The sequence below is a fragment of the Bradyrhizobium sp. LB13.1 genome, from assembly GCF_054056815.1.
In genome coordinates, this window is sequence record NZ_JBSRYQ010000001.1 from 3,770,635 (window position 1) to 3,826,337 (window position 55,703).

The following is a 55,703-nucleotide window of genomic DNA, read 5'->3' on the forward strand; positions in this document are numbered from 1 at the left end:
CATGTTCGTCGACGTCACGATCGCCGTGCCGAATCCGGAAAGCGTGGACAAGGAAGCCGTCGCCAAGGAGCTGCCTTACGGCACGGTGACCGTCAACGCGGTCAAGGGTGGGCTGGAGATTCCCTCGGCCCCGGAACAGGGCAACGACCCCATCCTCATCGCCAATGCCGCCGTCATCGTCAGCTTCGAGAAGGATTGAGACTGTGTCCGACGGTGACGTGACGCTGCTGGATCGCCCGATCTGGAGCGCGCTCACGACCAGCCACAAACATCTGGCCGAAGGGGGCCCGCGCGCGCTGCGCTACCCCGTGGACATGACGCCGTTTGCCGACATGGTCGACATGTCCGAAGCGAGCTTTGCCGCGCTCGGCGATCTTCTCTCCGGCTCGCGGGTCGCCGCGCTGTTTACGCCTGATACGGTCGACGTTCCCGCCGGCTTCAAGGTCGTGCTCGCCGGACCCTGCGAGCAGATGATCGGCTCGCCCGCCGACAGCCCGCTTCGCGACGCCGAGATCGTCAGGTTGGGTGCGGCTGACGTTCCCGCCATGATGGCGCTGACCGAGTTGACCAAGCCCGGTCCCTTCGCGCGACGCACGCACGAGCTCGGCACGTTCCTCGGCATCCGCACCGGCGGCGAATTGGTCGCGATGGCCGGCGAGCGCATGAAGCCGGGCAATTTCGTCGAGATGACGGCCGTCTGCGTCCACCCTGATCATCGGGGGCGAGGCTACGCGCAGGCACTGCTCGCGGCGGTCGCGCGCCAGATCGAGGCACGCGGCGAAATTCCGTTCCTGCACGTGTTTTCGAGCAACTCGTCAGCCATCGCGCTGTACCAGCGGCAGGGGATGCGGATTCGGCGCCGCCTGCACGTCACTGCGTTCATGAAGCAGGACTGAGCTGCGCCGTTCGGACGGGCTTCATATCCGGCGAATTCACGCTATATCGATCCCAACCATCATTGGGGGAAGCACATGGACGCCAGAACACCTGATTTTTCCGCCACACGGACGGCAATGCAGCGTTACGTCGATCAGGAGATCATTCCTGGCGCATCCTGGACGGTGCTGCGCGGGCGCGAGGTCGTCGATCAGCAATGCGTCGGTTTCGCCGATCGCGAGGCGAGTACCGCGCTGCGGCCCGATCACATTTTTCGGGCGTTTTCCAATACCAAGATCTTCGTCACCTGCGCGGTCATGCTGCTGGTCGAGGAAGGCCGCATCGGGCTTGATGATGTCGTCGAGAAATTCTTGCCGCAACTCGGCAATCGCAAGGTGCTGAAGCCGGGCGCTTCGAGCCTTGCCGACGTCGAGCCAGCCAAGAGCCCGATCACGGTCCGCCAGCTTCTCACCCATGCGGCCGGCCTCAGCTACGGCATCTTCGATCCCGGCTCGGTGCTGTTCAAAGGCTATAACGAGGCGATCATCCTCAATCCGCTCACGCCGCTGACCGGCATGATCGACCAGCTCGCCGATCTGCCGCTGTCCTATCATCCCGGCTCGTCCTGGGAATATTCGGTTGCGACCGACGTGCTCGGGCGTGTCGTGGAGGTCGTCTCCGGCAAGCCGCTCGACGCCGTCTTCAAGGCGCGCATCTTCGAGCCGCTCGGCATGACCGACACCGGCTTCCACGTGCCGGACGGGCAGCAGGGCAGGTTGGTCGCGCTGTACAATGGTGCCGACGTGCTGGACCCGATGAAGCCCGGCCTCACCCGGGCCGACAATTTGCCTTATCCGCAGGCCTATCGACGGCAATTCCCGCGGCTGTCGGGCGGCGGCGGGCTGGTCTCGACCTTGCCCGACATGCTCGCTTTGGTACGGGCGCTGCTACCCGGCCCGGGTGCGCTGCTGAAGCCGGAGACGCTGCGGCAGATGATGACGAACCAGTTGCCCGCAGGCCAGACCATCCGCTTCGCCAATCTCGGCCCGATCCCCGGCAAGGGCTTTGGCCTCGGCGGCGCCGTCACCTTCGCGCCGATGCCGTTCGATCCCCCGAATTCCACCGGCGAATTCCAGTGGGGCGGCCTTGCCGGCACCCATTGGTGGATCTGCCCGCAGGCCAATACCGCCGGCGTACTGATGACGCAGCGCTACATGGGTTTCTGGAATCCATTCTTCTTCGAATTCAAGCGTCTGGCCTATCAGTCCGTCGGACGCTGAGCGCGAAAAACATTGCACGGTGCCGCGAATCCTTTTGGGTCGTCGCGCCCTCTCTTGATGGTCGGGGCATTTTGCTTCGGCTCATCTCGGAGGATGTGATGGCATTTTACAGGAAGAACATCGGCGGCCTTCATCAGGCGGTGCGGATTGCCTTAGGCGTCGCGGTGGCGGTCGCCGCATTCGCGTATTTCAGCGGCGCTGCGGCGTGGCTGGTTGCGCTCGGCGGCGCCGGCTTCGCGCTGACCGGCCTAGTCGGCTATTGTCCGATCTGCGCGATGGCCGGCATCGGAAGGGGAGGGGTGTCGTGAGAGCCGCCGTGATCTCGCCAAACCTGTTCGAGGCCGCGCGCCTCGGCGATCCCCAGGCGATCGCGTCTCTGCTTGAGACGGCGCAGCCGAACATCCGTCGCTATGCCCGCGCCACCTGCCGCAACTCGGCGGATGCCGAGGATGCGACGCAGGAGGCGCTCTGGATCCTGTTTCGCCATGTCGGCACGATCCGTTCGTGGCTCGCGTTTTCGGCCTGGCTGTTCAGCGTGGTCCGCCGCGAATGCCTGCGGCTCGCCCGCAAGGCGGGGCTCGCGCCGGCGATTGACGACGGAGAGGCGGAGGCGCTGCTGCTGTCGCGCCCAGAAGCCGATTTGCGGCTCGACGTCGCGGCAGCCTTCGAGGCGCTGCCGCCGCACTACCGCGATGTCGCGCTGATGCGCGACGTCAAGGAAATGACCATCGACGAAATCGCCGTCGCACTCGATACGACAAGGCAAACCGTGAAGGCACGCCTGCATCGCGCCCGCGCCCTGATGCGCGAATATCTGACGAGGTGAGCCATGACCTGTTATCAAAGCCCTGACGATCTGAAATCGATCCCGGACTTCGTGGCGCTCGCGCCGGTCGAGGCCAGCGCGTTCCTTGCGTTCAACCACGCGGTCGAGCGCAAGGACGGATTGATCCCGCCAAAATATCGCGAGCTGATCTCCCTCGCGGTCGCACTCACCACGCAATGCGCCTATTGCCTCGACGTGCACACGGCGCAGGCGGCGAAGGCCGGTGCAACGCGCGAGGAAGTCGCGGAGGCCGCATTGATTGCGGCGGCTGTTCGCGCCGGCGGCACGCTCGGCCATGCACTGTTGGCGCAGCGCCTGTTCGAGCGACATCGGAGCGAGGGCACGGGATGAACGAGCGCGGGTCGGCGGCTGGATCGTACGCGTGAACAACTATCTCGGCCTCGACGGATTTCGCTTCGGCTGGGTCGCTGCCTGGATCGACGCGAGCGGCGATCATGGCTTCGATTATTCACCCGGCCTGACGCGCTTGCTCGCGATGCCGCACGCGCGTGCGATGATCGATATGCCGATCGGATTGAAGCCGAGCGGCTATCGCATCTGCGATTTGCGCGCACGCGAGCTGGTCGGTCCCGCCGTGTTTCTCGGCGCGCGCCGAGACCTCTGGACATTCGCCGACATGGCGGCAGCCAATCGCCACTATTGGGAGCGCGAAGGCAAGGGCAGGGGCGTATCGGCACAGCTCTGGAATATCAGAGACAAGATCAGGGACGTCGACGAGATCATGACGCCGGCGCGGCAGGCGACAATCGGCGAAGCGCATCCGGAATTGATCTTCTGGAATCTCGCAGGGTGTGTCCGGCTTGCGAAGAAGACATCCGCGGAAGGCCGTGAGCAGCGCATCGCGCTCCTCGCGCAACGCGGCTTCACGCGCCTGCCGAAATGGTTGACCCAACGTCACGGCACCGGCATCGGCCGCGACGATCTTATCGACGCCTGTGCTTGCACCGTCGCGGCACGCGACAGCACGCAACGTGTCGGCGGGGAGGAGGACCCGCACGGGCTGCGGATGGAGATCAACTATTGAGGTGGGCAGCCGGCTCATGAACCGGGAAAAAGCGGCAATTTATTTGAAGCCTGCAGGAACTGTCGATGGTCCGCCCGCGTTCCCTGTGCGAACCGGTGTGAGAGAAGCTCGTGCGATGAATGATACCAGTCAGTTCGCGACCGCGATGCTCGCGCTTGTTTTCACCGGAGCGCTGCACGTTACCGGGCAGCGCTTCATCGAGCAGCGCGTACAGCGCGATATGACTTACGCCACCAGCCATTTGCTACGGCCATTGTGACCTGATCCCGGTGCGGGAAATCGATCTGAGCACTCGACCTTGCGTCGTTCGTCCGCTCGCCTAGATTAGGCGGCGTCTCATGAACGAAGCCGGGGTCCCGATGTCCGATCTGTCCGCCTTTCCCATCACCAAGCGCTGGCCAGCCAAGCACCCGGAGTTGCTCCAGCTTTATTCGCTGCCGACGCCGAACGGCGTCAAGGTCTCGATCATGCTGGAAGAGATCGGGCTTCCTTACGAAGTCCACCTCGTCGATTTCGGCAAAGACGATCAGAAGACGGCGGAATTCCTCTCGCTTAATCCGAACGGCAAGATCCCGGCGATCCTCGATCCGAACGGTCCCGGCGGTAGGCCGCTGCCGCTGTTCGAGTCCGGGGCGATCCTGCAGTACCTCGCGGAGAAGACCGGCAAGCTGCTGCCGCAGGATGCGGCGCGCCGTTACCAGACGCTCGCGTGGCTGCATTTCCAGATGGGCGGCATCGGGCCGATGTTCGGCCAGGTCGGCTTTTTCCACAAATTCGCCGGCAAGGATTTCGAGGACAAGCGGCCGCTCGAGCGCTACGTGGGCGAGGCCAAGCGCCTGCTCGGCGTGATGGAGACGCATCTTACCGGCCGGCAATGGTTCATGGATGACGACTACACCATCGCCGACATCTCCATGCTCGGCTGGGTGCGCAACCTCATCGGATTCTACGGCGCCGGCGATCTCGTAGAATTCGGCCAATTCAAGTCGGTGGGCGCCTGGCTCGAACGCGGCCTTGCGCGTCCTTCCGTCCAGAGCGGGCTGAACATTCCGAAGCGGCCTTAAGGCTAGAACAGCCGTCCGCCGTTCGGCACGGGCTTGCTCGGCTGCACCAGCACGACCTTGCCCTCGGCATCGGGGAAACCGAGCGTCAGTACCTCCGAGACGACCGGACCGATCTGGCGCGGCGGGAAATTGACGACGGCCGCGACCTGTTGGCCGACCAGCGTCTCAAGCGGATGGTTTTCGGTGATCTGCGCCGAGCTCTTGCGCACGCCAATCGCGGGACCGAAGTCGATCCACAGACGCCAGGCCGGCTTGCGCGCCTCCGGGAACGGTTTTGCATCGACGATGGTGCCGACGCGAATATCGACCGCGAGGAAGCTGTTGAAGTCGATGGTCGGCGACGCGTTAGCGGCTGGATCGTGGGTGACGTGCATGGAGTGTCCGTTCGGAGAGCTGGCGTCGTTCGCAATATTGTCGCGCGAACCGGAGTTGCGTACAACGCTTGGGGATCACGATACGACGCATGCGCGAGGAACGTCTTGCCCAACATCATCTACGGCATCAAGAACTGCGACACCATGAAGAAGGCGCGCGCCTGGCTCGACACCCATGGCGTGACTTACACGTTTCACGACTACAAGACGGAGGGGGTGGAGAAGGACAAGCTCAAGCAGTGGAGCGACAAGGTCGGCTGGGAGACGCTGCTCAATCGCGCCGGGACGACCTTCAGGAAGCTTCCCGATGCCGACAAGGAAGGCTTGAGCGAGAAGAAGGCGCTGGCGTTGATGCTAGCGCAACCATCGATGATCAAGCGGCCGGTGCTGGAAATTGGCGGCAAGGTGCTGGTCGGCTTCAAGCCGGAGATCTACGCCAAGGATTTCGGCGCCAAATCGCGCTGACGGCTAGTTCAGCGCGATGATCGCGGTGGTGACACCGGAGCCCGACTGGTCCGCGAACTCGACCAGTTCGGCGGGCGCGATGCGGCCGGGAGCGCGATGGAACAGGTCGCGGTCGATCACCGCGCGCGATCTCGGGCGCGGCAGCGCGTCATTTCCGCGCATCAGGTTCTTGATCTCGAAGCCGCCGTCCTCGCAGAAGGTCTTGAGCGATGCGATGATGTGACAGATATTGCCGTCGACCTGGAACGGCAGCAGCAAGCGCTCATAGGCGACGATCCGCCCGTAAATGTCGTCGACGTCGGCAACGCTGTAGACGGGAAGGCCGCGCGCCACGCATTCATAATAGACCGGCATCACAAAGGGCACGAGTCGCGGCCCGATATAGTCGTCGAGCAGAACGCCCTTACCCGTGTGTCCATAGGCGCGCGAGATGCGCGTACCTTCGCTCTGGATGGTCAGACGCGGTTTCGGCGCCGAAATATCGACCGTATAATAGATGAGATCGGAGAGCTCTTCCTCGAGCCGCTCGGGCTGGTACTCCCAGATCGCCGGGGCCATCTGCTCGCGCGCATAAAGCCGCAGCCACGTGTTCAGGAGATCACGCTGCCTGATCGACTTCACCACAGAAGGAGCGGCGCTTGCAAAATCCACGATAATATTCCCGACGTATAAAACCCGCGCATGATCCTGGTTGCGGGAAAATTTTCTATGAAGGCTGGCGCATGGACCGAAAGACCGTTAACGACGGCTTGATAACCGGCGCCTTGCGACCGGGAGGCTGGGCAGGCGACATCAAAACACGTCCGACTAAGGGAGCATAAGTCTCCCGGCCGGAGGCCTGACCTGCTCAGCTTTCCGCCTTGCCTTAACCCCCGTCACCTCCGGCATATTCCGCGCCCGGAGGCGGCGTTCCGGAGAGGCTCCAAGGCCTCCGGAAAAAGGCCTCCGGAAACCGAAGCAACAAGGACAGCCACGCGTGTTGCGCGGGCAGGGGGAAAACTGTTTGGCCGATGAGTTCATTCTCGAAACGGAAGGCTTGACCAAGGAGTTCGCGGGCTTCTTCGCCGTCCGCGACGTTGCGCTCAAAGTTCGCCGTGGGAGCATTCACGCGTTGATCGGCCCCAACGGCGCCGGCAAGACGACGTGCTTCAATCTTTTGACCAAGTTCCTCAAGCCGTCTGCCGGAAAAATCCTATACAAGGGGCAGGACATCACCACGATGGCGCCCGCCGACGTGGCTCGCCTGGGGCTGGTTCGTTCGTTCCAGATCTCGGCGGTATTTCCGCATCTCACCGCGCTGGAAAATGTCCGCGTCGCGCTTCAGCGCCAGCACGGCAGCTCCTTCGATTTCTGGCGCTCCAAGTCCGTGCTCAACCAATTCAACGATCGCGCGCGCGAATTGTTGAACGATGTCGGCCTCAGCGAGTTCGCCAATACGCCCGCGGTCGAGATGCCCTACGGGCGCAAGCGCGCACTGGAGATCGCAACCACGCTTGCACTCGACCCCGAGATGATGCTGCTGGACGAGCCGATGGCCGGCATGGGCCACGAGGACATCGACAAGATCGCCGCGCTGATCAAGCGCATCTCCGCGAAATATACCATCCTGATGGTCGAGCATAATCTGAGCGTCGTAGCCAACCTCTCCGACATCATCACCGTGCTGACGCGCGGGCAGGTGCTCGCGCAAGGCCATTACAGCGAACTCACCAAGGACGAACGCGTCAAGGAAGCCTATCTGGGAGCCGGTCATGGTTGAGACTGCAACCGCGCAAGCTCCCGCAAAGACCGCGAGCGGCGGCAACATCCTTCAGGTCCGCAACCTGGAAGCCTGGTACGGCGAGTCCCACATCCTGCACGGGATCAATTTCGACGTGAATGCAGGCGAGGTCGTCACGCTGCTCGGGCGTAACGGCGCCGGCAAGACCACCACGCTGAAGTCGATCATGGGCATCATCGGCAAGCGTACCGGCTCGGTGAAGTTCAACAACCAGGACATCATCCGCACGACCTCGGACAAGATCGCGCGCATGGGCATCGCGTTCTGTCCGGAAGAGCGGGGGATATTCTCCAGCCTCGACGTGCGGGAGAACCTGATGCTGCCGCCGGTGGTGCGCCCAGGGGGATTGCCGCTCGAGCAGATCTTCGATCTGTTTCCGAACCTGAAGGAACGGCTCAACAGCCAGGGAACCAAACTCTCCGGCGGCGAGCAGCAGATGCTCGCGATCGCGCGCATCCTGCGCACCGGCGCGAACTTCCTAATGCTGGACGAGCCGACCGAGGGTCTCGCGCCCGTCATCATCCAGCAGATCGGCCACACCATTGCGCGGCTCAAGAAGGAGGGTTTTACGATCCTCCTGGTCGAGCAGAACTTCCGCTTCGCATCCACCGTCGCCGACCGCTATTACGTGGTCGAGCACGGCAAGATCATTGACGGATTTTCCAATGCGGAGCTTGCCGCCAACATGGACAAGCTCCACACCTATCTCGGCGTTTAAAGCATGATCCGGAAAAGTGTGTAGCGGTTTTCCGAAAGATCATGCTCAACAAAAGAACTGCGAACGAGAAAATTCAAAAGGAAAGTTGCATGAAGACCATGTCGATTGCGTCATTGCTGCTGACCACGGCGCTCACCTTCGCCGTAACAGGCGTCGCGTCCGCGCAGGACAAGACCGTCAAGATCGGCGCGCTGTCCGATCAGTCCGGACTCTACGCCGACCTCGGCGGACCGGGCTCGACGCTCGCCGCGCAGATGGCCATTGAAGATTCCGGCCTGGCTGCGAAGGGCTGGAAGATCGACCTCATCTCGGGCGATCACCAGAACAAGCCCGACATCGGCACCGCGATCGCGCGGCAATGGTTCGACGTCGACAAAGTCGACATCATCGTCGACGTGCCGAATTCCGGCGTGGCGCTGGCCGTCAACAACGTCGTCAAGGAGAAGAACGGCGTCTACATCAACTCGGGTGCGGCGACCTCCGACCTCACCAACGCGCAGTGCTCGCCCAATACCGTGCACTGGACCTACGACACTTACATGCTGGCGCATACCACCGGCCAGGCGCTGGTGAAGGCCGGTGGCGACACCTGGTTCTTCCTGACCGCGGACTACGCTTTCGGCGCGGCGCTGGAGCGCGACACCACTGCGGTCATCACCGCCAATGGCGGCAAGGTGGTCGGCAGCGTCAAGCATCCGCTGAACACGCCGGACTTCTCGTCCTTCCTGCTCCAGGCGCAGGCCTCCAAGGCCAAGATCATCGGCCTTGCCAATGCCGGCGGCGACACCACCAACACGATCAAGCAGGCGGCCGAGTTCGGCATCGTCAAGGGCGGCCAGAAGCTCGCGGCGCTGTTGCTGTTCCTCACCGACGTCAAGGCGATCGGGCTCGAGACCGCGCAGGGCCTCAACTTCACCGAGACCTTCTACTGGGACATGAACGACAAGACCCGGGCGTTCTCCAAGCGCTTCGCCGAGAAGATGAAGAGCAACGCGCCGCCCACCATGGTGCAGGCTGGCGTCTATGCAGGCGTGCGTCACTATTTCAAGGCGCTGGAAGCGCTCGGCGGCAACCCGCATGACGGCGCCAAGGTCGTCGAGAAGATGAAGTCGATGCCGACGGAAGACGATCTGTTCGGCAAGGGCGAGATCCAGCCCAACGGCCGCACCATCCACAATGCCTATCTGTTCGAGGTGAAGAAGCCCTCCGAGTCCAAGGGACCGTGGGACTTCTACAAGCTGGTCGGCACGGTGCCGGGCGACCAGGCCTTCACGCCGCTGTCCGAGAGCAAGTGCGCGCTCTTGAAGAAGTAAGATAACCGCCCGCAGGCCATCAGGCCTGCGGGCGACTTTCAGGGAACGCCGAAGGGACCGGGTGCGGGATCGATGCAGGCTCTTTACGCTCAGCTACTGGTGGGACTGATCAACGGCTCGTTCTACGCGCTGCTCAGTCTCGGGCTTGCCGTGATCTTCGGCATGCTCAACATCATCAATTTCGCCCATGGTGCGGTCTACATGATGGGCGCGTTCGCTGCCTATTTCCTGCTGAACCTCGGCGGCATCAACTACTGGTGGGCGTTGCTGCTTGCGCCGATCATCGTCGGCATCTTCGGCATGATCCTGGAGCGGACCATGCTGCAATGGCTGACCGGGCTGGATCATCTCTACGGTCTGCTTCTGACCTTCGGCATTGCGCTGATTGTGCAGGGCGTGTTCCAGAACTACTTCGGCTCCTCCGGCCTGCCTTACGCCATTCCGGACCAGCTCAAGGGCGGCATGAATCTCGGATTCATGTTCCTGCCCGTCTATCGCGGCTGGGTCGTCATCTTCTCGCTGGTGGTCTGCATCGCGACCTGGTTCCTGATCGAGGAAGACACGGCTCGGCGCTTATTTGCGTGCAGCCACCGAAAACCCGACGCTGGTGCGCGCCTTCGGCGTCAACGTGCCGCGCATGATCACGCTGACCTACGGCCTCGGTGTCGGCCTTGCCGCGCTCGCCGGCGTGCTGTCGGCGCCGATCAACCAGGTGCGGCCGCTGATGGGAGCCGACCTCATCATCGTCGTGTTCGCGGTGGTCGTGATCGGCGGCATGGGATCGATCATGGGCTCCATCATCACCGGCTTCGCGCTCGGTGTGATCGAGGGCATGACCAAGTATTTCTACCCCGAGGCCTCCAACACCGTCGTGTTCGTGCTGATGGTGCTGGTGCTCTTGGTGAAGCCAACGGGATTGACGGGAAGGGCGGCCTGATATGACAGCCTTGACGGACGACACACTGCCGGCCCCCCCGCGCGCGATCCGCGACGAGATGATCGTGTTCGTGGTGATGGCGCTGCTGCTGGCTGCGGTGCCATTCAGCGGCATCTATCCGTTCTTCGTGATGCAGGCGCTGTGCTTCGCGCTGCTGGCCTGTGCATTCAATCTCCTGATCGGCTATGGCGGCTTGCTCTCGTTCGGCCACGCGATGTTCATGGGCACCGCCGGCTATTGCAGCGCGCACGCGCTGAAAGTGTGGGCGTTGCCGCCGGAACTCGGCATCCTCGTCGGCATTGCCGCGGCGTTCGGGCTCTCGCTCATCACCGGCTTCATCTCGATCCGCCGCCAGGGCATCTATTTCTCGATGATCACGCTGGCGCTGTCGCAGCTGCTGTACTTCATCTACCTCCAGGCGCCGTTCACCCATGGTGAGGACGGCATCCAGGGCATCCCGCAGGGCCGCATGTTCGGCGTGTTCGATTTGACCAAGCCGACCGTGCTCTACTACGTGGTGCTGGTCGGCTTCCTCGCCGGCTTCCTGCTGATCTACCGCATCATCAATTCGCCGTTCGGCGAAGTCCTGAAGGCGATCCGTGAGAACGAGCCGCGCGCGATCTCGCTCGGTTACCGGACCGATCAGTACAAGTTCCTGGCTTTCGTCCTGTCGGGCACGCTCGCCGGCTTTGCGGGATCGCTGAAGGTGTTCGTGGCGCAGAACGCTTCGCTCACCGACGTGCACTGGTCGATGTCCGGCGAGGTGGTGCTGATGACGCTGGTCGGCGGGCTCGGGACCATCTTCGGGCCCGTGGTCGGTGCCTTCGCGATCATCGCCATGCAGCAATATCTGGCGAGCTTCGGCCAGTGGGTGACGGTGATCCAGGGCTCGATCTTCGTGATCTGTGTGCTCACCTTCCGCCGTGGCGTCATCGGCGAAATCGCGCATTACCTCCGGCGTTCGCTGTAAGTTATTGATGTATCAGAAAAATCGGTGGCGCGCGAAAGCGGTGGATGATCCGACTCCACAGGTGTGAGGTGGCACGCGCGTGGATCGAAAATGGTCTATGACAGTTTCATGACGGCCCGCTTGGGCTAGGCCATTATCCAAATCCAACCGGTTGTCTCTCCCCCATGATGCGATTGTTTCGCGCTTTCCTGCCCAAGGAAGAACGGTTCTTCGACCTGTTCGACCGCCACGCCCAGACCGTGATTCAGGGCTCGATCGCGCTCCAGGGCATGCTCAACGGGGGCGAGGAGACGCCGGTCTATTGCCAGCGCGTCAACCAGTTCGAGAACGACGCCGACAACATCACCCGCGAGGTGCTGACGGCGGTGCGCCGCACCTTCATCACCCCGTTCGACCGCGGCGACATCAAGAACCTGATCACCTCGATGGACGACGCCATCGACCAGATGCAGCAGACCGCCAAGGCCGTGATGCTGTTCGAGGTTCGCATCTTCGAGCCGCCGATGCGGGAGATCGGCGTGCTCTTGGTGGAATGCGCCAATCTGGTCGGTCGCGCGTTGCCGCTGATGCAGGCGATCGGTCAGAACGTGGCCATGCTGACTGCGATCACGGAAGAATTGACCAAGCTCGAGGGGCGCGTCGACGACCTCCAGGATATCGGGCTGAAGGAACTCTTCCTCAAGCATCGCGACGGCAACGCGATGGATTTCATCGTCGGCGCGGAGATCTACGACCATCTCGAGAAAGTCGCCGACCGCTTCGACGACGTCGCCAACGAGATCAACAGCATCGTCATCGAGCAAGTTTAGGGCAGGGGCCGCGCCGTGGATGTTGCGTTGGGTCTTCCCGTCCTGGTCGGACTGATCGCCGTCGCGCTGCTGTTCGACTTCCTGAACGGCCTGCACGACGCCGCCAATTCGATCGCGACCATCGTCTCGACCCGCGTGCTGCGGCCGCAATTCGCGGTGTTCTGGGCCGCGTTCTTCAATTTCGTCGCCTTCATGGTGTTCGGGCTGCACGTCGCCCAGACCATCGGCACCGGCATCATCGATCCCGCGATCGTGGATGCCCAGGTGATCTTCGCGGCGCTGGTCGGCGCCATCGTCTGGAACCTCGTAACATGGGCGCTCGGCATCCCATCGTCTTCGTCCCACGCATTGATCGGCGGTCTATTTGGTGCCGGCGTGGCCAAAGCCGGCCTTTCGGCGGCGGTCTGGAGCGGATTGTCCAAGACGGTGATCGCGATCGTGCTGTCTCCGCTCGTCGGCTTCCTGCTCGCGATGGTACTGGTTGCGATCGTCTCCTGGGCCTCGGTGCGCTCCACGCCCTTTGCCGTCGATCGCGCCTTCCGCATCCTGCAGTTCGCCTCTGCTTCGCTCTATTCGCTCGGCCATGGTGGCAATGACGCGCAGAAGACCATGGGCATCATCGCCGTGCTGCTCTATTCGCAGGGCCAACTTGGCGGCGAATTCTTCGTGCCCTTCTGGGTGGTGCTCTCCTGCCAGGCGGCCATGGCAATGGGCACGCTGATGGGTGGTTGGCGCATTGTCCGCACGATGGGATTGCGGATTACAAAACTGACCCCGATGCAGGGCTTTTGCGCCGAGACCGGCGGTGCCGCGACCCTGTTCATGGCGACCTTTCTCGGTGTGTTCCCGTCTCGACCACCCACACCATCACCGGCGCGATCGTCGGCGTCGGCGCCGCCCGCCGCCTCTCGGCGGTGCGCTGGAATGTCGCCAGCTCGATCGTCTATGCCTGGGTCATCACGATGCCGGCCTCGGCCATCGTCGCCGCGCTGACCTGGTGGGCAGTACAGATATTCATCAGGTAACGAACTTCAGCCCGACAATCCCGGCGACGATCAGCCCGATGCTGGCGAGGCGGAACGCGGTGGCCGGCTCGCCGAACAGGATGATGCCGAGCGTCGCGGTGCCGACCGCGCCGATGCCGGTCCAGACTGCATAAGCGGTTCCAATCGGCAGCGATTTGAGGGCAAGCCCGAGCAGGATGATGCTGCCGCCCATGGCCCCGAGCGTGAGGACAGACGGGACGAGCTTCGTAAATCCCTCGGTGTATTTGAGGCCGATCGCCCAGGCGATCTCCAGGAGACCGGCGACGAACAGGATGCTCCAGGCCATGGCGACCCTCCCTTCGAGGCAGGGTCGTCCCCGCGACTGGCGTGCTGATGGGCGGGAAGGCCGTCCTTCCCAAGCCTTGATCCAAGCCCGATATGGGGCTGGCCGGAAGGCTCTGCAATCACCAAATGAGGCTTGATAAGGCTCATTTTCCCTGCCAAACGCTGCCGCAATGTCCGACATCGCCACCACAGCCGAATCGCCGGCCCGTTCCTCGCTTGCCGCTGAAGTGTCGCGGCGGCGGACCTTTGCGATCATTTCGCATCCGGACGCCGGCAAGACCACGCTGACCGAAAAGCTGCTGCTGTTCGGCGGCGCCATCAATCTGGCCGGCCAGGTCAAGGCCAAGGGCGAGCGGCGCAACACGCGTTCGGACTGGATGAAGATCGAGCGCGAGCGCGGCATCTCGGTCGTGACCTCGGTCATGACCTTCGAGTTCGAGGGCCTCGTGTTCAATCTGCTGGACACGCCGGGCCACGAGGACTTTTCGGAAGACACCTATCGCACGCTCACGGCTGTCGATTCCGCCGTCATGGTGATCGACGCGGCCAAGGGCATCGAGGCGCGGACCCGAAAGCTGTTCGAGGTGTGTCGTCTTCGGGACATCCCGATCATCACCTTCATCAACAAGATGGACCGCGAGAGCCGCGATGTCTTCGATCTGCTCGACGAGATCGAGAAGACGCTGGCGCTCGACACCACGCCGATGACCTGGCCGGTCGGCCGCGGCCGCGAGTTCCTCGGTACCTACGACGTCGTCAATGGCGGCGTGCGCTTGCTCGAAGGCGGCGGCGCCAAGACCGGTGCGGCGCAGCAGATCGAGATCGCCGAGCTCGCCAAGCTCAATGCCAATCTCGATGTGTCAGCGGTCAAGGACGAGCTCGAGCTCGTCACCGCGGCGTCAAAACCGTTCGAGCTCGAAGCGTTTCGCGAGGGCCATCTGACGCCGGTCTATTTCGGCAGTGCGCTGCGCAATTTCGGTGTCGGCGACCTGCTGCAAGGCCTCGGCAAGTTCGCGCCCGAGCCGCGCGCGCAGGAGAGCGACCAACGCAGGGTCGAAGCCACCGATCCGCGCATGAGCGCCTTCGTGTTCAAGATCCAGGCCAACATGGATCCGAATCACCGCGACCGCATCGCCTTTGCGCGTCTGTGCTCCGGCAAGCTCAGCCGCGGCATGAAGGCGAAGCTCGTGCGCACCGGCAAGAGCATGCCGCTGTCGAGCCCGCAATTCTTCTTCGCGCAGGACCGTTCGGTTGCGGACGAGGCTTATGCCGGCGACGTCGTCGGCATTCCCAATCATGGCACGCTGCGCATCGGCGACACGCTGACCGACGGTGAGGATTTCAACTTCGTCGGCGTGCCGAGCTTTGCGCCGGAAATCGTCCGCCGCGTGCGTCTTACGGATGCGATGAAGGCGAAGAAGCTGAAGGAAGCGCTTCAGCAGATGTCGGAAGAGGGCGTGGTGCAGGTGTTCCGCCCGCGCGACGGCGCACCCGCGTTAGTTGGCGTCGTCGGTGCGCTCCAGCTCGACGTGCTGAAGGCGCGGCTGGATGCGGAATATTCGCTGCCGGTCGAGTTCGAGGTGAGCGAGTTCCAGCTTGCGCGCTGGGTCTCCTCGGATGACCGCAAGAAGCTCGACACCTTCATCGCCGCCAACACATCCAGCATCGCCGACGATGTCGATGGCGATCCCGTGTATCTGGCGAGGAACGAGTTCTACCTCGGCTACACCCGGGAACGGGCCGAAGGCATTGAGTTCACCAACGTCAAGGACGTCAAGAAGAAGGGCTAGGGTGCGCGCAAACGGGTCGCGCGCGAGCACGTGAATGCGCGGGACTTGACGTGTGCACTGACGATGCCACCTTTCTCCATGTGGCACTGGGAGCTCGCATGATGTGGCGCGGCATCCTTGTTTTCCTCCTGCTGGCGATCTCGACGATCGCCGCGGACGCGCGGCCCCGGCAGATCAACCCCATACCGTTTTCGCATGAGCCATGCAGCGTGCTCGACGGCAGGCCCTGCACGCCGTCCTATTGCAGCCCGCTCGAGCCTGGTCCCTGTATTCCCGAGATCGATTATCCCTACGGACAGAACCTCCAACTCACGATCCAAAGCGTACCGGCGGAGGCCGATCGCGCCAAATACCAAAAGCCCGATCACGATCTCGACACGATCGGCGATCTCTTCGCCGAGCTGCGCACCTGCTGGTCGCCGCCATCGGACAATACGCGGGCGGGCATGCAGATGGCGGTGCGTTTCAGCTTCAACAAGGCGGGTGGACTGATCGGTCCGCCGCGCCTGACCTTTGCGACCTCGGGCGTTCCCGCCGAGACTAGAACCACCTACCTCAATGCGATCAAATCATCGTTGAACGCCTGTCTGCCGCTGAAATTCACGGGCGGTCTTGGCGGTGCCCTCGCCGGGCGGCCGATCGCGATCCGGTATGTCGACAATCGCGAGATCGGCAAGTAGCGCATCAGTTGCGACCCGCCGCCAATCGATGATACGCCATGGGCTGGGGCACTGGTTGAGGGGAGAATCTCGTGGGTCTGGTGGTCATGATCCTGGGGCTTGCGCTGTTTTTTGCGGCCCATGTTTTCACGACGAAACGCGAGGCGCGCGCGCAGGCGATCGCGAGACTGGGCGAGGGGACCTACAAGATCCTTTACTCGCTTGTCTCGCTCGCGGGGCTCGCGCTGATCATCTGGGGCTTCGCCCACTACCGTGCGACCGGCTGGATCGACGTCTGGTATCCGCCGAAGGCACTGAAGCACATCACGCTCGCGCTGATGTTGCCCGCGGTCATCCTGGTGGTTGCGTCATATCTGCGCGGCCGCATCTATGCGACGCTGAAGCATCCGATGCTGGCCGGCATCAAGCTGTGGGCGGCGGCGCATCTGTTGGCCAATGGCGATCTCGGCTCCATCATCCTGTTCGGCTCCTTCCTGGGCTGGGCGGTGTACGATCGCATTACGCTGAAGCGTCGCACCGATGGCGGCGGCCCGCCGATTCCCAGTGGGCGGCGTCACCAATGATCTGATCGCGGTCGCGGTCGGAATCGTCGCTTATCTGGCGCTGGCTTTTGCGTTCCATCCGGTCGTGATCGGTGTTCCCGTGATCGGCACCTAGCCGATCAGCACAAGACAGGACCGGCATGCCCATGCGCGGAAGGTAACAAGAGCAACAAGCCAAGGGCGTTCCGATGGACTGGTCGCAATCTCAGATCCCGCCGATGCGGTTCGAGGCGCGCTTCGGCGAACGGGTAGTGCCGGCATTTTGCGATCGGCCGTCGAGCCTGTGGGCGATGATTGCGGACGCCTGCGCCCGCAATGCCGACGGTGAAGCGCTGATCTCAGGCAATGTCCGGCTGAGCTGGGGGCAGGCCGCGGAGCAGGCCGCGCGGATCGCGGCGGGCTTTCGCAAGCTCGGATTGCAGCGCGGCGATCGTGTCGCGATCCTGCTCGGCAACCGCGTCGAATTTCCGCTGTTGCTGTTCGCTGCCGCTCATGAGGGGCTGGTCACGGTGCTGCTCGGCACGCGGCAGCAGAAGCCGGAAATCGCCTATGTGCTCGCCGACTGCGGCGCCAAGATACTGATCCACGAGGCGGCACTAGCGGAGCGGCTGCCGGATGCGCGGGATGTGCCTGATGTGATCCACCGCATCGCCGTCGACAATGATCCGGCTCTGTCGCATTTCGCGGTGCTCGTCGACAACGCACCGGCCCCGGCGCCGGTCGAGACCAGCGAGGAGGACACCGCGATGATCCTCTACACCTCGGGCACGACAGGCAAGCCGAAGGGCGCGATGCTGGCCCATTGCAACGTTGTCCATTCCTCGATGATCTTTGTGTCCTGCCTGCAATTGACGCAGGCGGACCGTTCAATCGCGGCGGTGCCGCTCGGCCACGTCACCGGCGTCGTCGCCAACATCACGACGATGATCTGCTGCGGCGGCGCGCTGATCATCATGCCGGAATTCAAAGCCGCCGAATACCTCAAGCTCGCCGCGCGCGAGCGCGTCACCTACACGGTGATGGTGCCGGCGATGTACAATCTCTGCCTGCTCCAGCCCGATTTCGAAAGCTATGATCTCTCAAGCTGGCGCATCGGTGGTTTTGGCGGCGCACCGATGCCGGTTGCCACCATCGAGAAGCTCAAGGCGATAATTCCCGGGCTCGAGCTGACGAACTGCTACGGCGCGACCGAGACGACATCGCCGTCCACGATCATGCCTGGCGAGTTGACGGCAAGCCATATCGACAGCGTCGGCCTGCCGTGTCCGGGTGCGCGTATCCTGGCAATGGGGGCGGACGGGCATGAGCTGCCGCATGGCGAAATCGGCGAGCTCTGGATCCAGAGTGCCTCGGTCATCAAGGGCTATTGGAACAATCCGAAGGCCACGGCCGAAAGTTTTACCAGCGGGTTCTGGCATTCCGGCGATCTCGGCTCGGTCGACAACGAGGGATTTGTCCGGGTGTTCGACCGGCAGAAGGACATGATCAACCGTGGCGGCCTCAAGATCTATTCGGCCGAGGTCGAATCCGTGCTGGCCAGCCATCCCGCCGTGGTCGAAAGCGCGATCGTTGCCAAGACATGCCCGGTGCTGGGCGAACGCGTTCACGCGGTGGTGGTGACGCGCGCGCTGGTGGACAGCGAGGCCTTGCGCGCCTGGTGCGCGGAACGGCTGTCCGACTACAAGGTCCCCGAAACCATGGTGATCACCGCCGAGCCGTTGCCGCGCAATGCCAACGGCAAGGTGCTGAAGCGGCAGTTGCGGGAACTCGTGGGAACCTGAGGCCGGGCAGGTGGGTTTCTCTCGGGTTGTCCCGGGTGGTTAACGCCTTGATCGGGCTCGCTTTGCCTTGCCACCGCCATATCGTTAGGCTACCTCGCCGCCACGTGGGGACCGGGATTCCTGACGCGAACGCTTTGGCGCGCGCACCCGGACGGGCATGGGATTATCATAAGTGTCTGAATTATTTGACGAAGTCGACGAGGAAGTACGTCGCGAACAGCTCAAGAAGCTGTGGGATAAATATTCGATCTTCTTCATCGCCCTGATGGTGCTGATCGTTGCCGCCGTAGGTGGCTGGCGCGGTTACCAATATCTGGAGGCCCAGAAGGCCGCCGAGGCCGGTGCCGCTTTCGAGAAGGCCGCTGAGCTGTCCGAGCAGGACAAGCACGCGGAGGCCGAAGCGGCCTTCACCGAACTCGCCGCCAAGGCTCCGTCGGGCTATCGCACATTGGCGCGGCTGCGTGCGGCAGCCGAGACGGCGGCCCGCGATCCCAAGGCGGCCGCCAAGCTGTATGACGACATTGCCGCCGACCGCAGCGTGGGCGGTGAGTGGCAGGATCTGGCGAAGCTCCGCGCGGCCGGCCTCCTGCTCGACAGCGCCGGCTATGCCGACATGCAGCAGCGGCTGGAAGCCTCCGCCGCGCCCAAATCGACCTTCCGTCACAGTGCCCGCGAGATGCTGGCGCTGTCGGCCTGGCGCAACAACGACATGACTGCGGCCCGCAAATGGCTCGATGCGATCGCCGAGGACGGCGAAACGCCGCCCGGCCTGCGCTCACGCGCCGAGGCCCTTCAGGCCCTGCTGCCTCCCGTCGCCAAAAGCTGACGGCCCGAGAGCTGACACGAGATACCGATATGCGCCGCACGCCACGCTTGATCGCAGCCGCCGTCCTGATCGCCTTCACGGGCGTCCTGGGCGGTTGCTCCAGCTTCGATCCGAGCGACATGCTCGACTTCCTCGATACCAAGAAGAAGCTGCCGGGCGACCGCAAGCCGGTGTTCCCGGAAGGTGTGCCGGGCCTCGAGCAGGGCGTGCCGAAAGACATGTACAAGGGCGCCCAGCAACAGCCCGATCCGAACGCGCCTGCCGTTGCGGCCTTGCCTGTGGAGCCTCAGCCCGAGCCGGCCAAGCCGGCGAAGGGAGCCAAGGCGAAAAAGACCAGGCAGCCGGCCGCCGCAGCAGTCGCGCCGGCTGAGGCGCCCGCCGGCGAAGTCGATGGCGAGGCCCAGCCGGAGGCGGCGCCCGCGGCCGCTCCGCCGCCCAGGCAGAAGATCGTGCGCAAGCGCACCACCGCTCCGCCGCCCGATCAACCCGTCCAGCAGGCGCAACCGACCCAGACCACCCAGCAGCAATCGCAGGGCGCCTTCCCGGCGCCGATGCCGAGCGGCAGCTTCTCGCGCTAATTGCTTCATTTCATTGACAGGCGCAGCCCCGGCAGCGCACGAATGACCGATGTCCTATACAATTGCCATTATCGGCCGACCCAATGTCGGCAAGTCGACGCTGTTCAACCGCCTGGTCGGGCAGAAGCTCGCGCTCGTCGATGACCTGCCGGGCGTCACCCGCGACCGCCGCGAGGGGGAGGCCAGGCTCGGCGACCTCGAGTTCACCATCATCGATACCGCAGGGCTCGACGAGGGCGCCAAGGGCTCGCTGACCGCGCGCATGCAGGAGCAGACGGAGGCAGCGATCGCACAGGCCGACGCGCTGTTCTTCGTGATCGATGCCCGTATCGGCCTCACGCCCAACGATCGCGCCTTCGCCGATTTCGCCCGCAAGGCCAACAAGCCGGTGCTGCTCGTCGCCAACAAGAGCGAGGGCAAGCATGGCGACGTCGGCGCGATGGAGTCCTTCGCGCTCGGCCTCGGCGATCCGATCCAGGTCTCGGCCGAGCACGGCGAGGGCATGGGTGAGCTCTACGACGCTCTGCGCCCGCTGATGCCGGAGCCGGTGGAGGACGATGAGCTCGAAGACGACGAGCCGCTGACCGAGGAAGAGGCCGCCACGCGTCCGATCCGGGTCGCCATCGTCGGCCGGCCCAACGCCGGCAAGTCGACGATGATCAATCATCTGCTCGGCGAGGAGCGCCTGCTGACGAGCGCGGAGGCCGGCACCACGCGCGATTCCATCGCGGTCGAGATCAACTGGAAGGGCCGCGATTTTCGCGTGTTCGACACCGCGGGTCTGCGCCGGCGCTCGCGCATCGAGGAGAAGCTCGAAAAGCTCTCGGTCGCCGACGCACTGCGCGCGGTGCGCTTTGCCGAAGTCGTCGTGATGATGATGGATGCGCAGAACCGCTTCGAGGAGCAGGATCTTCGCATCGCCGACCTGATCGAGCGCGAGGGCCGCGCCGTCGTGCTCGCCGTCAACAAATGGGACCTGATGGAGAGCAAGGGCGGCGGCGCGATCTCCGGCCTGCGCCGGGATGCCGACCATTTGCTGCCGCAGGTCAGGGGCGTGCCGATCGTCGCCGTCTCCGGTCTGATGGGCGAGGGCATTGACCGCCTGATGCAAGCGATCCAGGACGCCTACGCGCTCTGGAACAAACGCGTGTCGACATCATCGCTGAACCGCTGGTTCGAAGAGGCAGTCCAGGCGAATCCGCCGCCCGCCGTATCCGGCCGCAGGCTGAAGCTGAATTACATCACGCAGACCAAGGCCCGCCCGCCGAGCTTCGTGCTGTTCTGCTCGCGCGCGGACGCGGTGCCTCAGTCGTATATGCGCTACCTCACCAATTCGATGCGTGAGGCCTTCGAGTTGCCGGGCACGCCGGTGCGCATCACCTTGCGCGAAAAGGCCAATCCCTTCGCCCACAAGCGCAAGCGGCCGTCGTGAGCAACGATGCCGGCGAGGCGATGGCGCAGAGCGCTGCGCCGGTCCGGCGCGGTGCGGTCGCCTTCATCTTCGTCACCATCCTGCTCGATATGCTCGCGCTCGGCGTGATCATGCCGATCCTGCCAAAGCTGATCGAGAGCTTCGTCGACAACGACACGGCGCACGCGGCCCGCATCTTCGGCCTGTTCGGCACTGCCTGGGCGCTGATGCAGTTCGTGTTCTCGCCGGTGCTCGGCGCGCTGTCGGATCGCTTCGGGCGGCGGCCGGTGGTGCTGCTGTCGAATTTCGGGCTCGCGGCCGACTATGTGCTGATGGCGCTGGCGCCGTCGCTGGTCTGGCTGTTCGTCGGTCGCGTCATTTCCGGCATCACCTCGGCCAGTATCTCGACCGCCTTTGCCTATATTGCCGACATCACGCCGCCGGAGCGGCGCGCGGCGGTCTTCGGCAGGATTGGCGCTGCCTTCGGCGCCGGTTTCGTGCTGGGCCCGGCGCTGGGCGGTCTGCTCGGCGACATCGATCCGCGCCTGCCGTTCTGGGCCTCGGCAGCCCTGAGCCTTGCCAATGCACTCTATGGGCTGTTCGTGCTGCCGGAATCGCTGGCGCCGGAGAAGCGCTCGCCGTTCCACTGGACGAGCGCCAATCTGGTCGGCGCGCTGCGCCTGCTGCGTTCCAACGCGGTGCTCGCTGCGTTGTCCGTCGTTAACTTCATCGCGCAGGTCGCGCATGTCGTGCTGCCCTCGACCTTTGTGCTCTATGCCACCTACCGCTACGGCTGGGATTCGAAAACCGTGGGACTGACGCTGGCGATGGTCGGCGTCTGCGCCATGGTGGTGCAGGGGCTTGCGATCGGGCCGATCGTGCGCGTGCTCGGCGAGCGGAACGCGTTGATGATGGGCCTGTGCTGTGGCGCGGTCGGCTTCGTGATCTTCGGCGCGGCGCCGACCGGGCCGCTGTTCTGGCTCGGTATTCCCGTGATGTCGCTGTGGGGAATTTCGGGTGCCGCCATGCAGTCGCTGATGACGCGGCTCGTCGCGCCCCATCAGCAGGGCCAGTTGCAGGGTGCGACTGCAAGCGTGCAGAGCGTGTCGCAGCTCGTTGGCCCGTTCCTGTTTACGCTGACGTTTTCATATTTCATCGGCGCCAGCGCGCCGTGGCAGCTGCCCGGCGCGCCGTTCCTGCTCGCGGCGGCGCTGATGGTGGTGTGCGTGGCGATCGCGGTGCGGGCGCTGGCAGCGACGAAGACGGTCTCGTAGGGTGGGCAAAAGCGCTCTTGTGCCGTTCCCACCATCCTTCCTCGATCTCGAAAGAAACGGTGGGCACGCTCCGCTTTGCCCACCCTACGGCAGCTTTTCCGGAGCCAATAACGTAAATGCCCGGGACATCCAGCGCGAAGACGCGCTTCGCGCTTTTGCCCGGGCATGGCGTCGTTGAGAATTTGCGTGACCGCTACGCGGTTACTTCTTCACCAGCGGGCACTCGCTGTCCTTGAGCGGCTTGGCCGCGTCTTCCGCCGAGATCGTGGCGATCTGCTTATAATAGTCCCACGGCCCCTTCGACTCCTCGGGCTTCTTCACCTCGAACAGATAGGCGGGGATGAGGCGGCGGCCGTCGGCGCGCAGCGGGCCCTTGCCGAACAGCGGGTCGTCGGTCGGAAGCTCCTTCATCTTGGCGACAACCTTGGCGCCGTCATGCGGATTGCCGCCGAGCGCGTCCATTGCCTTGAGATAGTGCAGCACCATCGCGTAGTTGCCGGCCTGAGTCATCGACGGCATCGCGTTCTTGCTGGACAGTGCGGCGAAGCGCTTCGACCAGGCACGGGTCTGGTCGTTCATGTCCCAGTAAAAGGACTCTGTGAAGGTTAGGCCCTGCGCAGTCTTGAGTCCCAGCGAATGCACGTCGTTGATGAACAGCAGCAGTGCCGCGAGCTTCTGACCGCCGGCGACGATGCCGAATTCGGCCGCTTGCTTGATCGCGTTCGTGGTGTCGCCGCCGGCGTTGGCGAGGCCCACCACCTTGGCTTTGGACGATTGCGCCTGCAGCAGGAATGACGAGAAGTCCGAGCTGTTGATCGGATGCTTGACGCTGCCGAGCACCTTGCCGCCATTCGCGGTCACGACAGCCGTGGTGTCGCGTTCCAGCGCGTGACCAAAGGCATAATCGGCGGTAAGAAAGAACCAGGTGTCGCCGCCTGCCTTGGTCAGCGCCTTGCCGGTGCCGTTGGCGAGCATGTAGGTGTCGTAAGTATAGGAGATCGTGTTCGGCGTGCAGGCCTTGCCGGTCAGGTCGGCTGAAGCGGCGCCGGAATTCAGCAGCACTGCGTTCTTTTCCTTGACGAGGTTGCTGACCGCCAGCGCCACGCCGGAGTTCGGTGTATCGGCGATCGCATCGACCTTCTCGTTGTCGATCCACTGCCGGGCGATATTGACGCCGACGTCGGGCTTGTTCTGGTGATCGCCGCTCAGCACGTCGATCTTCCAGCCCTTCTTGAGCAGCCCGGAATCCTCGACCGCCATCTTGATCGCGACCACAGAGTTCGGGCCGCCGATGTCGGCATAGAGACTCGACATGTCGTTCAACACGCCGATCTTTACTGTCTTGTCCTGCGCGTAAGCGGACGTTGCAAAACCGAAGGCGGCACAGGCCAGAAGCGCCGCAGACCGGCGCGTTAACGTCATCGTCATAAAAGGTTTCCTCCATTGTCGAACATGCGGACAGCCCTCTTGAATGGGAGCCTTGTTCCGGCTGATGGCTCTACCGTGTCCCACGGCCGGCGGCAATGCGCCTAAAGCCGGATGGCGCTGCGTCGTAGCGTCATCCGTCGGTTAACTTTTGGAGCAAAATGCGTCGAGACGCTATTTCAGCGCGTCCGACGTCAGCTTGAATTTCTGGATGCGCTTTCCGGTGTCGACCTCGGCGGTATAGACGTTACCCTTGGCGTCGACTGCCATGGCATGCACCCAGTGGAATTGTCCGGCATTGCGGCCGTTGTGCCCAAAGCTGCCGACCACGCTGCCGTCCTCGCGCCTGATGACCCTGATCTCGTTGTTTTCGCCGTCGGCGCTGAGCAGCCAGGTCTGCTTCGGATCGGGCCAGATCGCGATGTCCCACACGGCGCCGTTGCCGAGCGTGTTCTTTTCGAAGAAGAACTCCTTTACGAAGGTGCCGTCCTTCTTGAAGACCTGGATGCGGTTGTTGATGCGGTCGCAGACGTAGACGAGCCCGTCATTGGCGAGCTTCACGCAATGGACGGGGTTGCCGAACTGCTGGGACACTGGCGCCTTGGGATCATACGCCGCCTGCTTGGTGTCATCGGGCTTGTTGCCGTAGGCGCCCCAGTGCCGCTTGTAGGCGAGGGTGGTTGCGTCGAACACGATGACGCGGCGGTTGCCATAGCCATCGGCGACGTAGATTTCGTTCGTAGCCTTGTCGATCGCGGTCTCGGCGGGCTTGCCGAGCTGCGTCGTGTCGTTGCTGCCGAGGCTCGGCGCGATCTTGCCGATCTGGGCGACGAACTTGCCGTCGAGCGTGAACTTCAGGATCGCGTTGTCATTGTCGGCATTGCCGCCGACCCAGACGAAGCCGCGCTCGTCGACCTCGATGCCATGCTCGCGGCCGACCCATTCATAGCCTTCACCGGCACCGCCCCATGATCGTAGCAGGTTGCCGTCGGTGTCGAATTCGAGCACCGGCGGTGCTGAAACGCAGCATTTGGAACGCGGCGGGTTGAGGCTCGCGCCTTTCTCGTCATCGGTGAGCGAGCGCGGGCGATGGATGACCCAGATGTGGCCCTGCCAGTCGACGGTGATGCCGCCGACCTGGCCGAGGATCCAGTTGTTCGGCAGCGGCTTTGGCCAGGAGGCATCGACCGCGAAGGTCGGAACATCGCCTGCTGTGGCTACGCCCGGAAGCGCGAATGCGATGGCCGCGATCAGGATGGCAAAGGCGTGTGAGACATTTGCGAGCGCACGCGTAACGCCTGCGCGATCATGCCGTGGCGCCATGGCGACCTCCCTTTATTGGCTTGCGGCTTGCTGCCGCTTGAGTGCGGGCAGTCAATCGCGGGGAGGCCGTCAAGTCAATCAGGCCGGCGAGCGGAAGCTCATCAGGCTGCGGGACTTATAATCGTAGAACTTGCCGGTCTCGGTCCAGTCCGGCGCGCACATCGGCACGATGAATTCGGCGACCTGCTCGGACGTTTCCAGCGTCGCCGGGTCTTCGCCCGGCATCAGCGTGGCACGCATGCGGGTGCGGACCGGGCCGGGATTGAACAGATTGATGCGCAGCTTCGTATTTGCGGTCTCCTGCGCCCAGGCGCGCGCCAGCGTTTCCAGCGCGGCCTTGGAGGCGGCGTAGGGGCTGACATAGGCGGTGGCCTTGTTGGCCGCGCCCGAGGTGATGAACACCGCGCGGCCGGCGTCGGATTGCTTGAGCAGCGGCTCCATGCAGCGGATCAGCTGGAAGTTTGCGGAGACGTTGACGGCCATCACGTCGTTGAAAGCCTTCAGCTCGATATGACCGACCGGCGAGGACGGGCCGAGCACGCCGGCATTGCCGACGAGGATGTCGAGCTTGCCGTAGCGTTCGTGCAGGCCGGCGCCGAGCCGCGCGATGCCGTCGGAATCGGTGAGGTTGAGCGGCACCAGCGTTGCGCTGCCGCCGTCCTGGCGGATCTCGTCGTCGAGCTCTTCCAGCCCGCCCTGCGTACGCGCCACAGCGACGATATGCGCGCCGGCCTTGGCCAACGCCTTGGCCGTGGCGAAGCCGATGCCGCGCGAGGCGCCGGTGACGAGAGCGATGCGGTTGGCGAGGGGATTTGTCATTGAAAGGTTCTATCCAGCGTCGTCCTGGCGAAAGCCAGGACCCATACGCCGTGACGTTTATCGGCTAGGGAAGATGATTGTCACACCTTCTTCGAACCAGAGAGGCCTGTCGTAATGGGTCCTGGCTTTCGCCAGGACGACGAGCCTAGCTCGCCTCCGCCAGCAGCGACAATTGCCGCGGCTGCTGCTCGGTCTGGGTCTGGTCGGTGAGGTGGGTCGGATACGCCCCGGTGAAGCAGTGATCCGAGAATTTTGGATTGGCGGGGTCGCGGCCGGGCTCGCCCATCGCGCGGTACATGCCGTCGATCGACAGGAAGGCGAGCGAGTCGGCGCCCATGATCTCGCGCATCTCCTCCAGCGAATGCGTCGCGGCGAGCAGGCCGCCGCGGTCCGGCAGGTCAATGCCGTAATAGTCGGGATAGAGGATCGGCGGCGAGGCGAGGCGGAAATGCACTTCCTTGGCGCCCGCGTCGCGCATCATGCGCACGATCTTCTTCGAGGTGGTGCCGCGCACCAGCGAGTCGTCGATCAGGATGATGCGCTTGCCTTCGATCGCGGCGCGGTTGGCCGAATGCTTCATGCGCACGCCGGATTCCCGGATCGCCTGCGTCGGCTGGATGAAGGTGCGGCCGACATAATGGTTGCGGATGATACCGAGCTCGAACGGCACGCCGGAATGCTGGCTGTAGCCGACCGCGGCGGGCACGCCGGAATCCGGCACCGGCACGACGACGTCGACCGGGACGTGGCTCTCGCGCGCGAGCTGCGCGCCAAAGGCCTTGCGCACCTCGTAGACCGAGCGGCCGTGAACGATGGAATCGGGACGGGAGAAGTAGATGTATTCGAAGATGCAGGGACGCGGCGCGATCGGCGGGAACGGCTTGTGAATGTCCTTCCCGTTCTCGTCGAACACGATGACCTCGCCGGGCTCGATGTCGCGGACGAAGCGCGCGCCGATGATGTCGAGTGCGCAGGTCTCCGAGGTCAGGATCGGGCAGCCGTCGAGGTCGCCGAGCACCAGCGGACGGATGCCGCGCGGATCGCGCGCGCCGACCAGCTTCTTGTTGGTCAGCGAGACCAGCGCATAGGCGCCCTCGATCTCGCGCAACGCGTCGACATAGCGCTCGATGAAGCGGCTGCGCCTGGAGCGCGCGACCAGATGCAGGATCACTTCGGTGTCGGTGGTCGACTGCATCATTGCGCCGCTCTTCACCAGCTCGCGGCGCAGTGTCAGGCCGTTGGTGAGGTTACCGTTGTGGGCGACCGCAAGGCCGCCGGCATTCAATTCAGCGAACAGGGGCTGCACGTTGCGCAGGATGGTCGCGCCGGTGGTGGAATAGCGGACATGGCCGACCGCCATGTTGCCGGGCAGGCGGTCGATCACCTCGCGGCGGGAAAAAGTGTCGCCGACGAGGCCGAGGCGGCGTTCGGAATGAAAGCGGCTGCCGTCATAGGAGACGATGCCGGCGGCTTCCTGACCGCGGTGCTGAAGGGCATGGAGGCCGAGCGCCGTGATGGCGGCGGCATCGGGGTGGCCATAGATGCCGAAGACGCCGCATTCCTCGCGCAGCGTATCCCCTTCCAGATCGTCCTGAAGCTCTAGCGCGGCCGGGCCGAGATCAAGTAGGGCGTCCTGGTCAGGATTTCGCATCTCGTCCGAGCCTCTCTTTAGGGCTTAATCAACGCGCCGCGGGTTTCTCGATCAGCTTTTTAAGGCCGTCACGAGCCGGTTTGCTGTATCCGTCGCCACTGCCCGAAGGCTGCTGCTCGGAATCAGTCTGCTCATCATCTGGTTTGTTTTTCTTGAATCTCTTCAAGATGGTGTTCTCGGGGTCGTCAGGCAAGAGGGCCATCAGCCAATCGCCGGTTCCCTGGAGCACAACGCGGGACTTGGCCCCCGTGACCCAGTCCGGGCGCTGCTTGTCCGGCACCAGCCAGGTGAAGAACAGGAAGGCGACCACGACGATCAAAAGCCCGCGAGCCAGCCCGAACAGGAAGCCGAGGGTGCGGTCCAGCGCGCCGATGCGCGAATCGAGGATCATGTCGGAGATCCGGACCGTGATCACGGAGACCACGACCAAGGTGCCAACGAACACGCCGGCGACCACGACCACGCTCGCGACGGTATCGTTGTTGAAATAGGTCTTGGCGGTCGGCAGCAGCTTCGAGAATGAATAAAGGGTGACGATCGCCGCCGTGCCCCACGCCGCGATCGACAGGATTTCGCGCATGAAACCGCGAACCATCGCGAGCAGGCCCGAGATCAGCATCACACCGAGCAGGATCAGGTCGAGGATGGTTACTGGCATCGGCTGGTCTGGTCCGCTCGTACTTCAAAGGTGCTCAGCGAATCGGTGTTTGCCGCCGCCCTAAGTGAGGGCCAGACGACGTTTCCGGCAAGGCCGCAACCACGCAATCCCATGCTGCTTTTGTGACGGCTGTATAGCGGCGGGGACGGGGGACGTCACCTCCGCCTAACCCTCTCCACGGCGGAATCTTGCCGGTGTGGCATTTTTCTCTGCCGGCGCGCTCGAGTCGCCCCGGCGGGAGCCGCGGGCGGCGATTTCGGCGACCAATGTCGTCAGGCTGTTGATCGCGTTCAGCGATAGTCCGGCATCGCCGCTGGCTTCGCCCCGGGCCGATTCGGGCAGCACGGCGCGCTGAAAGCCGAGTTTTGCCGCTTCCTTCAGCCGGGCCGGGGTCTGCGCCACCGGGCGGACCACGCCGGACAGCGAGATCTCGCCGAAATAGACCGCATCGGTGGGTAATTGCGCATTAACCAGAGAGGACACGAGCGCGGCCGCGGCGGCGAGATCGGCCGCCGGCTCGTGGATGCGCAGCCCGCCCGCAACGTTCAGATAGACGTCGTGGCCGGACAGCTTGACCCCGCAATGGGCCTCCAGCACCGCCAGCACCATCGACAGCCGGCTCGGATCCCAGCCGACCACGGCCCGGCGCGGGGTGCCGAGCGAGGTCGGGGCCACCAGCGCCTGCAATTCGACCAGGACGGGCCTGGTGCCCTCGATGCCCGCGAAGACTGCGGTGCCCGGCGTGCCGAGATCGCGCTCGGACAGGAACAGCTCCGAGGGGTTGGTGACCTCGCGCAGGCCGAGCCCGGTCATCTCGAACACGCCGATCTCGTCGGTCGGCCCGAAACGGTTCTTCACGGCGCGCAGGATGCGGAATTGCTGCGAGCCTTCGCCCTCGAACGACAGCACGGCATCGACCATGTGCTCGACCACGCGGGGGCCGGCAATCTGGCCATCCTTGGTGACATGGCCGACCAGAATGATAGCCGCGCCGGTCTTCTTGGCGAACCGAATCAGCGCCTGCGCCGAGGCGCGCACCTGGGTGACCGTGCCGGGCGCGGATTCCACCGTGTCGGTCCACATGGTCTGGATCGAATCGATCACGATGAGCCGCGGCACCGCACCTTCCGACAGCGTCGAGACGATGTCCTCGACCGATGTCTCGGCGGCGAGCTGCACCGGGGCGTCCGATAGCCCGAGCCGCTCCGCGCGCAGCCGCACCTGCGCGACCGCCTCTTCGCCCGAGATGTAGACGATGCGATGCCCGGCGCGTGCCATCAGGCTGGTTGCTTGTGTCAGCAGCGTCGACTTGCCGATGCCGGGATCGCCGCCGACCAGAAGCACCGAGCCGCGGACGAAACCGCCGCCGGTGACGCGGTCGAGCTCCGTCATGCCTGAGGACAGACGCGGGGCATCCTGGGTTTTTCCGGACAGGCTTTCGAGCGCGAACGTCCGGCCCTTGCGCTTGGAGCGGATCGACACCGGTACGCTGCCGGTCGCGTCCTCCTCGGCGAGCGTATTCCACTCGCCGCAGGACTCGCACTTGCCCTGCCAGCGGTTATAGGCCGCGCCGCAGTTCTGACAGACGAAGGAAAGCGTGTTCTTGGCCATGGGGACAGCGAGTCCAAGGGTTGCAGGTTTGCTGATAGCACGGAATGACGGGTCGAGAGAGCAGACCGGCCGAATCCCGAATATCGCAATTCAGCGCGCCTGATACACGCTTTGTTAGCTCTGTGTCGCCGCGCCAAAAGCTCAAGACCTGGCTCGGCGACATCACGACGGATCTTCGGACGGCGGGCGCGATGGCCAATGCCCTGATCGGTGCGGCGCGTGCCGATCGAGCGCGCCGAGCAGGCCAAGGCCATGCGCGAGATGTGCGTGACGCTCGGGCAGGGCTTTCTCTATCGCCGGCCGCAGCCGCTCGCGGCCGTGTTGCTATGGCTCGAGGAACAACTGGCCCAAGAGAGCGAGGATAACCCGTCGATCGCGCCCGAATTTGCCGCCTGGGCGCAGCGCGGCTACGGCTGCGCCGCATTCCACAGCATGGAAAGGCCGGCCCCGATCATGATCGCGTCCATCACCACGCGGAACATTTCGGGCTTCAGATGCAGCACGAAGCGCTTGGCGATGAAGGCACCGGCCATCAACGAAGATCCTGCCACCAGGCCTTTGACGAACACATCGTCGGTGAGCGCGCCGAAACGTTCGAAGGTCACGGACTTTGCGAAATAGAGGCCGAGCGAAGAAGCCGCCTCGGTAGCAAGGAAGGCGCCCCTGGACAAGCCGTAGAACAAAAACAGCGGGACGCTGAGCGGGCCGGTGGAGACGACGATGCCGGTGAGATAGCCGATGAGGGCCCCGCCGATGGCGAGATGCCAGAGATTGGCCTTGAGATCGTGCCGCGCCAGCCAGTGCCGCACCGGCACCATCGCGATCAGAAAGAGGCCGATGGCAAGATCGACGGTGTGCGGGGGCAGCGCCAGCAGCGTCCGCGCGCCGAGCACCGCGGCCGGAATGCCCGTGACCGAATAGGCCGCGCAGGCGCGCCAGTCCACTTCGCGCCACCAGGCCAAAATCCGCGAAAAATTCGCCATCACCGCGGCGACTGCCATGATCGGCACCGCTTCCTTCGGCCCATAGGCATAGACCAGCACCGGCATCAGCATGATCGACGACCCCGTGCCGACGATGCCTGAGATGGTGCCGGCGACGAGACCGACGGTGAGGACGAAGAGGAAGGCCAAGGGAACTGCTCCGGGAATCGGAGCAGTGTAGCCGCGGAACGATGTCAGGCGAGAGAGGGAATCGCGGCCCGCATCGGCATGCCGGCCTGCGCGCCGCGCGTGAGGCACTTTTGGGCTGCCGCGTCGCACCCGACCTGGAGGGCGGTTTGCAATGGTGCCTTCTCGCTCAACATGGCCGCGAACGCGCCGACAAAAGTGTCGCCGGCGCCGGTCGTGTCCACCGGCGTGATGCGCGGGGCAGGGGCGCGCAGGCGGGTGTCATCGGCCGTGACGGCCAGCGCGCCTTGCGCACCGGCGGTGACGATGCAGGTGAGGTCCCCGGTCCCGGCGAGGTCGGCGGCTGCCGATTCGTAATCGGATGGAGCGAAGCCTATGGCCGCGGCCGCGTCCATCGCCTCGTGCTCATTGACGAGGAGATAGTCGGTCACGGCGAGAAGCGCTGCAACCATATCGCGCGTCATCTGCTCCGGGACTGGCGCCAGGTTCCAAATGACGGTGCCGAATTCCGCTCTCGTCCTGCGTGCGGCCTCGATCGCCTGCGCAAAAGGCACCTCCATTTGGAGCACCAGCACCGTGTCGGGACCGAATAGCCCCGCAGGGAGGTCACCGGCGCTCGCGGTCATGTTGGCGCCGCTGGCCACCGTGATCGCATTCTCGCCGGCATGGTCGACCGTGATGAAGGCGCAGCCGGTCGGCTCATCCGATCTGACGACGAGATCGGCATCAACATTGTTTGCCCGGAGGTTCTCGATCGCGCGATCGCCGAATCCGTCCCGTCCGATGCGGCCGGCCATCCGGACCTGTCCCGGTCCTGCGATCCGCGCGGCGGCCACGGCCTGATTGGCGCCCTTGCCGCCGAAATGCGTCTGGTAGGACGGCGCGAGCACCGTTCGGCCCGGCCCGGGAATGACCGGTACCGAGGCGACCAGATCGATATTGAGCGATCCGAACACCAGGATCATGGCGGCGAGGTCCGTCAGCCTTGCTCGTCCATGACGCGCAGCTTTTCCACGCGGCGGCGGAAATCCTCGTCGGTGGAGAATTCGGCGGAGAGGTACGACGAGACGAGATCCACGGCGAGCCAGGCGCCGACAATCTGCGCGCCGATGCACATGACGTTGACGTCGTCATGCTCGACGCTCTGATGGGCGGAATGGACGTCGTGGCAGACCGCGGCGCGGATGCCCTTCATCTTGTTGGCCGCGATCGAGGCACCGACGCCGGTGCCGCACACCATGATGCCGCGTGTGGCTTCACCCGACGTGACCTTCTGGGCGACTGCGCGCGCGATGTCGGGAAAGTCCACCGGCTTGTCGTCATGGGAGCCGACGTCGAGAACGTCGTGGCCGAGGCTGCGGATGTGGTCGATAACGGTCTGCTTGAGCGGCCAGCCGGCGTGGTCTGATCCGATGACGAGACGCATGTGATGTCCTTCTTGATTTTGCATTGGTCGTGACAGCCGCAAGCGGCTGCCACGATTTTCCGTAGTTTCAGCTACGCATGTCGGGCGGCAGATCGACGCCGTGGAATTTCTTGTAGATCGCGTTGAGCTTGCCGTTCTTGACGTTCTCGGTGATCCAGGCGTTGAGCTTGTCCATCAGGCGCTGCTCGCCCTTCTTCAGGCCAATAGCGAGGTCGAAGGTAGCAAGCGGAATCTTGGACTCGAAGATGCGGGCCGGATTCTTGACGCCGATCTGGTTGATGATCGTCGCGGAGGTGCCGACGCAATCGACCTGGCCGGAGACCGCCGCCGTCACTTCCGTGGCGTCGTCGTCATAGCGGGCGATCTTCAGTTCCTTGTCCTTCATGTTCGACAAGGTGGTGTCCTGCGTGGTGCCGCGCGAGACGCCGATCGTCTTGTCCTTCAGGTCGGGCCAGTCCTTGACGTTGAGCGACTTGAGGCAGCCGACGTCGGATTGCAGCGTCGCGTAGCGCTTGGTGAAGTCGATGACCTTGGCGCGCTCGGGCGTCACCGAGAGCGTCGAAATGATGATGTCGGCCTTGCCGGTCAGGACGTTGGGGATGCGCGTTGCGCCGGTGGTCTGGATGAATTCGAGCTCGAATCCCCAGTCCTTCGCAAGCAGCTGCGCCACTTCGACGTCGGAGCCGGTCGGCTTCATGCTGGCATCCATCATGCCCGAGGGCGGAATGGCGACGTCCGTCGAGATGCGGATCTTCTTCGCCTGCATGATCTCGTCGAGCAAATCGGCAGCCGACGCCGGGCCGGCTGCGATCAACATGAGACAACACGCCGAAACGGCTGCGCCCAGAAATGTCCTCTTTGTCATCCTTGGTTCTCCTCTCCCTGTTACGATTTCAAGTTTCCTGTGCCGACGAATTGCGTCAGCTCCGGCGTCGTTGGCGACGTCAGGATCGAGGCGGGTCCGGTCTCATGAACCTTGCCGCGATGCATGAAGACGATCCGGTCGGCGATGCCCTTGGCAAAACCCATCTCGTGGGTGACCATCACCATGGTCATGCCGTCCGCCGCCAACTGTTCGATCACCTTCAGCACTTCGCCGGTGAGCTCGGGATCGAGCGCGGAGGTGACCTCGTCGAACAGCATGACTTTCGGCTGCATTGCGAGCGAGCGGGCGATCGCCGCGCGCTGCTGCTGGCCGCCCGAAAGCTGCTCGGGGTAGGCGTGCAGCTTCTCCTCGAGCCCGACCTGCGCAAGCACTTTTCGCGCCAGGTCTTTGGCCTCGCCTGTGGCAAGGCTCTTCACGGCGCAGGGGGCGAGCGTGATGTTCTGCTCGATCGTGAGATGGGGAAACAGATTGTAGCTCTGGAAGACGATGCCGACATCCTGACGCAGCGCGCGCAGATCGACGTCCGGACGGTCGACCCGGTGACCGCACACCACGATCTCGCCGCCGTCGACCTTCTCGAAGCGGTCGATGCAGCGAAGCGCCGTGCTCTTGCCGGAGCCGGAACGGCCAATCAACGCCAGCACCTCGCCGCGCTCGACGGAAAAGGAGACGCCATCGAGGACCCGGAGCGGGCCAAAGCTCTTCTGCACGTCGCGAAGCGACACGACCGGTTCGGAGGAGGTGGGTTTTTGTTGCATGTCAGGCTGGCGCGAGGTTGGACCTGCCACGCCCCATCCGCCGTTCCAGCCTCTGGCTGAACAGGGAGAGGGGATAGCACATGGCGAAGTAGGTGACGGCGATGATGGCGTAGATGGCAAACGGCTCGAACAGGGAGTTGTTGACGATCTGGCCCGAGCGCATCAGCTCGACGAATCCGACGACGGAGGCGAGCGAGGTGTTCTTGACGATCTGCACCATGAAGCCGACGGTGGGCGGCGTGGCGATGCGGATCGCCTGCGGCAGGATCACCTTCATCATGCGCTGGGTGCGGCTCAGCGCGAGGCCCTCGGCGGCCTCCCATTGCGGCTTCGGCACGGACTGGATGCAGCCGCGCCAGATCTCGCCGAGATAAGCGGCGACATAGAGCGTGAGCGAGGCGCCGGCGGCCGCGAGCGACGAGACCTTGAGGCCGATGGCGGCGAGGCCAAAATAGCCGAGGAACAGGATGACGAGCAGCGGTGTGCCCTGGATGAGCTGGACATAGACGGCACTGGCGATCCGCACCGATTTGAGCGGCGAGATTCGCGCCAGCGCGATCACGAAGCCGACGATGCCGCCGCCGATCAGCGCGATCAGCGAAAGACCAATGGTCCACAACGCGCCCTGACCGAGGAATATCAGATGGTTGATGCTGAGATGTCCACCCATGGTCATCTCACAACGGTGTGCCGAGCCGGCGACGGCGCGGAAACAGTACGAGGCCGAGGCCCCAGAAGCCCGCGCGCATCACCAGCGACAGGATGATGTAGAGGACCGCGACGATGATGTAGGTCTCGAACGCGCGGTAAGTGTCCGACTGGATGTAGTTGGCGACTGCGGTGAGTTCTTCCGCCGAGATCTGCGAGCAGACCGAGGAGGCCAGCATCAACAGCACGAACTGGCTGGTCAGCGCCGGATAGACCTTCTCGATCGCGGGCAGCAGGATGATATGCCAGTAGATCTGGAGGCGCGACAGCGCCAGCCCCTCGGCCGCCTCGATCTGTCCGCGCGGGATCGCCTCGAAACCGGCGCGCATGATCTCGGCGGTGTAGGCGCCGACATTGATCGTCAGCGCGGCCACCGCCACGGTGAAGGCGGAGAATTTCAGCCCGAGGCTGGCGAGGCCAAAATAGACCAGGAAGATCTGCACCAGCAGCGGCGTATTGCGGATGGCCTCGACATAGATCTTGCAGGCGGCTGCGATCAGCGCGCTGTGCGCGCCGCGCCCGACCGCCGTGAGCGTGCCAAGGACGGCGCCGCAGACCGTCGAAAAGGCCGCTAGCTCCAGCGTGAGGACGGCGCCGGCGAGGAAACTCGGCCAACGCTCCAGCACTGCGGGAAAGTCGAGTTGGAGGCTCATCGTGTAGGGTCAGCCGGTGGTCTGGTTGGTCATGCGGTCGTAGACGCGGAACAGCGCCTGGTTGCCGTTGTTGCCTTCGCCGTGGGCGCGCGCATCGACATATTGGCTGGTGACGAACGCGGTGCCGGGCAGCGGCACGCTCAGCGCCTGCGCCTGCTCCAGCACGAGGCGGAGGTCCTTGAGCTGCAGATCGATCCGAAAGCCGGCGGACACGTCGCCCGCGATCATCGCGGGGCCGAGCTTGTCGAGCATCCAGGATGCGGCGGAGCCACCGAGCAGCACGCGGCGCAGCAGATCGAGATCGAGGCCAGAAGCGCGACCGAGCGCCAGGGCCTCGCAAATGGCCTGGATGTTGATGCCGCAGATGAGCTGATTGCAGAGTTTTACGGTCTGGCCGGCGCCGGCCGCGCCGACATGCGTGATGGTCGTGCCCATCGCGCGGAAGAACGGCTCGGCTTTGGCAAATGCTTCGGCGTCGCCGCCGGCCATGATCGAGAGCGCGGCGTTCCTGGCGCCGAGCGGGCCGCCCGAGACCGGCGCATCGATGAAGCTGACGCCGGCCTTTTGCAGGTCTGCATGGATGCGGCGGACGGCGACCGGTGAGATCGTGCTCATGTCGACGATGAGCTTGCCTGATGGTGGCGACTTCAACAGCCCATGCTCGCCGTAAATGGTCGCCTCGACATGGGGCGTGTCGGGCAGCATGGTGATGACGACATCGGCGCCTTGCGCGGCCTCGGCCGGACTTTTGGCGCGAACCGCGCCTTCCTTGACGATGTCGGCGACAGCAGCCTCATTGAGGTCGAAGGCGCGCACCGCGTGCCCGGCCTTCAAGAGGTTGCGCACCATCTCCAGGCCCATCGTGCCGATGCCGATGAAGCCGACGCTGCCCTTGTCGTTCCGTCCCATGTTATCAGTCCGTTTCTTGTTTCGTCTGTCTGCGGTCAGCGCGAGGCGCTGGTCTTGTCCAAGTCGCCGACGACGGCGCGTCTGCGGAATTCGTCGCCAATGGCAAAATGCTTGCGCAGCGTTGCGTCCGCGCGCTCCGGATCGCGCGCGATCACAGCTTCAAAGATGCGGCGGTGGTCGTCGATCAGATAGGTCTTCATGGACGGGAAGGCCTGCACCAGTTCGCGGCGACTGCGATGCGAATGCGTCAACAGGCCGGCCATCGAGCCATGGAGGACGGTCAGGGTTTCCGAGCGTGAAGCCATCACGATCGTGCGGTGGAAATCGAAGTCGGCTTTACCGCCGCCATCCGCCTCGTCGATCGTTTCCTCGATTTTCGCAAGCGCGCGCTGGAGCCGCTCGTAATCGGCAATGTTTGCGCGCTCGCAGGCAAGCCGGATCGCCTGGCACTCGATCGCGACGCGCGCCTGCATGACGTCGTCGAGCATGTCCGCTTGCTGGGCGAGCGCGAAGGTGAAGAAGTCGTTCAGCACGGAGACGTCCGGCCGCGTCACCACGGTGCCGACGCGGTCGCGGATCTCGACGATGCCGAGCACGGTGAGGGCGCGCAGCGCCTCGCGCACGATTGGCCGGCTGACGCCGAGAAGGCTCGCGAGCTCACGCTCGGAGATCAGGCGATCGCCGGGCTTGAGCGAGCCCGCAAGCAGCCGTTCGCGCAAGAAGGCGAACACCTTCTCAAAGCCCTTTTCGCCTTCGGCCGCGCGCTTGAGTTCCATCCCCGTCTCTTTTGGTCTGATCTTGGTAAGACCAGTAGGATGACCAGAATGGTGCGTCAAGCGCCTTGGTTAACCTCCGGTGTCGCAGGCACCGCCAATCCGAGCCGTTCGCCGGCCCGATCCTTAGAATTTGAAGCGTATTGATCGGAGCGTTCGCTTAGAGAATTTGAGGTCCGCGATGCCCGACCATCATTCCTTCTCCGTGCTCGATCGCCACGCGGTGTTGAGCGGCTCTGATGACGGTTTCCCCTGGTACGCGGGCGCGATGCTTGCGGTCGAGGCGAGTGATGTGATGCGCTTGCGCTACGAAAAACCCAGCCAGGGCAACGAGGCCGCCGGGCGGGAGGCCGTGCTGATGGTGAGCGAGAAGATCGCAGCTGCCTTCGAGACGGCAGCTAGCCTGCTTGCCGGGGCGACGCCGGCAGTGATCGTCCAGCGCTATCGCAAGCATGTGGCCGCGAATGCCAAGCGGTTGTCCGCGAGCGAGGCCCCGTGATGGGGCCGCGCTGCTGACAGCATGTTGGCAGCAGGGGCCGGCTACGACCATCTTCTGACAAAACGGAGAGCGGGTCATGCCGATCGAGGCAAGCTGTCATTGCGGTGAGACGGTGTTCGAGGTGACGGAGGCGCCTTCGAGCGTGACCCGCTGCACCTGTTCGCTCTGCGCCAAGCGCGGCGCGTTGTGGGCCTATTACACGCCGGCGCAGTTTCGGCTGCTGTCGCCGCCGGAGAACGTCACGACCTATCTCTGGGGCAGCCGCACGGTCAGACATCATTTCTGCGCGAGCTGCGGCTGCGGCACCTATTCGGAGTCGCCGGACTGGTCGACTGGCAAGCCCGATTTCGACAATCCCAAGGTCGGCGTCAACGCGCGCCTGTTCGACGATTTCGATCTGGAGGCCGTGCCGGTGAACATGATCGACGGCAAGAATTTGTGGTGAATATGCGGTCTCAGGCATATCTGCTGCACGTCTGTCCACCATTCCTCACCAACGCAAGCGGCAGTGGTGGGCACGCTTCGCTTTGCCGCCCTACGAGTTCGTTCATTTATTTCAGCACGACCCACGCCGGCGCGTGATCGCTGGCGCCATCCTCGCCGCGAACCTTCTTGTCCACGCCCGCTTTAGCCAGGCGTGAGACGAGGGCGGGGCTGAGCAGGAGATGATCGAGCCGCAGGCCCGCATCGCGCGGCCAGCGGTTTCGCTTGTAATCCCAGAAGGTGTAGATGCGCTTCTCCGGATGCAGTTCACGGATCGCGTCGCACCAGCCTTGTGCCGCCAACGAGCCGAAGGCCGCGCGGCTCTTCGGCTGAACCAAGGCATCCTTGTCCCACGAGCGCGTCGGATAGATGTCGATCTCATCAGGCGCGACATTGTAGTCGCCCGCGAGCACCACGGGCAGGTCCTGCTTGATGAAAGTTTTGGCGTGGCGCTTGAGCCGCGCGAACCAGTCGAGCTTGTACTCGAATTTCGGTCCCGGCTGCGGATTGCCGTTCGGCAGGTAGATGCTGGTGACAATGACACCGCTTACGGCGGCCTCGATGTAGCGGGCTTCGAGATCGGCAGGCTTTCCCGGTAAGCGATCGCGGGTGAGAATGGGCTCGGCATTGCGAGCGAGGATGGCGACGCCATTCCAGGTTTTTTGTCCACACCACACTGCGCCATAACCGGCCTTTTCGATGGCGGCCGCCGGAAATTCGCCATCACTTGCCTTCAATTCTTGAAGTGCGACGACATCGGGTTTCGCCGTTCGCATCCATGCCAACAGATTGGGCAGGCGGCGATTGATGTTGTTGATGTTGAATGTCGCAATCTTCATGTAGAGCTGACCGCTTCTTACGTTCCGACACCGGAGATACAATGTCCAAGTTGAACTTTGCCGCCATCGCATTGCTCGTCGCATTCTCCGGAGCGAGTTCGGCACAATCCTCCGATCCGCGCGGCGCGTGCAAGGCGGACTACGATAAATTCTGCGCCGGCCTCGCACCGGGCGGCGGCATCGTCGCCTGCCTCAACGGCAAGCGCGATCAGCTCAGCGCGACCTGCAGGACGGCGCTGGACAGCAGGAAGAAGAAGTAAGCGGCCGATAGGTCAGCCCGGCAGCGGCGGCGGGTTCGCGGGCTGCTCGATCGGCGGCGGAGCGGACGGCTGCTGCTCGGCCGTCTCCGCAGGTGCCGGCTTTGCCAGCGGCTCCACCACATTGCCGCCCCTGTAGATTCGCGCGTAGCGGTGGCCGAGGCTGGTCAGCACCTCATAGCCGATCGTGCCGAAATGATGGGCGAGCTCGTCGACGGTGATGCCCTCGCCAAGCAGCGTCACCATGTGGCCGCGCCGCGCCGCGTTCGGCGGCAAGTCCGTGATGTCGATCGCGATCAGGTCCATCGAGACGCGGCCCGCGACGGGGCAGCGCTTGCCGGCGACGATGATCTCGGCGCCGCGCGTGCCGTCATTGGAGCTTGCGGCGCGGAAATAGCCGTCGGCATAACCGACCGCGATGATCGCCAGTTTCGTCGGCCGCCGTGCGGTCCAGGTGCCGCCATAGCCGACGCTTTCGCCGCGCTCGACGCTGCGGATCTGCACGATGCGGGCCTTGAGGTCGACCACCGGCTGCATCGGATTGTCGGCCTCCGGCGTCGGGTTGACGCCGTAGAGCGCGGCGCCCGGCCGCACCAGGTCGAACTGGAAAGGTGCGCCGAGGAAGACGCCGGAGGAATTGGCGAGCGCGGCCGGCACGCCGGAGAATTCGCTGGCGATGCCGCGGAAGGCCGCGAGTTGCTTGGCGTTCACTGGGTTGTTGAGCTGCTCGGCCGAGACCAGATGGCTCATCACCAGCGTGATGCCGTGGTCGCCGGCATTGATGCGGGGGATGATGGCGTGCGCTTCCGCAAGCGTCAGGCCAAGCCGGTTCATGCCGGTGTCGATATGAACGGCCGCGCCACCAGTCCAGCCGGTGCGGCGGCAGAACACGTCCCATTCGGCAAGCTCGTTGAGATCGCCGATCACGGGGCGGCAGTTGATTTGGGCGTAATGCTCGCCGGTGTTCTGGAAATAGCCGCCGAGCACGTAGATCGTAGGCTCCGGCACGGCTGCTCGCACCTTGCGCGCTTCCTCGATGGTGGCGACGAAGAAGGTCTTGCAGCCGGCCTTGTTCAGGGCACGCGCAACCTGCTCGGCACCGCAGCCATAGGCGTCGGCCTTGATCACCGCCGAGCATTCGGCCGGCACCGCGGTCTTCTCGAGCTTGCGCCAGTTGGCGATGATGGCGTCGAGGTCGACGGTGAGCACGCCGCCGAAGGCAGCGAGCGTGGCAGTTTGATTGGCCGCCGCGGAGAGAAGGCCAGACTGCGGGATCATTTTCGGGTCGGACGCCATTGTCATGACGCCGTTTTACGCAAGAGACCGCTACGGTTCAACCCAAGGAACCGACAAGGAACCGAACAAGGAGCCTAGTAGTCGCCGCCGCCGCGGTCCGGCACCTGACTGTCCGGCGCAAGGTCGCCAAATCGTGTGATCGAAGCTTCAAAGGCCAGATCGACGGTGCCGGTCGGGCCGTGGCGCTGCTTGCCGATGATGACTTCGGCCTTGCCATGCGCAAGATCCATGTCGAGGCGCCATTTTTCGTGCTCGGGTGTGCCCGGGCGCGGCTCCTTGTTTCCGAGGTAATATTCCTCGCGGTAGACGAACAGAACGACGTCGGCGTCCTGCTCGATCGAGCCGGATTCGCGCAGATCTGAGAGCTGCGGCCGCTTGTCGTCGCGCGACTCCACCTGGCGCGAGAGCTGCGAGAGCGCGATCACGGGCACGCTCAGTTCCTTGGCCAGGGCCTTCAGACTTGTCGTGATCTCGGTGATTTCCTGCACGCGGTTTTCGCTGCGCTTGCCCGAGCCTGACAAGAGCTGGATGTAGTCGATGACGATGAGGTCGAGGCCCTTCTGCCGTTTCAGCCGGCGGGCGCGCGCCATCAGCTGCGAGATCGAGAGGCCGCCGGTCTCGTCGACATAGAAGGGCAGCGATTGCAGCTCGATCGAAACCTCGCGGATATTCTCGAAATCGGCTTCCGAGATGCCGCCGCGGCGGATGTGGGAGGAGGGAATGCCGGTGCGCTCGGCGACGATACGCGTGGCGAGCTGGTCGGCCGACATTTCGCAGGAGAAGAAGCCGATGACGCCGCCATGGGCGGCCTTCGTGGTGCCGTCGGTCTGCAGTTCTGGAACATAGGCCCGGGCGACGTTATAGGCGATGTTGGTTGCAAGCGACGTCTTGCCCATGCCGGGGCGGCCGGCGACGATGATGAGGTCGGAGTGCTGCAAGCCGCCCATCTTGGTGTCGAGGTCGCGCAGGCCCGTCGAGATGCCGGACAGCTTTCCGTCGCGCTGGAACGCTTTCGCGGCGAGATCGACCGCGAGCGTTAGTGCCTGCGAGAATTTCTGGAAGCCGCCGTCGTAGCGGCCGGACTCGGCGAGCTCGTAGAGGCGGCGTTCGGCGTCCTCGATCTGCGCCCGCGGCGCGAAGTCGACCGGGGCGTCATAGGCGACATTGACCATGTCCTCGCCGATGCCGATCAGATCACGGCGCAATGCCAGGTCGTAGATGGTGCGCCCATAATCCTGCGCATTGATGATGGTGGTCGCTTCGGCGGCGAGCCGCGCCAGATATTGCCCGATGGTCATGCCGCCGACATCGGTGTCGGCTGGCAGGAAGGTCTTCAGCGTGACGGGCGTCGCGATCTTGCCCATCCGGATCAGGCTCGAGGCGGTCTCGAAGATGGTCTGGTGCAGCGGCTCGAAGTAATGCTTCGGCTCCAGGAAGTCGGAGACGCGGTAAAATGCGTCGTTGTTGACCAGGATCGCGCCCAGAAGGCTCTGTTCCGCTTCGATATTATGCGGCGCGCTCCGATAGGCGGGAGTTCCGGATTCCGGCGCGAGTTTGAGAACGTTCGAATCAGTCAGGGCCATGGTCGAGCGATAGCAATTTTCTGGGGCGGATGCGGGGCCGGGATAAAGCGCCGCCTCAGCGCAAAGCGGAAGCAAAAGCTCGCCGCTATCAACCGATCATTAAAATGGTGGATGATTGGCCGCCGCGGTACGCGCCGCGCTTGACGGATTTTCGCTGAACCAGGTCGCGGCGCAGGTAGCGACCGCGCCACGGAAAACTCCGGATGAAGTGAACCTAATGGGTTGGCGGGCAGACCTATCGAGACGCGCGCGAAATGACGCACGCTGGGAGCTTTCGGCTCGGTTCAGACCAGCAGGAGGTAGACCAGTGCAACCAGGGCCGCCCCGACTCCGGTAGCGATCAGGGCGTAATCGGTGCGGAGGTCGTCCTGCACGTCGAATGAGGTTTGGGTCTCTTTGCTCATGGCGACGGTCTAGGCCAGGGCCGACGGGACTTATGGTGAAGCAGATCACATCTCCCCGGATTCTTTCGGGGGTACGGCCGGAACAGGCGAGCGGGCGGGGGGTTGTCTCCCGCGATCCGCCACCAGGAACGAGGCAAGCGATGCGGCCAGGACGGCAGCCCCGGAATTGGCGAAGCGAAGCAGGCAGCCGGCTTTGGCTGTCGGGGCTGATCGCGGCCATGGAGCACGCTGAGCGGCCTGAAGTGCGTCGGGAACCGGTCGCCCCCGAAATCCTGAAGGCATTGCGGGTGCAGTTGGCCTTGACGGCCTCTTTCCGGTCCGCTCCGATTTCGACCCTGCGCCACTAGGACTTATTCACCAGCCATCTTCAGCCTCGGCTTGGCGCCGGCTTCGACGGCCAGCAGCCGGGCTTCTTCACGCGCGATGTAGTTGCGTGTCATCGGCACTATGCCCTGACGCCGGGTGAGTTGAATCTGGAAGTTCATCATATCCTGCTTGCGGAACGTCATCTCGCTGGCTGCCAGATAAAATTCCCACATTAGCGCGAAGCGCTCGTCGTACAGCTGTACGGATTCTTCGCTCCGCGCCATGAAGCGCTCGCGCCATGCCTTCAAGGTTTCGGCGTAATGCAGCCGCAGAATCTCGATGTCGCAGACCAGCAGGCCCGCCCGCTCGATCGCCGGCAGCACCTCCGAGAGAGCGGGGATGTAGCCGCCGGGAAAGATGTATTTGGCGATCCAGGGATTGGTGGAGTCCGGGCCCTGCGAACGGCCGATCGAGTGCAGCAGCATGACGCCGTCTTTGTCCAACAGCTCGGCGCAGCGCCGGAAGTAGGTGTCGTAGAAGGGGGCGCCGACATGCTCCAACATGCCGACTGAGACGATGCGGTCGAACGGGCCGGCGACGTCGCGATAGTCCTGAAGCAGGAATTTGGCCGATCCGGTCAGACCCTTTTCGGCTGCGCGCGCATTGGCGATCTGCAACTGCTCGGTCGACAACGTTATGCCGGTGACGTCAACACCTGCGATCCCGGCGAGATAGAGCCCAAGTCCGCCCCAGCCCGAGCCGATGTCGAGCACGCGCTGGCCGCCCTTGACGAGCAGCTTTGCGGCGATGTGTCGTTTCTTGGCGAGCTGCGCATCGTCGAGGGTGGTCTTCGGCGTCTCGAAATAGGCGCAGCTATATTGCTTGTCGGCGTCGAGGAAGAGCGAATAGAGCCTCGCATCGAGATCGTAGTGGTGTGCGACGTTGCTGCGGGAGCGCGGGCGCGGATTGAACTGCCTCAGGTGCCGCGCCAGGTAGCGAAGGTGCCACCAGGGTTTTGCCCAGTGCGGCAATAGGTCGGGTTGATCGAGCAGGATCGCGAGGGCATCAGCTATGGTGCCGTGCTCGACGACGAACTCGCCGTCCATATAGGCCTCGCCAAGCCCGAGCTCGGGATTGACGAGGATCTTCCGCTCTGCGTCCGCGGTGACGAAGCGGACTGCAACCGGTTCGCCTGAGCCATCGCCGACCGTGAACTTCGAACCCTTTGCCGCGGTCACCGTCATCGACCCGCGGCGGATGAATTGAGACAGGAATTGACGCAACAATCGGTCCATCGATACCCATCCTCTCGAGCGAACCCGAAGAGATGCGACTAAGCCGGCATTCACCCTACGCGCGGCAACCGCAGCGGTTCCTATGCGTTTGCATCTAAATCTAGGGGAAGTGTCCCGTCCCGGCTATTGCGCTGTGTTCACGGCCGATATTCAAAAAGCGCTTAATCACATTCTTGCGCGTGGAGCCTGCTTCCATTCGCGGCTCAATCGGATAAAAGGTGACCCGCCGCCGCGCCCCATGCCGGCTGCACCTCTCGGAATTCAATGGAGATGATGGGAATGTCGAGCCGAGCGCTCAGCCTCGCGACGGTATTGCTTTTGATCGGCTTCGGCGCGACCGATGCCGCTCTCGCGCAGGCGACGAACCTCGAGGCCGGTAAGGCCCCATCCCAGCTGTTCACGCAGACCTGCACTGCATGTCACAAGAGCCCGCGCGGCCTGTTGAAGTCCGTGGCGCCGGGTTCGCTGCCGGGCTTCCTGCGTCAGCATTACACGACCAGCTCCGACATGGCCGGCGTGCTTGCTTCCTACCTCGTCTCCAACGGCGCCACCGACACCCGCTATCAGGCCAAGGACGGCAAAGACAAGAAGGACGGCGTCAAGGACAAGGAAGCCAATACCAATCCCGCGCAGCCCCCTGAACATCGGGGCCGCCGCCAACGTTCGCAGGAGTCCGTCAGGCCGGAAGGCGAGGGTGCCGCGCCCGCGGCCGAGGGCGCGCGTCAGAAGCGCGCGGCGCGGCCGGCCGAGGAGGGCGCCAAGGAAGGCGTGAAGCCCGAGGGCCAGGCCGCCCCCGAAGGGCGCAAAGGTAAGCGTCGCGGCAAGCCCGGGATCGAGGAGGCGCCGAAGGTCGACGCCGCGTCGCCGGCGGCAGACGACAAGAAGAATGAGCCGAAGGTCGAATCCAAGCCCGAGACTGCGAAGGATGATTCCGGCGAGTCCAAATCTGAAAGCAGCAAGCCGGCCGAGAAGCCCGCCGAGGCCAAGCCCGAGAGCGCCAAGGTTGAGCCGCGCGGAAGCGATACTCCGGCGCTGCGGCCCGATCCGGTGCCGCAGGTGACACCCGCTGCACCGGCCGCCGCGAAGCCCGCCGAGCCAGCTGCGCCCAAGCCGGCGGAAGAGGCTGCTCCCAAGCCTGCCGCGAGCTCCGAACCGCCAGCGAAGTCGCAGGAGCCGGCGCCGCCCGCGACCGCCGCCGCCCCACCCGCGGCGCCAGCCGAATCGTCCGGTGCGCCGACGCCGCCGATTTCGAGATAAGCGACCCATTTTTTCCGATCGACTTGCGAAGGCCGCACGCATCCGCGGTCCTCGCATCGCGCCGCCAATGGCAGCTTCTTCCACGTCTTCGGCTCGAAGAAGGAGCTGGCCGGTGCACTGTTCCTCGATGTGCTCGGGTACTATCACGCCGCGATACTGGCCGCGCTCGATCCTGTGCCGGACGCCAGGCAGGGGATCGATCGCCTGATCCGGGCGCATCTTGATCGGGTCGTCATCAGCCGCCGCGAGGCGCGCTATCTTTTCGAGATCTCGCGCAGCGAATGGGGCGAGAGTGTTCGCGACGCCCAGCGCGCGCAGAATGCGCGCCTTGCCGAAGGCATCGAGTGCTGGCGCGCACCGCTGGTCACGCGCGGAGAGCTCTTGCCGATGACGCCGGTGATGTTCGTCAGCCCGCTTATCGGTCCGGCTCAGATTTTTTGCCGCGCCTTCCTGTCGGGACGCGACCGCGCCGATCCGCGCGCCGAGACCGATACGTTGATCGCCTGCGATGGCATCGAGAAGCATACGGCAACGGCGCTCGCCTCGATCGCGATGCTGAGCGAGGACGTCGTCGCGAAAACGAAAAACCCGGCCGCCTGAGGCGACCGGGTTTCGAAAGCCTGCGCGAACGCGAGGCTTACTTTTCGGTCTCTTCCGCAGCCGGCGCCGGCTCGGCCTCGTCCTGCTGGGCTTCCGGATCGAAGAACTCGCCGGCGGCGGCGATCGCTTCGGCGGCAGCATCCCGGTCTTCGTTGCGGGTCGAGATGTCTTCGCCGCGGTTGATGCGCTCGGCCTCGTCCTGGCTGCGCGCCACAGTGACACTGATCTCGACCTCGACCTCGGGGTGGACGGCAACTTTGATGGTGTGCTTGCCGATGGTCTTGATCGGCGCGTCGAGCTGAACCTGCGGGCGGGACAGCGAAACGCCGTCGGCTTCGAACGCCACGACGATGTCGCGCACGTTGACCGAGCCGAACAGTTGGCCGGCTTCCGAAGCCTGACGGATCACGATGATGTTCTTGCCCTGGATCTTCTCGGCGACCTTGGACGCCTCGCCCTTGGACTCAAGGTTGCGAGCCTCGAGGTCGGCCTTCATGCCGTCGTACTTGGCGCGGTTGTCGGCGGTGGCGCGCAGCGCCTTGCCGCGCTTGAGCAGGAAATTGCGGCCATAGCCGTCGCGAACCTTCACGACTTCGCCCATGTGACCGAGCTTGTTGACGCGTTCCAGCAAAATGACTTCCATATTCGTTCTCCTTCGAAGTGTTGAGTGGGTTGGATTTTCGGACTTGAACTTAAGGGACCGGCAGCGGCGGTGGCTGGCGCGTACGCAGGAAGCGTTCGCGGAGGCCGAACACGGCATCCGCAAGGCCGAGGATCACCATCGCGATGACGGGCCATCCGAACACGACGACGACGGCGTAGGTCGAGCCGAGCCAGAAAGTGCGGCTCTTCAGCGCCAGCGTCAGCGTATGCAGCACCGCAAAGCCGGTCAGCGCATATCCCATCATTAGCGCCGCCGTGGCGATCTGCGCCACGATCGCAAGCAGTCCGCCGGTGAAGCAGAAGGCAAGCGCGATGCAGAGCGCCACGAGCGTCATCGGCGGCAGCTCCGCTGTCATCAGGTCCGGCCAGGGGCGCCGCAGCCGGCCCGACGTCGCCGTCACCTTGGTGCTGAGCCAGAGATTGAGGGTCAGCGTCATCATCGCGACGATGGTGGCGCCGGCCGGCGCGATCCGCACCAGCGCGTCGACAAATTGGTCGGTCTCGCCGGAGGTCTGCGGGTCGGCGGCGCGGAGGAGGCGCATCAGGCCACGACGCAGCGTGCCGATAATGGTTTCGGCGTCGGTGCCGAGGGTAAGCAGGGCGGCGATCGTGGTCAGCGTGGCGAAGCCCGCGATCCATAGCAGGATGCGGCCGACCGGATACCACTCGAGCGCAGGTTCGGCCGACGGCTCGGCGGCCGCCGCCGGGGCGACGGGTTCCCCCTGCCGGCTGAGCAGGACAAGGTGGCCGAGCCACCAGGCCGGCAGTGCGACGGTGACGGCGAAGGCGATGCCGTAGGGCAGGCCGAACAGGGCGCCGAGGCCAAGCGCGGCGGCGATGCCGCCGAGGGTCGCGCAAAGCGGTCCCCAGCCGATCGAGGCGACCATCAGCGGCAGCGGCGCGAGATAGAACAGGACGAGCGAGATCAGCGCGCCCGAGACGATCGAGGCGAACATCACGGCCGACGCAGCGCCGGCGATCAGGGCTATCAGTCCAAAGGCCATCATCAGCTGTCCCGCTCCCTTCGAGCGGTTAGAGCGAGACCAGCGGAAATGCCAGTGTTATCAGGGGTTTATGGCTATCAGTGAATGCTCTCTAGCAAAAACCGTAGCAGAAACCTCAGCTCACTCAGCCCTGCGGACTCCAACCGGGAGCCGCAAACGAGTGCGGCCCCCGAGGGAGCCGCAAACCAACGCCGGCCTTCTACCACTTTCGTCCCGATATTCAACGCCCAATCTGATGGGCAGCGTCTAGCAAGTCGTCGAAGGTTCCCGGCATCACGTGGCGATAGGTCTTGCGGACCGTCGCCAGCGAACTCCCGATCGCGGATGTCCTCGAATACAGCCTCACGGAAGGCAAGGTTGTGCTGCCAGCCGAAGTTTTTGATGATCCGTCCCCAATTCCCAAACTTGATGATTGGGCCGGGCTCAAGGGGAGTGGGACTGCAGTGAAAAAAACGGCATGAAGACCCTCATCAAGAACGGGGTGACAAATATTGGTTCACTCTCAGCGATCGGCCGCATCGTCAGAGCAGTCTACTGGCTTTCCACCGTTTCGAATGCAGGCGCCACGAAGCTCCCGCGCAGCGCACTACGGGCTGTTAAAGGCAGGGTTCTGAGGCCCGGCGGCCAAGAGCAGCGCCGCGCCTTCGACCACCGTAATTCCTCGGCTCTGGAACATCGCGACGATATCGGCTTCGCTCGCCTTCCCCGTTGCTAAGAGTTGATCCGTCTTGAAGTCGTCGACCACAAAGCCCTTGCCGGCCGCGCGGCAAATAAGGTTGTTCTGTTTGCAATAGACGGCCCCGGGGATCTTCGAAACGCTAACCGCAGCGGCCGTCATGATGTCAGCGAGCACCGCGTAGCGCGTGCGGAATTGTGAATCAAACAACACCTTGGCACTCTCCTGTCGGCCGGAAAAAACCAGGCGCAGCGCAAGCGCGACAACCATCATCACCCGCGCGCGGTTTAGGCCGATCGCCACAGCTACAGGTGATGCGGCGATCCGAGCCAGCGCAGCGCCGGTACCGATCGCGAGCGCAATCGTCAGGTCGAATTCAGCGTTCCCAAAGACGCCGTCGCCGAGCCATTGGGTGAGGCATGAGAGCAGCGCAACAGCAGCGTGCAGTGCCGTGAAACGCGCAGCGTAGCTGGCGCGATCAAACCACGCCCAAGAACCCCACAGGATGGCCGCGAGCGCCAGCCATTGCAGATGACCGAGTTGGCTCATCAGGTGCGGAACCGAGTAGGCGCGAGCGGTGAGCAGGTTGGTGAAGAATTGAGGCCCGAATATCGCGTCGCAGATGGCGAGCCCCGCGGCCGCAGCGCCGATGCTGATCAGTACCGGCCGGGCGGCCCCGCGCCAGTCGCGCAAGTAGAGCCAAAGAACAGCCGTTGCCGGCATGGCTATGATGTTGTGCTTCCAGAAGCCCGCCAGAACCATGAGCAAGAGCGGCAGAAGCGGCGAACGGCCAGCCTTTTCTTGAGCGAGGAACCATACCAGCCCTGCGCCCATGATCGCCTGTCCCGCAATCTGCGGATCGTTCGCGCCGACATAGAAAGTCGCGTTGTGCGCCATTAGGGCAACGAACCATAGCGCGCCGACAACTCCGGCAGAGAGCGACCCGGCCAAAATCCTCACGGCCATTGCGATCTCTACGGCCAGAGCGAGAAGCCCCACAAACGAGAGCACGCGGCCCACATAGAGGCTATCACCAAACAGCCTGCTGAGTTCGCCGATGACGAAGAATGAAAGCGGTGGGTAATTGTTGACGATGAGTTCGCCGGCGCCTGGATACAGAGGCAGACCGGCAACCACGGAATCCTGGTGAAAGGCGTTCCATGACTCGGTAAACCAAATCTCGATCGGGAATTGAGCCCGCCAGACCGGCCAAATCAAAAAATAGGACGCGAGCACCGCAAAGATGCCCGCGCACAAAACGCGCGTATGAATATGCATTTCAGCCCCGCCGACACGCTACTCAACCGCTGCGGGACCTGCAAGCGTTTCAATCAGGGGGGAATCTACGGGGTTGCCAAACTAACGGAGGCAAGCGCCACTGCCGATGGGGTTAGCGGACAACGTCTTGCGGAAGATACGCGCCGGTTGCCCTCATGTTGAGAGCCGAGATGTTGCGCCTCATTGAGCGGAGCAGGACCGACCACGGCGGATCATCACTTGGCTGAAGTGGCGCCGACGCACCGAGCTACGGAGGCAGCGAAATAGTCCTGAGCGCTAACCCGCGTCGCTGGCGAGGGCCATGGAGAGACCGTTTGAGGCCGATGCGGTTCGGCTGCACCCGATCGCGGAACGCGCATGGGGAGGGGCTGGGTTGGGGCTGGCGCATGAGGCAGCCCTGGACGGGGCAGCGGAGCCCGTGGAGATGGGTTTCGATCGCTGTCAACAACGGCCTATAGCGATCGGGATCGAGATCAGCGCACGAAAAGAGCCGGTCTCAGCGATCGACGCGACGTTTGATCTCGTTCCTAAACTCAGCGCTCGAATTGAACTCGTTCACAAATTGGCCCAGTGCATTGAAGCCAAAGCGACGGCGCCTATGAATGCCCCTGCAACCTCTACAGCCGTTTTTTCCTCTTGTAGATAAGCAGGGCCACAACAGCGACGGCGCTGCCGAGAAAGATCGTGGCGAGGAAATAGCCGCTAACCACAGCAACAACGGGAGCGCCAAATATGAACACGAAAAAAGGCCAGATAGTCGGCTCGGGTTCGCCCGGCGGCAATCCACGCCACTTCTGCTACATCGTTGCCCCTCCATAGAAATCACCCGCGCAATCTAAGCGCGAGGGAGGATCAAGGCCAAGATCGGTCCCGTCTAGCCTGCGTTCGCGTGGAACGGAGCTTCAACCGTAGCAGTTTCGTAGCAGAAAACCCGGTACGCAGCGTGAGCTTATGACAGCAGATTCGTTGATTTAATTGGGAAAAATTCTTGTAGCTCAAACGAGCGGTTAGAGGCATCTCGCCCCAACCATCGGCGACCGGACGACCCGGAAGCCTTATGAGAAACTAGGTAATACGGCCGGCGGCGATGTCACCGCCGGCCGAATTCGTCTTAGCGAATGACGTAGGGCAGCAGGCCCAGGAACCGCGCGCGCTTGATGGCGCGGGCGAGCTCACGCTGCTTCTTCGCGGACACCGCGGTGATGCGGCTCGGCACGATCTTGCCGCGCTCGGAGACGTAACGCATCAGCAGCTTGGAGTCCTTGTAGTCGATCTTCGGAGCATTCGCGCCCGTGAACGGGCAGCTCTTGCGACGACGGAAAAACGGGCGGCGTGCACCAGCTTCAGCCATTGTTCTTACTCCCCATCCGTCGTGGTGGTGGTGGTAGTGGTCGTGGTTTCAGCGTCGTCGCGCGGACGGCGCGGACCGCGGTCACCGCGGAAGCCGCCACCTTCACGATCGCCGCCACGGAAACCACCCTCGCGGTCGCCTCGGAAGCCACCGCCTTCGCGATCGCCACGGAAGCCGCCGCCACGGTCGTCACGCTCGCGGTCACGGTCGGCCTTGCGCATCATCGCGGACGGACCTTCCTCAAGCTCCTCGACGCGGACGCTGAGATAGCGGATCACGTCTTCGCTGATACGCTCCTGGCGCTCGATCTCGGCGATCGCCGCGGACGGCGCGTCGATGTTGAGCAGCACGAAATGCGCCTTGCGATTCTTGTTCATGCGGTAGGTGAGGGAGCGCACGCCCCAATTCTCGGTCTTGACAACCTTGCCGCCGAGACCCTCGACAATGCCGGTCATCTGCGCGGTCAGTTCTTCGACCTGCTGCGTGCTCGCGTCTTGGCGCGCGAGAAAAACATGCTCATAGAGAGCCATGGAAGTCCTTTCCTCATGTTGGCGCATCGCCCGGCGTCAAGCCCTTAAGAGGCCTTCGGAAAGGACTCTGGGATTAAGCTCAGAAGGCGGAAACACGGGACGACGGGCCGACTGGCCCTGCCACACCAAGATCACGAATGATTTGCTGAGACCGTCCGTTCAGCTCCCGGCCGGGGTCTGCGGATGCGCGCCTTATACGGATTTTGGCTGACTTGGCAAGGTTGAGGGCGGCATTTTCGGCGCGGATGGTCCCGATGCGGGCAGCCTGACCCACCGCAGAGTAACATGCCTGGTTGATTTATTTGTTTGTATGTCATACAAATAAATCAACGGAGCGGACCCCAATGGCAGAAAACTTGTCCCAGGAGCCGTTTGAGGCGGCTGGCGACCCCAAGCACGCCGCCCGCGCTACGCGCTCGGCCGGCCGCAGAATGCGCTCGCTGCTGCTGGATGCCGCGAGCCCGCTGTTTCGGGAGCGGGGGCTATCGGGCACGGCAATCACCGACATCGCAGCCGCCGCGAACGCGTTCCCGAGCCAGATCACCTACTATTTCCGCACCAAAGAGGCGCTGTTCGTCGAATGCGCCTGCCGCGAGCTGCTGTATCTGGCGCGGGCGACCGAGCGGGCGGCGCTGCAGGCGCGCACGCCACGGGACTACACCCATGCGCTGGCCGAGACCGTGACGGCAAACGATTCGGTGGCCTTCTTCGCCGAGGCGCTGACGCTGACGCGGCGGCGCCAGGATCTCGCACCGCTGGTGGAGCGCACCATCGAGCGCCTGCACAGCGAAGGCGCGCGGGCCTATGCAAGCCAGGTTGAGCGGCACGGCTGGCGCTCCCTGCGCGCGCCCGACGAAAGCTCGCGGCGATTCTGGGCCGTCGCCATCGGCGTCATTCTCGAAGGCTACGCCATGGGCCGTTCGCCCGAGGCTCTGTGCGCCGAGATGCTGCGCGTGCTCGGCGAGCAGGCGAAATCCACGGGCGACACGGCGCGCCTTCGTCTCGTCGACGAGCGGGACGCATCAAGCAATTCGAATGAGGAGGGTTAGGCCATGACCGCGCTTCGCATGCGTGCCCGCGATTTCCTGACCGACGATCAACTCGCCGACGTGCGCCAGCGCGTGACCTGGAAAGGCGTCGCGCTGATCGCGCACGCCTGGGCGCTCATCATAGCCGCAATCGCCTTGGTCGCGTGGTGGCCCAATCCGATCACCTATATCTTCGCCGTCGCCATCATCGGCTCGCGCCAACTCGGGCTCGCGATCCTCATGCATGACGGCGCACATGGCTGCCTGTCCGCCGACGAGAAAGCCAATCTGACCCTGAGCCAGTGGTTCTGCGCCTATCCTCTGTTCGCAGAGACGCGTAGCTACCGGCGCTATCACCTTCAGCATCATGCGCGTACCCAGCAGGAGGATGATCCTGACCTCGTGCTGTCGGCGCCGTTTCCGATCACGAAGCTGAGCTATCGCCGCAAGTTCATTCGCGACATCACCGGGCAGACCGGCTTCCAACAGCGCAAGGCGCAACTGCTCAACGCGCTCGGGCCGAAGGACTGGCCGTTGCGGCAGCGCGCAGCGCATTTTTGGGAGAAGCTCGGCCCGCAATGCCTCGTCAATGGCGCGATGTTCGCAGCGCTCACCGTGGCCGGCGTGTGGTGGGCCTATCCGCTGCTATGGCTGGTGCCGCTCGTAAGCTGGATGATGGTCATCACCCGCATCCGCAATATCGCCGAGCACGCGGTCGTGCCTGACAGCAGCGATCCCTTGCGCAACACCCGCACCACCTACGCCAATTTTCTCGAGCGCCTGTTCATCGCGCCGTACTACGTGAACTATCATCTCGAACATCATCTCTTGTTCTACGTGCCCTGCTACAATCTGCCGAAGGTTCATCGCCTGCTGAGCGAAAGCCGGCACGCGGGCCGCATGGAGGTGCAACCGAGTTACGCCGCGGTACTGCGGCTTGCGACCGCGAAGCCGAACCGCGACGACCGGCCGGGTCAACTGGTGAACAGCGCGCGCCGCGCGCAGGCGGGGTCGGAGGTCGACGCCAACCAGACCGCCGGCGGATTCTAGGGACCCGATCTCCGGTTGAATGCCGGCCGATGCTCCCTGGCTTGACATTCCGGCCTCGGACAGTGTCTACGGCCCCCTTTGGGGCATGATCGGGAACCAAGGCTCGGGCCGGACGTAGTCGGCTGCCGGTTCTCGAAGACAACTGCTCGATCGATCCAGGGGAGCGCCGATGACGGCAGCATTCACATTTCCGGGGCAGGGTTCCCAGGCGGTCGGTATGGGCAAGGCTCTGGCTGACGCCTTTCCGGTGGCACGCGCCGTCTTCGACGAGGTCGATGCCGCGCTGGGAGAGAAGCTGACGGCAATCATCTGGGATGGTCCGGCCGAAACCCTCCAGCTCACCCAAAACGCCCAGCCGGCCCTGATGGCTGTGTCCATCGCCACTCTGCGCGTGCTGGAGGTCGAAGCCGGGTTTTCCGTGGGGCGGGATGCTGCCTTCGTCGCCGGCCATTCCCTCGGTGAATATTCGGCCCTCGCTGCGGCCGGCAGCCTGACGATTTCCGACACCGCGCGGCTGCTTCGCACCCGCGGTCTCGCAATGCAAAAAGCCGTGCCGGTTGGCGCCGGCGCGATGGCCGCTCTGCTCGGCCTCGACTACGAGGCCGCCCTGGAGGTCGCCAAGGAGGCGGCGCAGGGGCAGGTCTGCCAGGCCGCCAACGACAATGGCGGCGGACAAGTGGTCGTCTCCGGCGACAAGGCCGCGGTCGATCGCGCCGTCGAGATCGCCAAAACCAAGGGCGCCAAGCGCGCGATGTTGCTGCCAGTGTCGGCGCCGTTCCATTGCACGCTGATGCAGCCGGCTGCGGAGGCGATGGCGGCGGCGCTGGCCACGGTCACGATCAAGGCGCCGGCGGCGGCGCTGGTGTCGAACGTGCTGGCGAGCGCGATTACCGACCCTGATGAGATCCGACGCCGCCTTGTCGAGCAGGTCACCGGCACCGTGCGCTGGCGCGAGTCGGTTGCCTATATGGCAGGGCAGGGCGTCAACTGTTTCTTCGAGATCGGCGCCGGCAAGGTGCTGACCGGCCTCGTCAAGCGTATTGCTGACGGTGCGGTCGGCGTTGCGGTCAGCGGGCCCAACGACATTGCTGCCGCCAGGGATGCATTGGCCGCTTCGAAGCAGGCCTGAAGCGCGATGATTCCTGGTCGCGCTTGCGTTCTTTAGTTTACGCTCGATCTTTTCGGAAAACCGCTGCGCACTTTTCCGGTTCGTGCTTTGGAGGAGTTATTGATGTTCGATCTGACTGGCAAAAAGGCGCTCGTCACCGGCGCAACCGGCGGCATCGGCGGTGCGATCGCACAGGCGCTGCACGCGCAGGGCGCCACCGTCGCGATATCAGGGACGCGCAAGGAAGCGCTGGATGAGCTTGCCGGCAAGCTCGGCGAGCGCACCCATGTGCTGCCCTGCAATCTCTCCAAGGCCGACGAGGTCGAGGCGCTGGTGCCCGCGGCGGAAGCGGCAATGGGACAGGTCGACATCCTCGTCGCCAATGCCGGCATCACCCGCGACAATCTCTTCGTGCAGCTCCGTGACGAGGACTGGGAGGAGGTCATCAACATCAATTTGACCTCGACCTTCCGGCTTGCCCGCGCCGCCACGAAATTGATGATGCGCAAGCGCTTCGGCCGCATCATCGCCATCACCTCGGTGGTCGGCGTCACCGGCAATCCGGGGCAGGGCAATTATACCGCGTCGAAGGCGGGCCTGATCGGCATGATCAAGACGTTGGGTGCCGAATACGCCAAACGCGGCGTCACTGCGAACTGCATTGCGCCCGGCTTCATCAAGACGCCGATGACCGATGCGCTCAACGACAAGCAGCGCGAAACGATTCTGACCAAGGTTCCGGCCAATCGCCTGGGGACGCCAGAGGACATCGCGGCGGCTGCCGTCTACCTGAGTT

At 63.9% G+C, this 55,703-nt stretch carries 58 protein-coding genes and 4 pseudogenes (2 of these 62 only partly in view); 35 read left to right on the plus strand and 27 right to left on the minus strand.

The genetic code is table 11. The features are described from left to right. The 9 genes from ACVWYI_RS17695 to ACVWYI_RS17735 form a co-directional block, all read left to right on the plus strand. Positions 1-199, plus strand: partial view of a Lin0512 family protein gene (locus ACVWYI_RS17695; RefSeq protein ID WP_247346143.1) — the 3' portion only. It extends 149 nt beyond the left edge of the window; only the last 199 of its 348 coding nucleotides appear in the window; its start codon lies beyond the left edge, outside the window; it ends in the stop codon at positions 197-199. 4 nt (positions 200-203) lie between these two features. After that, a complete protein-coding gene (locus ACVWYI_RS17700) occupies positions 204-896 on the plus strand; it encodes a GNAT family N-acetyltransferase (protein WP_456662754.1) in 693 nt (230 codons plus the stop codon). Positions 897-971: 75 nt separating this feature from the next. Then, the gene (locus ACVWYI_RS17705; RefSeq protein ID WP_456662755.1) at positions 972-2,156 is read left to right on the plus strand and encodes a serine hydrolase domain-containing protein; all 1,185 of its coding nucleotides are present in this window, start codon (positions 972-974) and stop codon (positions 2,154-2,156) included. 98 nt (positions 2,157-2,254) lie between these two features. Then, positions 2,255-2,464, plus strand: a complete 210-nt coding sequence (locus ACVWYI_RS17710; RefSeq protein WP_247346149.1) for a YgaP family membrane protein — start codon at positions 2,255-2,257, stop codon at positions 2,462-2,464. Next, on the plus strand, positions 2,461-2,982 hold the full coding sequence (locus ACVWYI_RS17715) for an RNA polymerase sigma factor (RefSeq protein WP_456650332.1): 522 nt from the start codon (positions 2,461-2,463) through the stop codon (positions 2,980-2,982). Before ACVWYI_RS17710 ends, ACVWYI_RS17715 begins: the two co-directional genes overlap by 4 nt. Before the next feature lie 3 nt (positions 2,983-2,985). Beyond that, a complete protein-coding gene (locus tag ACVWYI_RS17720; protein ID WP_354103661.1) occupies positions 2,986-3,333 on the plus strand; it encodes a carboxymuconolactone decarboxylase family protein in 348 nt (115 codons plus the stop codon). Between the two features lie 31 nt (positions 3,334-3,364). Further along, positions 3,365-4,027 carry a DUF429 domain-containing protein gene (locus ACVWYI_RS17725; RefSeq protein WP_456650331.1) on the plus strand — a complete coding sequence of 221 codons (663 nt, stop codon included), beginning with the start codon at positions 3,365-3,367 and terminating at the stop codon, positions 4,025-4,027. Positions 4,028-4,043: 16 nt separating this feature from the next. Next, positions 4,044-4,286 carry a hypothetical protein gene (locus tag ACVWYI_RS17730; RefSeq protein ID WP_456662756.1) on the plus strand — a complete coding sequence of 81 codons (243 nt, stop codon included), beginning with the start codon at positions 4,044-4,046 and terminating at the stop codon, positions 4,284-4,286. Positions 4,287-4,386: 100 nt separating this feature from the next. After that, entirely contained in the window at positions 4,387-5,091 is a 705-nt protein-coding gene (locus ACVWYI_RS17735) for a glutathione S-transferase family protein (protein ID WP_456662757.1), read from the plus strand. Between the two features lie 2 nt (positions 5,092-5,093). On the opposite strand, the gene ACVWYI_RS17740 is transcribed toward ACVWYI_RS17735, so the two are convergent. Beyond that, complete coding sequence (locus tag ACVWYI_RS17740) at positions 5,094-5,465, minus strand: tRNA-binding protein (RefSeq protein ID WP_456662758.1); 372 nt, start codon at positions 5,463-5,465, stop codon at positions 5,094-5,096. Positions 5,466-5,570: 105 nt separating this feature from the next. On the opposite strand from ACVWYI_RS17740, the gene ACVWYI_RS17745 reads away from it, so the two are divergent. Then, on the plus strand, positions 5,571-5,930 hold the full coding sequence (locus ACVWYI_RS17745) for an ArsC family reductase (RefSeq protein ID WP_354046868.1): 360 nt from the start codon (positions 5,571-5,573) through the stop codon (positions 5,928-5,930). Positions 5,931-5,933: 3 nt separating this feature from the next. Here ACVWYI_RS17745 and ACVWYI_RS17750 read toward each other — a convergent pair whose 3' ends face one another. Continuing rightward, positions 5,934-6,581, minus strand: a complete 648-nt coding sequence (locus tag ACVWYI_RS17750) for a hypothetical protein (protein WP_456662759.1) — start codon at positions 6,579-6,581, stop codon at positions 5,934-5,936. A 352-nt stretch (positions 6,582-6,933) separates the two neighbouring features. On the opposite strand from ACVWYI_RS17750, the gene ACVWYI_RS17755 reads away from it, so the two are divergent. The 7 genes and pseudogenes from ACVWYI_RS17755 (at position 6,934) to ACVWYI_RS17785 (ending at position 13,482) form a co-directional block, all read left to right on the plus strand. Continuing rightward, entirely contained in the window at positions 6,934-7,689 is a 756-nt protein-coding gene (locus ACVWYI_RS17755; RefSeq protein ID WP_247346176.1) for an ABC transporter ATP-binding protein, read from the plus strand. Next, positions 7,682-8,428 (plus strand): ABC transporter ATP-binding protein, encoded by a 747-nt coding sequence (locus ACVWYI_RS17760; RefSeq protein ID WP_247346178.1) that lies wholly within the window; start codon positions 7,682-7,684, stop codon positions 8,426-8,428. The genes ACVWYI_RS17755 and ACVWYI_RS17760 overlap by 8 nt, the downstream gene beginning before the upstream one ends. 89 nt (positions 8,429-8,517) lie before the next feature. Then, positions 8,518-9,741 (plus strand): ABC transporter substrate-binding protein, encoded by a 1,224-nt coding sequence (locus tag ACVWYI_RS17765; protein WP_456662760.1) that lies wholly within the window; start codon positions 8,518-8,520, stop codon positions 9,739-9,741. 72 nt (positions 9,742-9,813) lie between these two features. Then, positions 9,814-10,678, plus strand: a pseudogene (locus ACVWYI_RS17770) (branched-chain amino acid ABC transporter permease). A 1-nt stretch (position 10,679) separates the two neighbouring features. Continuing rightward, positions 10,680-11,648: a branched-chain amino acid ABC transporter permease gene (locus ACVWYI_RS17775; RefSeq protein ID WP_247446872.1), complete on the plus strand. Its 969-nt coding sequence runs from the start codon at positions 10,680-10,682 to the stop codon at positions 11,646-11,648. Between the two features lie 164 nt (positions 11,649-11,812). After that, complete coding sequence (locus ACVWYI_RS17780) at positions 11,813-12,457, plus strand: DUF47 domain-containing protein (RefSeq protein ID WP_247346192.1); 645 nt, start codon at positions 11,813-11,815, stop codon at positions 12,455-12,457. A gap of 15 nt (positions 12,458-12,472) precedes the next feature. Continuing rightward, positions 12,473-13,482: pseudogene (locus ACVWYI_RS17785) on the plus strand (anion permease). Here ACVWYI_RS17785 and sugE read toward each other — a convergent pair. Continuing rightward, positions 13,475-13,789, minus strand: coding sequence for a quaternary ammonium compound efflux SMR transporter SugE (gene sugE / locus ACVWYI_RS17790; protein WP_456662761.1), 315 nt, complete (start codon positions 13,787-13,789; stop codon positions 13,475-13,477). The pseudogene ACVWYI_RS17785 and the gene sugE overlap by 8 nt on opposite strands. 169 nt (positions 13,790-13,958) lie before the next feature. On the opposite strand from sugE, the gene ACVWYI_RS17795 reads away from it, so the two are divergent. The 8 genes and pseudogenes from ACVWYI_RS17795 (at position 13,959) to ACVWYI_RS17830 (ending at position 22,670) form a co-directional block, all read left to right on the plus strand. Then, positions 13,959-15,578: a peptide chain release factor 3 gene (locus tag ACVWYI_RS17795; protein WP_456662762.1), complete on the plus strand. Its 1,620-nt coding sequence runs from the start codon at positions 13,959-13,961 to the stop codon at positions 15,576-15,578. A 101-nt stretch (positions 15,579-15,679) separates the two neighbouring features. Beyond that, entirely contained in the window at positions 15,680-16,258 is a 579-nt protein-coding gene (locus tag ACVWYI_RS17800) for a hypothetical protein (RefSeq protein ID WP_456664536.1), read from the plus strand. Positions 16,259-16,329: 71 nt separating this feature from the next. Then, a pseudogene (locus ACVWYI_RS17805) lies at positions 16,330-16,915 on the plus strand (NnrU family protein). Between the two features lie 73 nt (positions 16,916-16,988). Beyond that, complete coding sequence (locus tag ACVWYI_RS17810) at positions 16,989-18,581, plus strand: class I adenylate-forming enzyme family protein (protein WP_456662763.1); 1,593 nt, start codon at positions 16,989-16,991, stop codon at positions 18,579-18,581. A 172-nt stretch (positions 18,582-18,753) separates the two neighbouring features. Further along, positions 18,754-19,407 (plus strand): tetratricopeptide repeat protein, encoded by a 654-nt coding sequence (locus tag ACVWYI_RS17815; RefSeq protein WP_247346212.1) that lies wholly within the window; start codon positions 18,754-18,756, stop codon positions 19,405-19,407. A gap of 29 nt (positions 19,408-19,436) precedes the next feature. Further along, positions 19,437-19,985 (plus strand): hypothetical protein, encoded by a 549-nt coding sequence (locus tag ACVWYI_RS17820; RefSeq protein ID WP_247446962.1) that lies wholly within the window; start codon positions 19,437-19,439, stop codon positions 19,983-19,985. 49 nt (positions 19,986-20,034) lie between these two features. Continuing rightward, positions 20,035-21,417, plus strand: a complete 1,383-nt coding sequence (gene der, locus ACVWYI_RS17825; RefSeq protein ID WP_247346219.1) for a ribosome biogenesis GTPase Der — start codon at positions 20,035-20,037, stop codon at positions 21,415-21,417. After that, the gene (locus ACVWYI_RS17830; protein ID WP_456662764.1) at positions 21,414-22,670 is read left to right on the plus strand and encodes a TCR/Tet family MFS transporter; all 1,257 of its coding nucleotides are present in this window, start codon (positions 21,414-21,416) and stop codon (positions 22,668-22,670) included. Before der ends, ACVWYI_RS17830 begins: the two co-directional genes overlap by 4 nt. A gap of 201 nt (positions 22,671-22,871) precedes the next feature. Here ACVWYI_RS17830 and ACVWYI_RS17835 read toward each other — a convergent pair whose 3' ends face one another. The 15 genes from ACVWYI_RS17835 to ACVWYI_RS17905 all read right to left on the minus strand — a co-directional run bounded on the left by ACVWYI_RS17835 (position 22,872) and on the right by ACVWYI_RS17905 (position 37,403). Next, positions 22,872-24,098, minus strand: a complete 1,227-nt coding sequence (locus ACVWYI_RS17835) for an ABC transporter substrate-binding protein (RefSeq protein WP_247446965.1) — start codon at positions 24,096-24,098, stop codon at positions 22,872-22,874. A gap of 171 nt (positions 24,099-24,269) precedes the next feature. Continuing rightward, complete coding sequence (locus ACVWYI_RS17840; protein ID WP_456662765.1) at positions 24,270-25,418, minus strand: hypothetical protein; 1,149 nt, start codon at positions 25,416-25,418, stop codon at positions 24,270-24,272. 78 nt (positions 25,419-25,496) lie between these two features. Then, positions 25,497-26,237 carry an SDR family NAD(P)-dependent oxidoreductase gene (locus ACVWYI_RS17845; RefSeq protein WP_247346230.1) on the minus strand — a complete coding sequence of 247 codons (741 nt, stop codon included), beginning with the start codon at positions 26,235-26,237 and terminating at the stop codon, positions 25,497-25,499. A gap of 145 nt (positions 26,238-26,382) precedes the next feature. After that, positions 26,383-27,888: an amidophosphoribosyltransferase gene (gene purF / locus ACVWYI_RS17850; protein WP_247346233.1), complete on the minus strand. Its 1,506-nt coding sequence runs from the start codon at positions 27,886-27,888 to the stop codon at positions 26,383-26,385. Positions 27,889-27,916: 28 nt separating this feature from the next. After that, on the minus strand, positions 27,917-28,546 hold the full coding sequence (locus ACVWYI_RS17855; RefSeq protein ID WP_247446967.1) for a CvpA family protein: 630 nt from the start codon (positions 28,544-28,546) through the stop codon (positions 27,917-27,919). A gap of 165 nt (positions 28,547-28,711) precedes the next feature. Beyond that, entirely contained in the window at positions 28,712-30,157 is a 1,446-nt protein-coding gene (gene radA, locus ACVWYI_RS17860) for a DNA repair protein RadA (protein ID WP_354046902.1), read from the minus strand. A gap of 407 nt (positions 30,158-30,564) precedes the next feature. Further along, a complete protein-coding gene (locus tag ACVWYI_RS17865) occupies positions 30,565-31,290 on the minus strand; it encodes a sulfite exporter TauE/SafE family protein (protein WP_456662766.1) in 726 nt (241 codons plus the stop codon). A gap of 44 nt (positions 31,291-31,334) precedes the next feature. Further along, positions 31,335-32,252 carry a ribokinase gene (locus ACVWYI_RS17870; RefSeq protein WP_456662767.1) on the minus strand — a complete coding sequence of 306 codons (918 nt, stop codon included), beginning with the start codon at positions 32,250-32,252 and terminating at the stop codon, positions 31,335-31,337. A 14-nt stretch (positions 32,253-32,266) separates the two neighbouring features. Beyond that, the gene (rpiB, locus tag ACVWYI_RS17875) at positions 32,267-32,713 is read right to left on the minus strand and encodes a ribose 5-phosphate isomerase B (RefSeq protein ID WP_247346250.1); all 447 of its coding nucleotides are present in this window, start codon (positions 32,711-32,713) and stop codon (positions 32,267-32,269) included. Positions 32,714-32,780: 67 nt separating this feature from the next. Then, positions 32,781-33,578, minus strand: coding sequence for a transporter substrate-binding domain-containing protein (locus tag ACVWYI_RS17880; protein WP_247346253.1), 798 nt, complete (start codon positions 33,576-33,578; stop codon positions 32,781-32,783). 20 nt (positions 33,579-33,598) lie between these two features. Next, positions 33,599-34,357: an amino acid ABC transporter ATP-binding protein gene (locus ACVWYI_RS17885; protein ID WP_456662768.1), complete on the minus strand. Its 759-nt coding sequence runs from the start codon at positions 34,355-34,357 to the stop codon at positions 33,599-33,601. A gap of 1 nt (position 34,358) precedes the next feature. Further along, positions 34,359-35,027, minus strand: coding sequence for an amino acid ABC transporter permease (locus ACVWYI_RS17890; protein ID WP_456662769.1), 669 nt, complete (start codon positions 35,025-35,027; stop codon positions 34,359-34,361). 7 nt (positions 35,028-35,034) lie between these two features. After that, positions 35,035-35,718, minus strand: a complete 684-nt coding sequence (locus tag ACVWYI_RS17895; RefSeq protein ID WP_456662770.1) for an amino acid ABC transporter permease — start codon at positions 35,716-35,718, stop codon at positions 35,035-35,037. 9 nt (positions 35,719-35,727) lie between these two features. Beyond that, positions 35,728-36,717, minus strand: a complete 990-nt coding sequence (locus ACVWYI_RS17900) for an NAD(P)-dependent oxidoreductase (RefSeq protein WP_456664537.1) — start codon at positions 36,715-36,717, stop codon at positions 35,728-35,730. After that, entirely contained in the window at positions 36,663-37,403 is a 741-nt protein-coding gene (locus ACVWYI_RS17905; RefSeq protein ID WP_247346266.1) for a FadR/GntR family transcriptional regulator, read from the minus strand. Before ACVWYI_RS17905 ends, ACVWYI_RS17900 begins: the two co-directional genes overlap by 55 nt. A 178-nt stretch (positions 37,404-37,581) precedes the next feature. On the opposite strand from ACVWYI_RS17905, the gene ACVWYI_RS17910 reads away from it, so the two are divergent. Further along, positions 37,582-37,899, plus strand: a complete 318-nt coding sequence (locus ACVWYI_RS17910; protein ID WP_456662771.1) for a hypothetical protein — start codon at positions 37,582-37,584, stop codon at positions 37,897-37,899. A 76-nt stretch (positions 37,900-37,975) separates the two neighbouring features. Next, positions 37,976-38,344 (plus strand): GFA family protein, encoded by a 369-nt coding sequence (locus ACVWYI_RS17915; RefSeq protein WP_456662772.1) that lies wholly within the window; start codon positions 37,976-37,978, stop codon positions 38,342-38,344. A gap of 106 nt (positions 38,345-38,450) precedes the next feature. On the opposite strand, the gene ACVWYI_RS17920 is transcribed toward ACVWYI_RS17915, so the two are convergent. Next, the gene (locus ACVWYI_RS17920) at positions 38,451-39,221 is read right to left on the minus strand and encodes an exodeoxyribonuclease III (protein WP_456662773.1); all 771 of its coding nucleotides are present in this window, start codon (positions 39,219-39,221) and stop codon (positions 38,451-38,453) included. Positions 39,222-39,262: 41 nt separating this feature from the next. Between ACVWYI_RS17920 and ACVWYI_RS17925 the strand changes: the two genes are divergently transcribed. After that, entirely contained in the window at positions 39,263-39,481 is a 219-nt protein-coding gene (locus tag ACVWYI_RS17925; protein WP_456662774.1) for a hypothetical protein, read from the plus strand. A 12-nt stretch (positions 39,482-39,493) separates the two neighbouring features. On the opposite strand, the gene alr is transcribed toward ACVWYI_RS17925, so the two are convergent. The 3 genes from alr to ACVWYI_RS17940 all read right to left on the minus strand — a co-directional run bounded on the left by alr (position 39,494) and on the right by ACVWYI_RS17940 (position 44,362). Continuing rightward, positions 39,494-40,774: an alanine racemase gene (alr, locus tag ACVWYI_RS17930; protein ID WP_456664538.1), complete on the minus strand. Its 1,281-nt coding sequence runs from the start codon at positions 40,772-40,774 to the stop codon at positions 39,494-39,496. A 74-nt stretch (positions 40,775-40,848) separates the two neighbouring features. Further along, entirely contained in the window at positions 40,849-42,357 is a 1,509-nt protein-coding gene (locus ACVWYI_RS17935) for a replicative DNA helicase (protein WP_456662775.1), read from the minus strand. 754 nt (positions 42,358-43,111) lie between these two features. Beyond that, positions 43,112-44,362, minus strand: a complete 1,251-nt coding sequence (locus tag ACVWYI_RS17940; RefSeq protein ID WP_456662776.1) for a class I SAM-dependent methyltransferase — start codon at positions 44,360-44,362, stop codon at positions 43,112-43,114. A 279-nt stretch (positions 44,363-44,641) separates the two neighbouring features. Between ACVWYI_RS17940 and ACVWYI_RS17945 the strand changes: the two genes are divergently transcribed. After that, positions 44,642-45,619, plus strand: coding sequence for a hypothetical protein (locus ACVWYI_RS17945; protein ID WP_456662777.1), 978 nt, complete (start codon positions 44,642-44,644; stop codon positions 45,617-45,619). Between the two features lie 45 nt (positions 45,620-45,664). Beyond that, positions 45,665-46,219, plus strand: a pseudogene (locus ACVWYI_RS17950) (hypothetical protein); the annotation flags it as partial. Between the two features lie 37 nt (positions 46,220-46,256). Here the strand turns inward: ACVWYI_RS17950 and rplI are convergent. Together rplI and ACVWYI_RS17960 are read right to left on the minus strand one after the other, a co-directional pair. Continuing rightward, a complete protein-coding gene (gene rplI, locus ACVWYI_RS17955; RefSeq protein ID WP_354046926.1) occupies positions 46,257-46,862 on the minus strand; it encodes a 50S ribosomal protein L9 in 606 nt (201 codons plus the stop codon). Positions 46,863-46,911: 49 nt separating this feature from the next. Beyond that, positions 46,912-47,889 (minus strand): DUF2232 domain-containing protein, encoded by a 978-nt coding sequence (locus ACVWYI_RS17960; RefSeq protein ID WP_456662778.1) that lies wholly within the window; start codon positions 47,887-47,889, stop codon positions 46,912-46,914. A 287-nt stretch (positions 47,890-48,176) separates the two neighbouring features. Between ACVWYI_RS17960 and ACVWYI_RS17965 the strand changes: the two genes are divergently transcribed. Then, the gene (locus ACVWYI_RS17965; RefSeq protein WP_456662779.1) at positions 48,177-48,347 is read left to right on the plus strand and encodes a hypothetical protein; all 171 of its coding nucleotides are present in this window, start codon (positions 48,177-48,179) and stop codon (positions 48,345-48,347) included. Between the two features lie 125 nt (positions 48,348-48,472). On the opposite strand, the gene ACVWYI_RS17970 is transcribed toward ACVWYI_RS17965, so the two are convergent. The 3 genes from ACVWYI_RS17970 to rpsF form a co-directional block, all read right to left on the minus strand. Further along, complete coding sequence (locus ACVWYI_RS17970; RefSeq protein WP_456662780.1) at positions 48,473-49,840, minus strand: hypothetical protein; 1,368 nt, start codon at positions 49,838-49,840, stop codon at positions 48,473-48,475. A 1,111-nt stretch (positions 49,841-50,951) separates the two neighbouring features. Beyond that, entirely contained in the window at positions 50,952-51,191 is a 240-nt protein-coding gene (gene rpsR, locus ACVWYI_RS17975) for a 30S ribosomal protein S18 (RefSeq protein WP_007592020.1), read from the minus strand. 5 nt (positions 51,192-51,196) lie between these two features. Further along, positions 51,197-51,721 (minus strand): 30S ribosomal protein S6, encoded by a 525-nt coding sequence (gene rpsF, locus ACVWYI_RS17980; RefSeq protein WP_456662781.1) that lies wholly within the window; start codon positions 51,719-51,721, stop codon positions 51,197-51,199. A 344-nt stretch (positions 51,722-52,065) separates the two neighbouring features. On the opposite strand from rpsF, the gene ACVWYI_RS17985 reads away from it, so the two are divergent. From ACVWYI_RS17985 to fabG, 4 genes are all read left to right on the plus strand, one after another. Then, on the plus strand, positions 52,066-52,770 hold the full coding sequence (locus tag ACVWYI_RS17985; RefSeq protein ID WP_456650313.1) for a TetR/AcrR family transcriptional regulator C-terminal domain-containing protein: 705 nt from the start codon (positions 52,066-52,068) through the stop codon (positions 52,768-52,770). Between the two features lie 3 nt (positions 52,771-52,773). Continuing rightward, positions 52,774-53,799, plus strand: coding sequence for a fatty acid desaturase family protein (locus ACVWYI_RS17990; protein WP_247346297.1), 1,026 nt, complete (start codon positions 52,774-52,776; stop codon positions 53,797-53,799). Positions 53,800-53,968: 169 nt separating this feature from the next. Then, positions 53,969-54,928: an ACP S-malonyltransferase gene (gene fabD / locus ACVWYI_RS17995; RefSeq protein ID WP_247346300.1), complete on the plus strand. Its 960-nt coding sequence runs from the start codon at positions 53,969-53,971 to the stop codon at positions 54,926-54,928. A gap of 102 nt (positions 54,929-55,030) precedes the next feature. Continuing rightward, on the plus strand, positions 55,031-55,703 hold the 5' portion of the coding sequence (gene fabG, locus ACVWYI_RS18000) for a 3-oxoacyl-[acyl-carrier-protein] reductase (protein ID WP_247346302.1). Its footprint extends 65 nt past the window's final position; only the first 673 of its 738 coding nucleotides appear in the window; its start codon is at positions 55,031-55,033; its stop codon lies beyond the right edge, outside the window.

Bases quoted from the DNA above. Each gene is read 5' to 3' on its own strand.
- ACVWYI_RS17705 (WP_456662755.1), top strand. From the start codon at position 972: ATGGACGCCAGAACACCTGATTTTTCCGCCACACGGACGGCAATGCAG.
- ACVWYI_RS17710 (WP_247346149.1), top strand. From the start codon at position 2,255: ATGGCATTTTACAGGAAGAACATCGGCGGCCTTCATCAGGCGGTGCGG.
- ACVWYI_RS17720 (WP_354103661.1), top strand. From the start codon at position 2,986: ATGACCTGTTATCAAAGCCCTGACGATCTGAAATCGATCCCGGACTTC.
- ACVWYI_RS17730 (WP_456662756.1), top strand. From the start codon at position 4,044: ATGAACCGGGAAAAAGCGGCAATTTATTTGAAGCCTGCAGGAACTGTC.
- ACVWYI_RS17735 (WP_456662757.1), top strand. From the start codon at position 4,387: ATGTCCGATCTGTCCGCCTTTCCCATCACCAAGCGCTGGCCAGCCAAG.
- ACVWYI_RS17740 (WP_456662758.1), bottom strand. From the start codon at position 5,465: ATGCACGTCACCCACGATCCAGCCGCTAACGCGTCGCCGACCATCGAC.
- ACVWYI_RS17760 (WP_247346178.1), top strand. From the start codon at position 7,682: ATGGTTGAGACTGCAACCGCGCAAGCTCCCGCAAAGACCGCGAGCGGC.
- ACVWYI_RS17765 (WP_456662760.1), top strand. From the start codon at position 8,518: ATGAAGACCATGTCGATTGCGTCATTGCTGCTGACCACGGCGCTCACC.
- ACVWYI_RS17775 (WP_247446872.1), top strand. From the start codon at position 10,680: ATGACAGCCTTGACGGACGACACACTGCCGGCCCCCCCGCGCGCGATC.
- ACVWYI_RS17780 (WP_247346192.1), top strand. From the start codon at position 11,813: ATGATGCGATTGTTTCGCGCTTTCCTGCCCAAGGAAGAACGGTTCTTC.
- sugE (WP_456662761.1), bottom strand. From the start codon at position 13,789: ATGGCCTGGAGCATCCTGTTCGTCGCCGGTCTCCTGGAGATCGCCTGG.
- ACVWYI_RS17795 (WP_456662762.1), top strand. From the start codon at position 13,959: ATGTCCGACATCGCCACCACAGCCGAATCGCCGGCCCGTTCCTCGCTT.
- ACVWYI_RS17800 (WP_456664536.1), top strand. From the start codon at position 15,680: ATGTGGCGCGGCATCCTTGTTTTCCTCCTGCTGGCGATCTCGACGATC.
- ACVWYI_RS17810 (WP_456662763.1), top strand. From the start codon at position 16,989: ATGGACTGGTCGCAATCTCAGATCCCGCCGATGCGGTTCGAGGCGCGC.
- ACVWYI_RS17820 (WP_247446962.1), top strand. From the start codon at position 19,437: ATGCGCCGCACGCCACGCTTGATCGCAGCCGCCGTCCTGATCGCCTTC.
- der (WP_247346219.1), top strand. From the start codon at position 20,035: ATGTCCTATACAATTGCCATTATCGGCCGACCCAATGTCGGCAAGTCG.
- ACVWYI_RS17835 (WP_247446965.1), bottom strand. From the start codon at position 24,098: ATGACGATGACGTTAACGCGCCGGTCTGCGGCGCTTCTGGCCTGTGCC.
- ACVWYI_RS17840 (WP_456662765.1), bottom strand. From the start codon at position 25,418: ATGGCGCCACGGCATGATCGCGCAGGCGTTACGCGTGCGCTCGCAAAT.
- ACVWYI_RS17845 (WP_247346230.1), bottom strand. From the start codon at position 26,237: ATGACAAATCCCCTCGCCAACCGCATCGCTCTCGTCACCGGCGCCTCG.
- purF (WP_247346233.1), bottom strand. From the start codon at position 27,888: ATGCGAAATCCTGACCAGGACGCCCTACTTGATCTCGGCCCGGCCGCG.
- ACVWYI_RS17855 (WP_247446967.1), bottom strand. From the start codon at position 28,546: ATGCCAGTAACCATCCTCGACCTGATCCTGCTCGGTGTGATGCTGATC.
- radA (WP_354046902.1), bottom strand. From the start codon at position 30,157: ATGGCCAAGAACACGCTTTCCTTCGTCTGTCAGAACTGCGGCGCGGCC.
- ACVWYI_RS17870 (WP_456662767.1), bottom strand. From the start codon at position 32,252: ATGATCCTGGTGTTCGGATCGCTCAATATCGATCTGGTCGCCTCGGTA.
- rpiB (WP_247346250.1), bottom strand. From the start codon at position 32,713: ATGCGTCTCGTCATCGGATCAGACCACGCCGGCTGGCCGCTCAAGCAG.
- ACVWYI_RS17880 (WP_247346253.1), bottom strand. From the start codon at position 33,578: ATGACAAAGAGGACATTTCTGGGCGCAGCCGTTTCGGCGTGTTGTCTC.
- ACVWYI_RS17885 (WP_456662768.1), bottom strand. From the start codon at position 34,357: ATGCAACAAAAACCCACCTCCTCCGAACCGGTCGTGTCGCTTCGCGAC.
- ACVWYI_RS17890 (WP_456662769.1), bottom strand. From the start codon at position 35,027: ATGGGTGGACATCTCAGCATCAACCATCTGATATTCCTCGGTCAGGGC.
- ACVWYI_RS17895 (WP_456662770.1), bottom strand. From the start codon at position 35,718: ATGAGCCTCCAACTCGACTTTCCCGCAGTGCTGGAGCGTTGGCCGAGT.
- ACVWYI_RS17905 (WP_247346266.1), bottom strand. From the start codon at position 37,403: ATGGAACTCAAGCGCGCGGCCGAAGGCGAAAAGGGCTTTGAGAAGGTG.
- ACVWYI_RS17910 (WP_456662771.1), top strand. From the start codon at position 37,582: ATGCCCGACCATCATTCCTTCTCCGTGCTCGATCGCCACGCGGTGTTG.
- ACVWYI_RS17915 (WP_456662772.1), top strand. From the start codon at position 37,976: ATGCCGATCGAGGCAAGCTGTCATTGCGGTGAGACGGTGTTCGAGGTG.
- ACVWYI_RS17920 (WP_456662773.1), bottom strand. From the start codon at position 39,221: ATGAAGATTGCGACATTCAACATCAACAACATCAATCGCCGCCTGCCC.
- ACVWYI_RS17925 (WP_456662774.1), top strand. From the start codon at position 39,263: ATGTCCAAGTTGAACTTTGCCGCCATCGCATTGCTCGTCGCATTCTCC.
- alr (WP_456664538.1), bottom strand. From the start codon at position 40,774: ATGGCGTCCGACCCGAAAATGATCCCGCAGTCTGGCCTTCTCTCCGCG.
- ACVWYI_RS17935 (WP_456662775.1), bottom strand. From the start codon at position 42,357: ATGGCCCTGACTGATTCGAACGTTCTCAAACTCGCGCCGGAATCCGGA.
- ACVWYI_RS17940 (WP_456662776.1), bottom strand. From the start codon at position 44,362: ATGGACCGATTGTTGCGTCAATTCCTGTCTCAATTCATCCGCCGCGGG.
- ACVWYI_RS17945 (WP_456662777.1), top strand. From the start codon at position 44,642: ATGTCGAGCCGAGCGCTCAGCCTCGCGACGGTATTGCTTTTGATCGGC.
- rplI (WP_354046926.1), bottom strand. From the start codon at position 46,862: ATGGAAGTCATTTTGCTGGAACGCGTCAACAAGCTCGGTCACATGGGC.
- ACVWYI_RS17960 (WP_456662778.1), bottom strand. From the start codon at position 47,889: ATGATGGCCTTTGGACTGATAGCCCTGATCGCCGGCGCTGCGTCGGCC.
- ACVWYI_RS17970 (WP_456662780.1), bottom strand. From the start codon at position 49,840: ATGCATATTCATACGCGCGTTTTGTGCGCGGGCATCTTTGCGGTGCTC.
- rpsR (WP_007592020.1), bottom strand. From the start codon at position 51,191: ATGGCTGAAGCTGGTGCACGCCGCCCGTTTTTCCGTCGTCGCAAGAGC.
- rpsF (WP_456662781.1), bottom strand. From the start codon at position 51,721: ATGGCTCTCTATGAGCATGTTTTTCTCGCGCGCCAAGACGCGAGCACG.
- ACVWYI_RS17985 (WP_456650313.1), top strand. From the start codon at position 52,066: ATGGCAGAAAACTTGTCCCAGGAGCCGTTTGAGGCGGCTGGCGACCCC.
- ACVWYI_RS17990 (WP_247346297.1), top strand. From the start codon at position 52,774: ATGACCGCGCTTCGCATGCGTGCCCGCGATTTCCTGACCGACGATCAA.
- fabD (WP_247346300.1), top strand. From the start codon at position 53,969: ATGACGGCAGCATTCACATTTCCGGGGCAGGGTTCCCAGGCGGTCGGT.